Origin of the sequence: Methylobacterium oryzisoli (genome assembly GCF_046557895.1) — a bacterium.
Lineage (GTDB): Bacteria > Pseudomonadota > Alphaproteobacteria > Rhizobiales > Beijerinckiaceae > Methylobacterium > Methylobacterium oryzisoli.
Genome location: NZ_JBKIBX010000034.1, coordinates 1 through 46147 on the forward strand (window position 1 = coordinate 1; position 46147 = coordinate 46147).

Consider the following 46147-nt stretch of genomic DNA (forward strand, 5'->3'; position numbering starts at 1 on the left):
GCGAGGAGTTCGCGCAGGTAGACGGTCTCGCGCTTGGCGTTGGGCAGCTCGATGCCGATGGCGTTGCGGCCCTGGACCACGGCGACGCGGGCGGAGACGGCGGACATGGAGCGGGCGATGTCGTCGGCGAGCGAGATCACGCGCGAGGACTTGGTGCCGGGTGCCGGTTCGAGTTCGTAGAGGGTGACGACGGGGCCGGGGCGCACCGCCAGGATCTCCCCGCGCACCCCGAAATCTTGGATCACCTGCTGCAGCTGCACGGCGTTCGCCTGCAGGAAATCCGCGTCGAGGCTGCTGCCGTCGGAGGCGCGGGCCTCCGCCAGGAGATCGAGGGCCGGCATCTCGTAGGGCGCCGCGACGGCCCGCGGTGCCGGGCGGGGCAGGGGGGTCGGGTAGGCGAGGGGCGCGATGATGTCGTCCTCGTCCTCCGCATCGTCGGCATCGAGACCGAGGTCGAGGTCGAGCCCGGCATTGCCGATCACCACCGGGGACGGCTCCGGCGGGGCCTCGGCGGGCAGCGGCGCGGGCGCGGCCGGCGCCTCGGGCAGCGGCTGGGCGACGGGTACCGGCAGGGCGGCGGGCGCAAAGCGCCGGACCAGCCCGTACGCGACGGGTGGGAACGAAGCGGACGGGCTCATCGCGGCCGGAACGGTCGGCGCGGGCTGCGGCTGCGGCGCAGCCGCCGGGGCCGGCTCAGGGACGGGCAGGGGCTCCGGCCGGGGCACCTCGGCCAGGGCCGGGATCGTCGCCGGAGCCGGCTGCGGCTCCGCGATCGGGGCGGCCTCGTCGGCCGCGGCGGGCCGGTTGTCCTGATCCGCGGCGAGGGGCTGGCGCCAATCGTGCCGCAGCAGGACCTCGACCGGGTAGGACTCGCGAGGAGGCGCCGCCTCCGGCGCGGCGGCCGCGTCCGGGACGACCGCGTCGTCGGCGCGGGGCGCGGCGGGCTCCACGGCCGGGACGGTCCCCTCGGCCGCCGGCGCCAACTCGGCCGGCAAGAACTCCGCCGGAACCGGCGCGGCCTGCACAGCGACGCGCGCCGCCCAGGTGCCGACGAACGGCGCATCCGCCCGGTAGAGCGGGGGCTCCGCGGCCGGCGGCGGAACGGGACCGGCCTCCTCGGCCGGCGGGACCGGCGCGGCGACGGGCTCCACGGCCTGCGGCTCATCCACGGGGCTCGCCTCAGGCGCGAACAGCGCCTCCGGCAGGGACGGCACCACGGGCGGCCACGGGAAGGACAGCAGGGCGCGCGCCGCCCCGAACGACGCCTCGGCCTCCGGCGGCGAGGCGGTCTGGGTCACCGCGGCCGGCTCCGGCGCGGGCTCGGACGGCCCGGCGACGGGCTCCGGCACCGGCGCACATTCCAGGATCGGCTCGACCTCTTGGACCAGCTCTGGCGCTTGGACCTGTTCGACCTCCCGGATCGGCTCGATCTCCTGGACCGGCTCGGGCTCCGGCAGGGGCGTGATCTCGGGGAAGACCGGCGCGGGCGTCCCCTCGTCGGAGGCGTGGCGCAGGAGATGGTCGGGCGTGCGGGTGAAGCGCACACCGGGGGGCAGCACGTAGGGCTGGCGCCAGCGCGGCAGCGGCGGCAGGGTCTGGGCTTCCGCGGCGAGGCGCTCGGCCTCCGCGGCCGCCTCGGCCGCGGCGTGTTCGGCCGCGGCCTGCTCCTCGGCTTCCCGCTGGGCGGCCTCGCGGGCCAGGGCCTCCTCCTCGCGCCGCCGGCGGCGGGCCTGGAGGACGTGGTCGGGCGTGCGGGTGAAGCGCAGGTCGGCTTCGGGCCGGGCGGGCGCGGGGCGCGGCTCGGAACGCGACTCGGGGATTTGGCGCGGCGCGGCCGCCTGCAGCGAGTCGGCGGCCTGCTGCCGCGACTCCGCGGCCTGCCGGCGCACGCGCGTCAGGACCGTACGGGCCGGACCGGCCGGCGGGATCGCCAGCCACGCATCCTCCATGTCGGGACCCGGACCGGCGGGGCGCGGCGGCTCGGGCGGACGGGCGGGCACCGGCATCGGCGGCAGGACAGCAGGCAAGGCGACGGGCAAATCAACGGGCATGACGACGGGCTCGACGGCCGGCACCGCGGCGCGCACCGCAGCGGCCGGCAAGGGCTGCGGCAAGGGCTGCGGGACCGCGGCGGGCGGCATCGCGACGGGCGCCGCGGCCTCGGGCGGCCAGGGCTCCGCCGGGTACGGCCCGGATGGCGGATAGACCCCGGAGGCCGGGTGCGGCCCGGGCGCCGGATGAGCCCCCTGCGCCGGAGAGGCCTCGCGCGGCGGCGCGGGGGCGCGCACGAGGTCCGGCGTCCAGGACGGCGTCGGGTGCGGCGCGTCGGACATCCAGCTCGGGGCCGCGCGCCGGTCGAGACCAGCGGGCGGGGGCAGGGCCGGCAGCGCGGCCGGCCGGTGGCTCGGCGGCGCGAGGCGCCGCGCCAGCAGGGCGCGCAGGCTGGTGAGGGTGTGGGCCAGGGCGCCGAGCGTGAGCCCGCGGCGCGCGGCCGGATGGGTGGCGTCGCGCATCCCGGGCGGATCGCGGCGGGTCGAGTCGGAGAGAGGTGGCCGTCCCGATGATCTCATGATGCTGGCTGGCTTGATGCTGGCGGGCTTGGGCGGTCCGCGCCGCCCGCGGCCGCGGCTTGGCCCCAGTTAGGCGGGGTATCGTTAACACCCGCTTAGGCGGCTTGGCGCGGCGGCGTCCCGCATCGTCCGGCTCGGATCTCTCCTGCGCGGCTCTCTCCCGCGCGGGCCTCGCCCGCGCGCGGCCGGGTGCCGCCGCGGCCCCTCGCGCGTTAAGGTCTCCAAGACGACCGATCTGCACGACCGATCCGCACGACCGATCCGCCCGGAGGCCCCGCCCGCGATGTTCCGATCCCTCTACCGGCACGGTTTCGCCCGGGTCGCGGCCTGCGTCGGCCGCAGCCACATCGCCGCACCCGCGGCGAACGCCGCCGAGGTGCTGGCCCTCGCCCGCCGCTGCCACGACGACGGCGTCGCGGTCGCGGTCTTTCCGGAACTCTGCCTGTCGGCCTACGCGATCGAGGACCTGCTCCTGCAGGAGACGCTGCTCGACGCGGTGGAGGCGGCGCTCGCCACCCTGGCGGAGGCCAGCCGCGACCTGATGCCGGTGCTGATCGTCGGCGCCCCGCTGCGGCACGGCCACCGGATCTACAACACCGCGGTGGCGCTCCACCGCGGGCGGGTGCTCGGCGTCGTGCCGAAGAGCTACCTGCCGACCTACCGGGAGTTCTACGAGAAGCGCCACTTCGCGGCGGGCGCCGGCATCGCGGGCGAGACCATCCGGCTGGCGGGCACGGAGGTTCCGTTCGGCACCGACCTGCTCTTCGCCGCCGAGGACCTGCCCGGCCTCGTCGTCGGGATCGACGTCTGCGAGGACATGTGGATCCCGGTGCCGCCGGGGGCGCTGGCGGCGCTGGCGGGCGCCACCGTGCTGGTGAACCTCTCGGGCAGCCCGATCACCATCGGGCGGGCGGAGAGCCGCAAGCTCCTGTGCCAGTCGGCCTCGGCGCGCTGCCTGTGCGCCTACGTGTACGCGGCGGCGGGGCCGGGCGAATCGACCACCGACCTCGCCTGGGACGGCCAGACCGTCATCTACGAGGATGGGACGCTGCTCGCCGAGAGCGAGCGCTTCCCCGAGGCGCCGCAGGTCACGCGCGCGGATGTCGACCTCGACCGCCTGCGCCAGGAGCGCGCCCAGATGGGCAGCTTCGACGACAACGCCCGTGCGGTGCTGGGGGAGAGGCCCTGGCGGCGCATAGGCTTCACCCTGGCGCCGCCCGAGTCCGATCTCGGGCTCGCCCGCACGGTCGAGCGCTTCCCCTTCGTGCCGGCCGATCCCGCCCGCCTCGCGCAGGATTGCTACGAGGGCTACAACATCCAGGTGGCGGGCCTCGCCCAGCGCCTCTCCGCCATCGGCACCAAGAAGGTGGTGATCGGCATCTCGGGCGGCCTCGATTCGACCCACGCCCTGATCGTCGCCGCCAAGGCCTTCGACCGGCTCGGCCTGCCGCGCACGAATATCCTCACCTACACGATGCCGGGCTTCGCCACCTCGGACGAGACCAAGGCCAACGCCCACCGGCTGATGGCGGCGCTCGGCACGCAGGCGCGCGAACTCGACATCCGCCCCGCCGCCCGCCAGATCCTCGCCGACATGGGCCACCCGTTCGGGCGCGGGGAGCCGGTCTACGACGTCACCTTCGAGAACGTGCAGGCGGGCCTGCGCACCGACTTCCTCTTCCGCCTCGCCAACCAGAACGACGCGATCGTGGTGGGCACCGGCGACCTCTCGGAGCTGGCGCTGGGCTGGTGCACCTACGGGGTCGGGGACCAGATGTCCCACTACACGGTCAACGCGGGCGTGCCCAAGACGCTGATCCAGCACCTGATCCGTTGGGTGATCGCCTCCGGCCAGTTCGCCCCGGAGGTCAACGCCACGCTCGACGCCATCCTGTCGACCGAGATCTCCCCCGAACTGGTGCCGGTGGCCGAGGGCGAGACGATCCAGAGCACCGAATCCAAGGTCGGCCCCTACGCGCTGCAGGACTTCACCCTGTTCTACACCCTGCGCTACGGGTTCCGGCCCTCGAAGATCGCCTTCCTGGCCTGCCACGCCTGGGAGGATGCGGCGCGCGGCCCCTGGCCGCCGGGTTTCCCGGAGGCGCGCCGCGGCGCCTACGCGCTGCCGGAGATCCGCTCCTGGATGAAGGTGTTTCTCGGGCGCTTCTTCGGCTTCTCCCAGTTCAAGCGCTCGGCCCTGCCGAACGGCCCGAAGGTCGCGGCGGGCGGCGCGCTCTCGCCCCGCGGCGACTGGCGCGCGCCCTCCGACGGCAACGCGCGGGCGTGGCTGGAGGAGTTGGAGCGGAACGTGCCGGAGGCGTGAGCCCCCGAACCGGGGTCCCCGAACCGGGGTCCCCGCGCCGGAGGCTCAGAGCACGAGGCTCTCGTCGAAGCGGTCCGGCGACAGCGGCAGGCGGAATTCCACCGCGAGGCCGCCCTTGAACTGGCGCACCACCTTGCAGGGCGTGCGGCCCACCAAGATGGCGGAATCGACCGGCAGGTCCGTCTCGCAGGCGAGGGCCGCGCCCGAGAGGGAGACGTCGACGATGCGGGCCGGGACCTCGCGCCCGCTCTCCAGGCGCAGGGTCACGGCGGTCTGGCGCGGCACCACGCGCTCGTGGCGGCGGTCCTCCGGCAGGCCGAGGCTGGCGCGGTTGGCGAGCCACGTGAGCTGCGAGGCGATCTTTTCGCGCTTGTGCGGCGTGGCGCTGATCGCCACCGCGAACCCGTCCGGCATCAGCCGGGCGATGGTCCCCTCGATGCGGCCGAGATGCTCCAGGTAGATCACCGTGCGCTCGCCGATCTCGCCCGGAACCGCGCAGACGAGCCGCACGCCGCCGGGCGAGATGTCGACGGTCTGGCAGGGATATTCCCGGCGGTCGGAGAGCATGTAGCGTCCCAGCAGCGCGACCGCGACCCGCCGGTGCCGGCGCTGCTCATCCGCCTTGGCCGAGAGGGCCAGGGCCGAGGACAGGCGCAGACGCGACGGCGGCGCGGCGTGGGACATGGGCGCGGGGCCTGAGCGGAAATGCCAACCGGCCCATCCTTGCGCCCGCAATCGTTAACGAATCTCCTCGGCGGCGCCGCCGATTCGGGTCCTCCGCCCTCAGCTGCGCCCGCCGCGATGCAGGACGAGCCGCGGCCGGCCGAGCGCCTCGGGATCGTTGGCGGGCCGGGGCGGCAGGCCGGACGAGGCCTCGCTCCCCGAGAGGATGCGCAGCGAGACCGTGCGCAGGCCCGCGAGCGGGCGCAGGCCGAGCCAGGTCGGCGCCGTGCGGGCCGAGAGGGCGCCGATCACCCGGGCCTGGGTCTTGCCGCGGTGGCGCAGGGGCAGGAGCAGGAGTTCGAGATCGACCTCCTCGCCCTCCTGCGTCACGCCCACGAGCCCCACCACGACGCCGACGGTCTCCTGGACCACCACCTCGATCAGCCGCCAGGGATCGGCGGCGGGGTTCTCGCCCCACAGCGTCCCGAAGCTCCGGCCCCGCAATTCGCCCCCGAACAGGGCGCACAGACGCGTGCCGGCGAGCCGGATCACCGCGCTGCGCTGCATCGGCTCCACTTCCAGGATCAGGCTGTCGGCCAGGATGTGCCGGATCTCGCCCGGCTCGATCTCCCCGCGTTCCGGCGCGGCCCGCGCGCCGCGCAGGCCGTTCCAGTAGGCATGGAGCATGGCGCTGGTGGGGTGCTTCATGGCGTCTCTTCGTGGCACAGGCCCGTGCGGCCCTGGCGGTTTCTTCCGGTACAATCCCGGAGTAGCGAGCCCATGCCCGCCCTTTCCTGATTCGATGGAGCAGACCCTATGCCGAACCGGGTCGCCGGGAACGGGCAACGTTTGCTTAAGGTTAACGAGCGTTTCCGGTGAGGCGCGGTCCGCCGCGCCACACTTTTGACGCGACCGACTGTCCGGGGGCTGGCGCGCAGGCTCCAACCACTCTACAGACTGAGTCCATCAAGGGGCGGGGGCCGAGAGGCCCGCGTCGTCACGGTCCAGACGCCGTCCGCGGCGGGTCATAAGCCCGACGCGGTCGCTCCGATCAAGGGAGAGCGGCAACGCTCTCCCTTCTTTTTTTGCCCGCACGCCCGGCCGCCGCGCCAGCGCGCACCCTTGCGGATCCGGGCGGGCGCCCCTCATGGTGGCCGCATGGATGCCACCCCCGATCTCCCGCGCCCGCCCCGCGTGCCGGTCTTCAACATGCCGGCCGTCGTCACGGTCTCGGTCGGCCTGCTCGTGCTGATCCACCTCGTGCGCACCCTGCTGCCGGACGTGTGGGACATCACGGTGCTGATCGACCTCGCGCTCATACCGGCACGCTGGACCGCCGCCTTCGATCCCGGGCGGGCGGACGACATCCTGCGCGCGGCCGCGGCGTGGCCGGGCAGCGCGCTGGAGGTGGAGGCGCGCACCGCCTTCGCGAACTACCTCCTGGCCGATCCCTCGGCGATGCCCTGGACCTTCGTCACCTACGGGCTCCTGCACGGCTCCTGGGCGCACGTGATCCTCAACGTCCTGTGGCTCGCCGCCTTCGGCACGCCGGTGGCCCGCCGCTGCGGAACGTGGCGCTTCGTTGTCATCGGGCTCGTCTCGACGGTGGCGGGCGGCGCGCTCCACGTCGCCATCGATCCCTTGAGCACCCTGCCGCTGGTGGGGGCCTCCGCGGGGGTCTCGGGCCTGATGGCGGCGGCGACGCGCTTCGTGTTCCACCCCGCGCCGCAGCCGGGGCTGCAGCCCGGCCTGCTGCCCTGGCAGCGCCCGGCCCCGGCCCGGCTGCAGACCATCCCCGAACTGCTGCGCAACCGCGCCGCGGCGATCTTCCTCGCCATCTGGCTCGTCACGAACCTGCTGTTCGGCCTCGCCGCGGTGCCGCTCGGGGTCAGCGACGCGGGCATCGCCTGGGACGCGCATCTCGGCGGCTTCTTCGCCGGGTTCCTGCTCCTGCCGCTCCTCGACCGCCAGCGCGGATCCTGACCGGCGCCCGAATCCTTTTCCCCGGCTCGACGTTAAGTCCGACTTGCAACCGATTCTGAGGAACCACACACTCGGGCGAACGGATGGACGGACACGGCTTTCGGCCGCACACGACGGCGTCCAAGGCCGCGTCCACGAACCGGGAGGAAGACGATGACCGTTGCGCGTATCCTGGCTCAGAAGGGCCGCACCGTCGTGACCGTGCAGCCCCACCGCACCCTGGCCGAGGCGGCGGCCCTGCTCGCCGAGAAGGGCATCGGCGCCCTCGTGGTGAGCGATGCCGGCTCCACCGTGCTCGGCATCCTGTCGGAGCGCGACATCATCCGGGCGGTGGCCCGGGGCGGGGCGGCGGCGCTGGAGGCCCCGGTCTCGCGCCACATGACCGGGCGGGTGGTCAGTTGCACCCGCGGCACCGCCATCGAGGAGATCATGGCGTTGATGACGGACGGGCGCTTCCGCCACGTGCCGGTGGTCGAGGACGGGCTCCTCGTCGGCCTCGTGTCGATCGGCGACGTGGTCAAGCACCGCATCGCCTCGGTGGAGGCCGAGCAGCAGGCCCTGCGCGAGTACATCGCCACGGCCTGACATCGGCCGCCCGCGGGGCGGTCCGCGCGCAGTCGGGCCGCTCGCGCAGCAGCGGCGCGCTCAGGCCGGCAGGGCGGCCGCCGCCACGACCTCGCGGATGTCGGGCAGCATCCGGCGCGCGGCCTGCCGCCCGAGGTCGATGCACTCCTCCGCCCGGTGGAACTCGAACAGCCCCATCTGGGCGAGCTTCGGGTTGATCATCACGTCGGGCGGATCCCCCGCGAGGCGCGAGCGCGAGATGCGGTCCTGCGTGATGTTGAAGGCATCGACCATCACGCTGGCGATGCCGCCCGGCATCCCGGGCTCGGGGCGGGGCTTGGGCGCCCGGGCCGGCCGCAGCCGCCAGCGGCGCGGCGCCTCCGCGGGCAGGGCCTCGGCGGCCTCCACGGCGGCCTCGACCATCGACTCGTCGCCCCCGTGCGCCTGGATGACGGTGCCGCGCACGCGGATGTCGCCGTTGAGGTTGACGCACAGCACCACGTCCGCGCCGAGCGCGCGCGCCACCGTCACCGGCACCGGATTGACCAGGGCGCCGTCCATCAGCCAGCGCCCGCCGATCTTCACCGGGTCGAAGATGCCCGGCAGCGCGTAGGAGGCCCGCACCGCCTCGACCACGCCGCCCTTGGTGAGCCAGATCTCGTGCCCGGTGCCGAGTTCGGTCGCCACGGTCGCGAAGGTGACGGGCAGGGTCTCGATCCGCAGGTCGCCGAGGTCGCGTTCGAGCAGCCGGCGCAGCCGCTCGCCCGCGATCAGCCCCGAGCCGCTGAGGTGGAAGTCGAGCAGCCCCATCACCCGGCGCTTGGTCAGGGACCGGGCGAAGTCTTCCAGTTCGTCGAGCTTGCCCGCCGCGTAGCAGGCGCCCACCGCGGCGCCGATGGAGCAGCCGGCCACCACGTCGATGGTGATCCCGGCCTCGTGCAGGGCCTGGATGGCGCCGATATGGGACCAGCCGCGGGCCGCGCCCCCGCCCAGCGCGAGGCCGAGCTTGGGCCGCCGCAGGCCGCGCTTGGATGCGGAGCGGTGTGGCGTGGCCGACACGCCGATCTCGCCGCCGCCCTCGGCCCCCTCCGAGAGGCGGCGGGTCGGCAGCCCCGAGAACAGACTGATGCCGTCCCACATCATGACGCTCTACTCCCTGAGGCCCGCTTGCCTTGCGGAACCCGCGCCGCCGCTCTGGCCTCCGACGCAGTCTGCGCCGGATAAATCAAGCGATCGTCAACGGTTCAGGTTTCATCACGGATGCGTGGACTTTCGGGGAAGGGGGAGCGCCGGGACGAGGCGGACCGCGCCCGTGCCCGCCTCCGCCTCGACCGTTCGGTAGAAGCAGGAGCGGCGCCCGGTGTGGCAGCAGCCGCCGTCGCCGCCGACCCGCACCCGCAGCAGGAGCGCGTCCTGGTCGCAATCGACCCGCATCTCCACGACGGTCTGGATCTGCCCGCTGGTGGCGCCCTTGTGCCAGAGTTCGCCGCGCGAGCGCGACCAGTACCACGCCTCGCCGGTCTCGATCGTGCGGGCGAGCGAGTCGCGGTTCATGTAGGCGAGCATCAGGATCTCGCCGGTCTCGGCATCGACCGCGAGCGCCGTGACGAGCCCGTCCGCCCCGAAGCGCGGCGTGAAGGCCGCGCCCTCCTCGACCTCAGCGCGGGTCCCGGGCGGGGGAAAGCCGGGCGCCCCCATCAGCGCTGGTCGCGCACCAGGGTCAGGAAGCGCACCTGCTCGTGCGGGTCCTGCTTGAACACCCCGGTGAACTGCGTGGTCAGGGTCGAGACGCCGGCCTTCTGCACGCCCCGCATGGCCATGCAGAGGTGCTCGGCCTCCACCATCACGGCGACGCCGCGGGGGTTGAGCACCGCGTCGATCGTCTCGGCGATCTGGGCCGTCATGGTCTCCTGCGTCTGCAAGCGGCGGGCATAGGCGTCCACCACGCGGGCGAGCTTGGAGAGCCCGACCACGCCCTTGCGGGGATAGTAGGCGATGTGCGCCCGCCCGATGAACGGCACCATGTGGTGCTCGCAATGGGAGTGGAACGGGATGTCGCGCACCAGCACGATGTCGGAATAGCCCTCGACCTCCTCGAACACCCGGTCGAGGATGCCGTTGGGGTCCTGGCGGTAGCCGCCGAAGATCTGCTCGTAGGCGCGCACCACGCGCTGGGGCGTCTCGAGCAGGCCCTCGCGCTCCGGGTCGTCGCCCGCCCAGCGCAGGAGCGTGCGCACGGCGGCCTCGGCCTCCTGGCGGGTCGGACGGTCGGTGACGCGCTCCGGGCGGGCCGCGTCGCTGCGCTTGTCGGCGGCGTCCGGCATCCGGACCGACAAGGACTTCAGCACCGCATCCATGAGGCCTCCCGCCCGACACCCTGCGGGCCCGTCCGTCGCGCCGCCCCGGCCGCGGGGGGAGCATCTCGCGGACCGGCGCAGGCCCGCCTATATCGTGGGTAACGTCCCGGCGCGCAATGCGTCCGGCGTGACCCAGGCCACCATGAGGCGGGACGCGCGCCCAAGTCCACCGTGTCATAAGTCCAGCAGGTCCCAAGTCCAGCAGGTCCCGAACCCGCCGGGTCCTGATCCCATCCAAGTCCCCGCCCCGGGAATCCCCGCCCCGGGCGGGGCGCCGCCGGCCACCCGGCCCAGGATCGAACCGCGATGCTCGACGACATCTACAACCGGCGCATCCTCGAACTCGCCGCCGACATCCCGCGCCTCGGCCGCCTGGCGGCGCCGGAGGCCAGCGCGAGCAAGCACTCGAAGCTGTGCGGGTCGACCGTGACGGTGGACCTCGCGACCGCGGACGGCCGGGTCACGGATTTCGCCCACGACGTGAAGGCCTGCGCGCTCGGCCAAGCCTCCTCCTCCCTGATGGCCCGCCACGTGGTCGGCGCCAGCGCGCAGGAGCTGCGCGACCTGCGCGAGCGGGTGCGGCGCATGCTCAAGGAGGGCGGTCCGGCCCCGGACGGCCGCTTCGCCGATTTCGCGGTGCTGGAGCCGGTGCGGGACTTCAAGGCGCGCCACGCCTCGACGCTGCTCACCTTCGACGCGGTGGTGGACGCCCTCGACCAGATCGCCGCGCGGCCCCCTGCGACGCGCGCGCCCGCCGAGGCCGAGGCGTGAGCCTGCCGCGCCGCGCCGCGCAATGGCCGCGCCGCGCCGCGCATGTGGCGATCCGCGGCTACCAGCTCACCCTGTCGAGCCTCGTCGGGCGCCAGTGCCGCCACTGGCCCTCCTGCTCGGCCTATGCGGACGAGGCGATCCAGCGCCACGGCCTGTGGGCCGGCGGCTGGATGGGGTTTTCCCGGATCTGCCGCTGCGGGCCGTTCGGCACCCACGGCATCGACCTCGTGCCCGAGCGGGCGCCGGCGGGCGCGGCGTGGCACCGCCCCTGGGCCTACGGGCGCTGGCGCGGCGTCAACGCGCCGCCCTCGCCCTTCGCGGCCGAGGAGATGGGCGAAGAGATCGGCGAAGAGATCGGCGAGGCGAGCGGGCCGCGGACCCGCGCCTGACCGCGCGGCCCGCCCCGCGGCGTGGCCGCCGCGCCCCTGTCATTTCCCGCTCCGGCTGCTATGGAGGCGGCCCCCGATCCCATCCGCTTACCTGCACGGTGCGCAGGAGTGAGCCGCAGGAGTCTCCATGCCGATCCTGACCTTCCCCGACGGCGCCACCCGCGCCTACGACGCCGCGGTGACCGGCCGCGCGGTGGTCGAGGGCATCGCCAAGTCGCTGGCCAAGCGCACGGTGGCGATGGCGCTCGACGGCGCCGTGCACGACCTCGACGACACGATCGCGCAGGACGCGCGCATCGAATTCCTCGACCGCACCGACCCGCGGGCGCTCGAGCTCATCCGCCACGACTGCGCGCACGTGCTGGCGGAGGCGGTGCAGTCCCTCTGGCCGGAGACCCAGGTCACGATCGGCCCGGTGATCGAGAACGGCTTCTACTACGACTTCCACCGCGAGACCCCGTTCTCGCCCGAGGATTTTCCGGCGATCGAGGCGCGCATGCGCGAGATCATCGCGCGGGACGCCCCCTTCACCAAGGAGGTCTGGAGCCGCGACGACGTCCGCGCGCTGTTCGCCGACAAGGGCGAGATCTTCAAGGTCGAGCTCGTGGACGCGATTCCGCCGGGCGAGGACCTGAAGCTCTACCGGCAGGGCGCGTGGTTCGACCTCTGCCGCGGGCCGCACATGACCTCGACGGGCAAGGTCGGCACCGCCTTCAAGCTGATGAAGGTGGCGGGCGCCTACTGGCGGGGCGATTCCTCGAAGCCGATGCTGAGCCGCATCTACGGCACGGCCTGGGCGACCCAGGCCGATCTCGACGCCTACCTGCACCGGCTGGAGGAGGCCGAGCGGCGCGACCATCGCCGGCTCGGCCGCGAGATGGACCTCTTCCACTTCCAGGAGGAGGGGCCGGGCGTCGTCTTCTGGCACCCGAAGGGCTGGACCCTGTTCCAGGCCCTCATCGCCTACATGCGCCGGCGCCTGAAGGGCGACTACGCCGAGGTCAACGCGCCCCAGATCCTCGACAAGGCCCTGTGGGAGACCTCGGGCCACTGGGACTGGTACCGGGAAAACATGTTCGTCACGAAGACCGAGGACGAGCGCGTCTTCGCGATCAAGCCGATGAACTGCCCGGGCCACGTGCAGATCTTCAAGCACGGCCTGAAATCCTACCGCGACCTGCCGCTGCGGCTGGCCGAGTTCGGCGCCGTGTCGCGCTACGAGCCGTCCGGCGCGCTGCACGGGCTGATGCGGGTGCGCGCCTTCACGCAGGACGACGCCCACGTCTTCTGCACCGAGGACCAGCTCGCCGCCGAGTGCCTGAAGATCAACGACCTGATCCTCTCCACCTACGCCGATTTCGGCTTCGACGAGATCGTCGTGAAGCTCTCGACGCGGCCCGAGAAGCGGGTCGGCTCGGACGCGCTCTGGGACCACGCCGAAGAGGTGATGACCCGGGTGCTGGCCCAGATCGAGGAGCAGTCCGGCGGCCGGATCAGGACGGCGATCAACCCGGGCGAGGGGGCCTTCTACGGCCCCAAGTTCGAGTACGTGCTGCGCGACGCCATCGGTCGCGACTGGCAATGCGGCACCACGCAGGTGGACTTCAACCTGCCGGAGCGGTTCGGCGCCTTCTACGTCGACGCGGACGGGCAGAAGAAGACGCCCGTGATGGTCCACCGCGCCATCTGCGGCTCGATGGAGCGCTTCACCGGCATCCTGATCGAGCACTTCGCCGGGCACTTCCCGCTCTGGCTCGCGCCCGTGCAGGTGGTGGTGGCGACGATCACCAGCGACGCCGACCCCTACGCCCGCCGCGTGCAGGCGGCGGCCGAGGCGGCGGGCCTGCGCGCCGAGCTCGACCTGCGCAACGAAAAGATCAACTACAAGGTCCGCGAGCACTCGCACGCCAAGGTGCCGGTGATGCTGGTGGTGGGCCGGCGCGAGGGCGAGGAGCAGACGGTCTCGATCCGCCGCCTCGGCAGCCAGCAGACCCGCACGGCGCCGCTGACCCAGGCGCTGGCCGACCTCGTCGCCGAGGCGACCGTCCCGGATCTCCGCCGGGCTGAGGCCGTCGCCGACGGCCTGCCGAGCGAGGGGGTGACCCTGGACGCGCATCACGGGGTGGCGGCGGTGCCCTGAGGCAGCGTCGGCGGCCGGCTCTGCGCCGGCCGCTCGCGCGCTTGTCCCGGCATTCCCGACCTGCCATGACTTGACCTTAGGACAGCCGATGAGGACTGGCGCGCTCGCCGCCGGGACCAGCGTCGCTACAGTAGCCAAGCATGCCGTCGACACGCATCGAGACGCGCGCGGGATGGCTCGGCGAGCGCCGCCGCGATCTGATCGAGGCGGTTCAAGCCGCGCTCATCGACGGCTTCCTGATCCCCGAACGGGACCGCTGCGTCCGCCTCCTTGAGTTCGAGCCCGGCGCCTTCATCGTCCCGCCCGACAGGGGCACCTCGTACATGGTGGTCGAGGTGACGCTCTTTTCCGGACGCTCGCTCGACGCCAAGCGCCGGTTTTACCGCTCCGTCGTCGAGCGGACGGGGCGGCTCGGCGTGCCGGCCTCGGACATCAAGATCATCCTGCTCGAAGTGCCGCCGGAGAACTGGGGCCTGAGCGGCCTGCCGGCCAGCGAGATCGACCTCGGGTTCAAGGTCGACGTGTAGGCGCACCGTCGGCTTCAGGCCGCCCGGCTCACCGCCACCGAGAGGCGATGGTCCGGCGCCGGCTCTTTGTCGGTCGGTAGCCAACCGCACCCATCGACGATACGCTGCGGCATGACCCGCAGCGAGGCCATCGCCCGGCTTCAGGCCGAGGCCGGACCCGTCCGCGCCCTGGGCGCGACGGCCCTCTACCTGTTCGGGTCCACGGCGGCCGATGCGGCGCAGGCCGGCAGCGATCTCGACCTGTTCATCGAGGTCGATCCGAGCCGGGCGTTCTCGCTGCTCGATCTGGTCGACATCAAGCTCTACCTGGAAGAACGCCTCGGGACCGAGGTCGACCTGACCACGCGCGACAGCCTGCATCCCCGCCTGCGCGACCGCATCGAGCGGTCGGCCTTGCGCGTCTTCTGATGGCACCGCGCGACCATCGGCATGTCCTCGAGGACATCGACGCCGTCATCGCCGAGATCCAGCGCGCGACGAACGGGACGAGCTTCGAGGCCTTCCAGGCGGATTGGCTGCTCCGCCACGCGGTGCAGCGCGGGCTTGAGATCATCTCCGACGCGTCGAAGCCGCTGCCCGAGCGCATCAAGGAGAGGCGCCCCGAGATCCGGTGGGCTGCCGTGCGCGGCATCGGCAACGTGCTGCGCCATGAACATCACCGTGTTGCCGATTCCGTGGTCTGGGCGGTGGTGGTGAACGACCTCCCGCCGCTGCGGACGGCGATCGCGGCGTTGCGCGAGATGGAGGATGGCAGGGCGACCGGACCGTGACCCTGTCGGTGTCCGTCGGCGGCCCGCGCGGATGAGCGTTGCGCGTGAGCGGGCGGCGCCTCGCTTCACGGGTCCTTGGCGATCGCCTCGATGTCGCGGTCGAGGCCGCTCTCGACCTTGAAGTCCTGCGTGTAGACCTTGCCGTCGTGACGGGCGATGAGCTGGTACTCGCCCTCGGCGAGCGTCACCTGCGGGAAGGCGCCGATCGCCTCGCGGATCGTGTCGCCGCCGGGGGTCAGCACCGTGAAGGAGGTGCCGGCGAAGGCCTCCGTGCCGGGAGCCGCCACGAGCTTCAGGGTGACGGTGGCGGCGCGGTGGTTGAGGGTCGCGTCGGTGATGCGCCCGTTCTCGACCTTGAGGTCGGCGCGCTGGATGGCGTTCGAATCGCCCCAGGTCGAGACCACGTGATAGGTGCCCTCGGGCAGCCGCACGAGGTCGCCGGCCCGCAGGCCGTCGCGCACGAGGCGCCCCTCCGGGTTGTTGCCGATCGGCACGAAGACCGCGAAGGCGAGCTGGTTGCCCGGGATGCGCGCGTCCCCGACCGCGCCGGCGAGCCGCAGCGCCCCGGCATTCACGGTGATCCGCTCGGAAAGGCCCGCGGGCGCGAGCGCCACGCGCTTCGAGGTGCTGACGAAGCCGTAGGTGACGTTGGCGAGGTAGGTGCCGGGGGGCAGCCGGAAGGTCGGCTGCGCCTCGTCGGAGCGGGCGAGGATCGCCGGGCGGCCCGCCTCGGTGCGGTCCTCGTAGATGCGCCATGTCAGGCCGCCGCGGATCGGCTTCGCCTCGCTGGTGAGCACCGCGCCGAGCGTCAGGGGCACGGTCTCGGGCGTCGCCGGGACGGGCGGCGGCAGGGGGGTGCGGATCCCGGAGGGCGCTCCGCCGCGCGGGCCGAGATCGGGGGCGTCCTGCGCGTGCGCCGGCAGCCCCGCCAGCAGCGCGAGCAGCACCGCCTCACCGCACCGTCGTACCCGCCTCATCGCCGTCCCTCTCCAGGAGTTCGCCCGCCGCCGCCATCAGGTTGTCGACCGAGAGGGGCCGGAAGCGAAACACCACCACGTGGCGGCCCGCCGGCACCTCGACCCCCCGGAAGAGCAGGTTGGTGCGCAGGATGGGGCGCCGGACGCCGTCCACCCGCGCCTCCCAGCCCGGATAGTAGAGGTCGTGCAGCACCAGCACGCCGTCGCGGTCGGTGTCGACCTCCACGGTGACGACATTGCGGCGATAGGCCAGGATGGTCGCGGTGCCGCGGGCCGGCCCTTGCGTCCCCGCGTAGGAACCCTTGATCTTCGGCAGGCTCTCCTGGTCGACGAGGGCGGTGTCGTCGCTCTCGAAGTCCGGGAGTTCGTCCTGCGAGAGCACGCTCTCGGAATCGACCGGCACGAGGCGGGAGGCGAGGTAGGCGCGGGGCTTGGCCGGATCGAGGCGGTAGATCCACATCTGGCCCGAGCCGTAGAGGAGCTGCGCCCCGGTGAGCTGGGGGAAGTGGCGCGGCAGGCGCTCCGCCGGGCGGTCGAGGACGAGGTATTCGAGGCCGAGCAGGCTCGCGAGCCGCGAGCGGTAGCCGCGGAAGAGGCCCGGGAACTGGCGCAGGTTCGGGTCGGCAGCGTTCTCGCCCGGCCCCACCGCGCGCTCGTAATCCGAGAGCCGCAGCGGGTTGTAGCCGATCGTGTCCTCCAGCCCCAGCACCATCGAGGCGTTCTGCCACGCCCCGCCGAGGCCGAGGATCTCCACCCGCGGGTGCTCGCCCCGGGCGTGGCGCGCGTCGAGCTCGCTCTTGAGGAGATTGAGGCCCTGGAGCTGCTCGGGCGGGAGCTGCCGGAAGACCGCGTAGCGCCCGGCGGGCTCGGCGTTGAGCGAGGAGCCGGCGTTGCGCCAGATCAGCTCCGCGCCGGTGCCGGCGACGAGGAGCATCGCGGCGAGCGCCCGGCGGGAGGGCGCGCGCAGCAGCAGCACGGACGCGAGCGCGAGGCCGCATCCTACCGCCACGTCGCGCAGGGCCTCGATCCCGCGGCTGGCGGGCAGCGCGAAGGCGAAGGCGCCGGCCAGCGCCCAGCCGACGAGCCCGAGCGCCAGGAGCGGCAGGGCGAGGCGCCAGCCGCGGGGGAGCGCCGGCGCCCCGTCGCGCACGAAGCGGTGGACGAGGTAGCCGGTCACGAGCGCGAGCCCGATATTGACCAGGAAGGTGGCGTCCGCGGGCCGGCGGTAGAGGTCGATGCCCGGCACGTGGTCGAACAGCAGCGGGAAGAGCGGGGTGTAGCGGCCGAGCGCGTAGAGCAGCGCCCCGGCGAGCAGCAGGGCGGGGTAGCGGATCTCGCGCGCGAAGAGCCGGCCGCCCGCGAGCCCGTGCCAGAGCACCAGCACCGCCGGCAGCGTGCCGGCGAAGAGGTAGTTGATCGCCCGGTCGGTCCAGGTGCCGCCCACCAGCGACTGCCAGTCCGGCCCCCAGTAATCGTAGGTCCAGCGCAGCGAGCCGAACACGTCCGCGAACAGGCCGGTGGCGAGGCTCTCGGGCGGCAGCGAGCCCATGGCGGCGACGCCGTAGCCGAAGGAGGGCCGGGTCGAGGTCATCAGGAACTGCATGGTGAGCAGCGAGGGCACGGCGAGCAGAGCGCCGCCCGCGAGCGCCATCGCGGCGAAGAGCCCGAGCCGCGCGCGCAGATAGGCCAGCGGTTGCGGGCTCGTCGCCGCCGCGTGCAGCGCGCAGGCGATGAGCGCCACCCCGCACAGGAACGCCACTTGGTCGCGCCCGACCGTCATCAGGGCGGCCACGGCCGCGAAGCCGAGCCCGAAGGCGTAGGAGCGGCGCGCCAGCGCCTCCTCCAAGAGCCAGAGGGCGAGGGGGAAGTAGCCGTAGGAGAGGATCATGCCCGTGTGCTGCAGCCGGGCCGAGGCCGAGCCGCCGAGCACGAACACCATCGCGGCCACGACCGCGCCGGCCGGGTGCCAGCCGCGGCGGCGGAAGAGCGGCAGCATCGCCACCGCGCCAGGCAGCAGATGGGCGAAGACCACCGCGTCGAACAGCTCCATCGAGGGCGAGGGGATCGCCCAGGCGAAGAGCAGCATGGTGGGGGTGAACAGGAGCGATTGCGGATCGGCGACCGAGGGGTGGCCGGCGAAGTGGTAGGGGTTCCACAGCGGCAATTCGCCGTTCGCCAGCGCGGCGCCGAGGTAGCGCAGCATCGGGTAGAAGTGGTTCTTGGAATCCCAGGGCACCACCGCCCCGGTGAGCGGCCAGACCGCCGCGGCCGCCGACCAGAACAGCAGCACCGCGCCGAGCGCGAGAAGGGTCGTCCGCCCGGTCCAGTCGCTGGCGGTCGGCGGGTCGGGCAGGCGCATGGTCGGCGTTCGTCCAGAGAGAAGGGTGCGGTTGCAAAGCCGGCGCCGCGGCGCCTATCTGGGCGCGCAAGGCCCCCCGTCGCGCTTAACCTTGAATCGATCGCACTGAAAGTCAGATGAACGACACTCTCGTGCTCCTGCGCACCCGCCGCTCGGTCCCGCCCGCGCAGCTCTCCGGCCCCGGCCCGACGCCGGAGGACGTGGAGACGCTGCTCACGGTCGCCGCCCGGGTGCCCGACCACGGCAAGCTCGCGCCCTGGCGCTTCATCGTGATCGCGGGCGAGGGGGCGGCGCGCATCGGCGCGGTGATCGCCGCCACCTACGCGGCCGACCACCCGGAGGCGGACGAGGCCCGCCTCGCCGTCGAGCGCAACCGCCTCGCCCAGGCACCCCTCGTGGTCGCGGTGGTGTCGCGGGCCGGCCCCCACGTGAAGATCCCCGAATGGGAGCAGGTGCTCTCGGCGGGGGCGGCGGCCATGAACCTGTGCCTCGCCGCCAACGCGATGGGATTCCGCACCGCGTGGCTCACCGAGTGGATCGCCTACGACCGGCGCATCCTCGACGCGCTCGGCCTTTCGCCCGAGGAGCGGCTCGCCGGCTTCGTGCATGTGGGCCGCGCCGAGCAGACGCCCCCCGACCGGCCCCGGCCGGAGCTGGCGGCGGTGGTGACGCGGTTCTGAGCACGCTGTCCGCCCGTCCCGCACGAGGGTAGGGTGGCGCACCCGAGGGACCCCCGCATGCACTACGACCCCGAGACCCGCACGCTGCCGCACAATCCGTTCAAGGCGCTGGTGGCGCCGCGGCCGATCGGCTGGATCAGCGCGCTGGACGGGCAGGGGCGGCTCAACCTCTCGCCCTACTCGTTCTTCAACGGCGTCGCCGACAATCCCGAGATGGTGATGTTCTCCTCGCTGGGCCGCAAGGACGCGCTCGCCTTCGCGGAGGAGGGCGGCGAGTTCGTGTGCAGCTTCGCGACCCTCGACCTCAAGGACGCGATGAACGCCACCTCGGCGCCGCTGCCGCGGGGCGAGAGCGAGTTCGCGGTCGCGGGGCTCACGCCCGCGCCCTCGCGCAAGGTGCGCCCGCCCCGGGTGGCGGAATCGCCCGCCGCCATCGAGTGCCGCTGGCTCCAGACCATCCCGCTCGTGCCGCTCGGCGGGGGCGAGGCGACCTACTTCATGGTGATCGGGCAGGTGGTCTCGATCTACATCGACGACCGCTTCGTGACGCCGGAGGGCCGCGTCGACACCGGCGCCATGCGGCCGCTGATGCGCGGCGGCTACTTCGACTACTTCGCGGTCGACGCGCAGGCGCGCTTCGAGATGCGCCGGCCGGCCGGCGGGGGCGACGCGCCGCGCGGCTGAGCGGCCCAGAGGGCTCGAGGTCCCGAGAAGACGCGGCGCCGCAGGCGCTCGGTTCGCTGCGGAACGTTCTCGTCAGGCGCGGGATCCCTTCTCCCGTGCGGGAGAAGGGTAGGGATGAGGGTCCCGAGAGAGATCAGCAAGAAGGCAGGACGCTGCCGCTACCAGCACGGCAGGCAGCGATTAACCCTGACCCGGCCCGCTCCCCTCACCACGCTCTGCGTTTCACTGCGGCTCCCTCCCGGGACCCTCATCCCTGCCCTTCTCCCGCACGGGAGAAGGATTCCCCGCGCCTGACGAGAACGCGTCGCGGCGAACGCGCCTGCGGCGTTCGGGACGATCGCGCGCCATTCGACTTCAGGCTTCCTTTACCATGATCCCGGCATCGTGACCCCAGGACACCCGGCGCGCCCACCGCGACGCCGGCCCCCGGGTCACCATGTTCCTCTTCACGACCTCCCCCACCCCCCGCGACGCGACGCGCAGCCCGACGGCCGCCGCGAGCCCGGTGGTCGAGGCGATCCGCCAGGGGGCGGAAAAGACCGGGACCGGGTTCGACTACCTGCTCGCCACCGCCCGGCGCGAATCGAGCCTCGATCCGGGCGCCAAGGCGGCGACCTCCTCGGCGACCGGCCTGTTTCAGTTCATCGAGCAGACCTGGCTCGGGATCCTCAAGCAGGACGGGCCGTCGCTGGGCCTCGGCGCCTACGCGGAGGCGATCACCGCCAAGCCCCAGGGCGGCTACGCGGTGAGCGACCCGGCGGCCCGCCAAGCCATCCTCGACCTGCGCCGCGACCCCGAGGCCTCCGCCGCGATGGCGGGCGCGCTCACCCGGCGCAACCGCGACGCGCTCGGCGCCGAACTCGGGCGCGAGCCGACGCGCGGCGACCTCTACGCCGCCCACGTGCTCGGCGCGCGCGGCGCCGCGGCCCTGATCCGCGCGGCGCAGTTCACGCCCGCGCGGCCGGCCGCGACCGACCTGCCGGAGGCGGCGGCGGCGAACCGCAGCCTGTTCTACGACAAGGCCGGCCGGCCCCGCGGCGCGGCCGAGCTCTACGCGCATCTGACGGCGAGCCAGTCCGGCCCGCCGCCCGCGGCCGCGGCCGGATCGTCCGCCGCCGAGGCGCCCACCGCCTTCGCGCCTGAGGCCGGGACGGGCCTGCGCTCCCTCTTCCAGACCGACGCCCGCCGCGGGCCGGTCTCGGAGGGGGTGGCGCGGCTCTGGCAGACCCGGACTCCCGAGGCCGGCGCGGCGAGCGGCGCGGCACCGGGCTACTTCCCGCGCTCGGACGGGTCCGCCGGCCGCGGGGAGACGGCCGCGACCGCTTCTCCCGCGGCCGCATCTCCCGCGACCGCCGCCCCGCTCGCCGTCGCGCCGCTGCCGCCCGCCCGGCCGCCCGAATTCGGCGGCACCCGCCCCTTGCCCGCCCTCGCCCGCGCGGGACGTCCCTGATGCCCTCCGCCCCGGACCCGCGCCGATGACCATCCGCCAGTTCCTGCTCTGGACGCAGCACGACTCCGCCGGCCGGCGGGCGGAGGCCGCCTCGGCGCTGGCCCGGGCCTACCTGTACGGCGGCCTCGACCCGGAGGCGCGCTGGGAGGCCAGGAGTGCCGTGACGGCGCTCCTCGACGATGCCTCGCCGCTGGTGCGCCGCGCCCTGGCGGAGGCCTTCGCCAACGCCGCCGGCGCCCCCCGCCCGGTGGTGGTGGCCCTCGCCCAGGACATGCCCGAGATCGCCGACTTGGTGCTGGCGCGCTCGCCCGTCCTGTCGGATGCCGACCTCGTGGATTGCGCCGCGATCGGCGACGAGTCGGCCCGGCTCGCGGTCGCGGCCCGGCCGAGCCTGTCGCCGATGGTCTGCGGCGCGCTCGCCGAGATAGCCGGCCCGGCGGCCCTGCGGGGGCTCGCCGCCAATCCGGGGGCCGCGATCACCCCCGGGAGCCTCCTGCGCATGGTCGAGCGCCACGGCGGCGACGGCGCCCTGCGCGAGGCGCTGCTGGCCCGGCCGGACCTGCCGATCGACGTGCGCCAAGCCGTGACGGCCGAACTCGCCCGCTCCCTCTCGGCCTTCGTGGTCGGCTGCGGCTGGCTCAGCGCGGAGCGGGGCGAGCGGGTGACCCGCGAGGCGCGCGAGCGCACGACCCTCGGCCTCGCCGAGGGCGCGGCGCAGGAGGAGCGGCGGCGCCTCGTCGCCTATCTGCGCCGCCACGGGCAGCTCACCGCCGGCCTGATCCTGCGGGCGATGCTGTCGCGCCGGATGGCCTTCACGGAGGCGGCCTTCGCGGATCTCAGCGGGCTTCCCGGCGCGCGTGTGGCCGCGCTCCTGCACGATGGGCGCGGGCAGGGCTTCCCGGCCCTCTACCGCCGCGCCGGCCTGCCGGCGGCGCTCGAACCCGCCTTCGCGGCGGCGATGAGCGCGTGGCGCGAGGAGGCGGACGGGTTCTCGGCCGAGGCCGGGCCGGCCCTGTCGCGCCGGATGATCGAGCGGGCCGCCACCGCCTGCGCGGGCCTGCCCTTCGCCGAGAGCCACGCCCTCGTGGCCCTCCTCAACCGCTTCGAGGCCGAGGCCGCCCGCGACGAGGCCCGCCTCGTCGCCCGCACGCTCGCCGACGAGGCCGCGGTGGCCGCCGTGCTCGATTCCATCCCAGGCGCCCTGATCGAGAGCTACCGGCAGGACCGGGTGCGGATCGCGGCGTGAGAACGCCCTCCGGCGGCCCCGACGACGGGGCCTGACATCCGCACGATGATCGAGGCGGGAGGCGGCAAGCCCAGGACAGGGGCTTGCCGTGACTTTGCATATCAGTAAACTTTGCATCACAAAGTTCGCGGGCGAGCCGGGACGTCGGTCCGCCTCCGCGCACCCGTTCCGTCGCACCGGAGCCCGACATGCGCCTCGTCCTCGTCAACGTGCCCCATCCGTCGATCGGCAGCCGGATTCCGGACGATCACCTGCCCCCGCTCGGCCTTCTCGCCATCGGCGGCCCGCTGATCGACGACGGCCACGCCGTGCGCCTCGTCGACGGCGAGTTCGGACCGATGAGCGTCGCCGATCTCGTCGGCGCGATCCTGCGGGACGCGCCAGAGGCCGTGCTGTTCGGGCATTCGGGCTCGACCTCCGGTCACCCGGGCATCGCCGCCGTGGCACGGGCCGTGGCGGCGGCGCGCCCGGGCCTGCCGATCATCTACGGCGGCGTCTATCCGACCTACCATTGGCGCGAGATCCTGGCGGAGGAGCCCCACGTCACGGCGATCGTGCGCGGGGAGGGCGAGGAGACGGCGCGCCGGCTGGTGCGCGCGCTCGCGGCGGGGAGAGACCTCGCGGAGGGGAGGAACTTGGCGGCCATCCCGGGGATCGCCTTCCGGGGGCCCGGCGGGCCGTGCGCGACGCCGCCCGCTCCCGTGATCCGCGACCTCGACGCCTACCGGATCGGCTGGGAGCTGATCGACCACGCCCGCTACAGCTACTGGGGCGGGCTGCGCGCCGTGGTGGTGCAGTTCTCCCGCGGCTGCCCGCACCCCTGCACCTATTGCGGCCAGCGCGGCTTCTGGACCCGCTGGCGCCACCGCGATCCGGTGCGGTTCGCAGCAGAGCTGGCGCGCCTGCACCGCGAGCACGGGGTGCGGGTGATCAACTTCGCGGACGAGAACCCGACCGTCTCGCGCAAGGCCTGGCTCGCCTTCCTGAGGGCGCTCATCGCCGAGAAGGTCGACCTGATCTTGGTCGGCTCGACGCGCGCCGACGACCTCGTGCGCGACGCCGACATCCTGCCCCTCTACAAGCAGGCCGGCTGGGCGCGCTTCCTGCTCGGGCTGGAGAACACCGATGCGCAGACTCTCGCACTGATCCGCAAGGGCGGCACGACGGCGACCGACCGCGAGGCGATCCGGCTCCTGCGCCGGCACGGCATCCTGTCGATGGCGACCTGGGTGGTGGGGTTCGAGGAAGAAACCGACGCCGACCACTGGCGGGGCCTGCGCCGCCTCCTCGCCTACGACCCCGACCAGATCCAGATGCTCTACGTCACCCCCCATCGCTGGACGCCCTACTACCGGCTGGCGGCGGAGCGGCGGGTGATCCGCACCGATCGGCGGCGCTGGGACTACAAGCACCAAGTGCTCGCCACCCGCCACATGCCCCCCTGGCGGGTGCTGCTCTGGTTCAAGCTCACCGAGATGGTGCTGCAGGGCCGCCCGAAGGCGCTGTGGCGGACCTATCTCCACCCCGACCGGGGCCTGCGCCACGCCATGCGCTGGTACGGGCAGATGGGCCGGCGGGTCTGGCCGCACGAGATCCTGGGCTTCCTGCGCGACCCGCCCCGGCGCGAGGGGCCGAGCGTGCGGGAGTTCTGGGGGGCGCCGCAGGATGCCGAGGAGGACGCCCTGGCACCGGGACGCGGCACGCCCGGCCGGCCGCGCGAGGATCGGGTGCCGGCGCAGCCGTGAGATCCGGACGCGCCGCGGTCGCGCGTTCGGCACCCGCCGCAGGTCGTTGTTCTCTCGATGGCCAAATGAAGAGAAATTTCTTTTCTTTATCATCTACGGCATGCGCCATCCGTAGATCAGCCATGCGCCTCAAGTCGATCTTGCGATCTTCAGAGTATAGGTTTGCCGGCTCGACTTGTCGTCTGAGGCGCGATGTGCGCCAGCGCACGCGCCGTCCGGGATAAAACCCCTAGATCGAGGCCATCGGCGGCGCGAAGACGATGCGCCCCGCGGTGCAACAACGTGAGCAACCCCATGTCCAAATCCACCCTGCTCCTGGCCGGCGCGATGGCGCTCGCCGCCACGGCCGCGTCCGCCCAGACCGCCCGGGAGAACTACAGCTACAAGGCGCCCTCCGGCATGTTCAGCGAGGGCACGACGAAGTGGGAGATGTACCGCTTCATGGCCGAGGACGCCGAGCGGCGCGCCGGGCCGGCGAACGGCCCGGCCGCGGCGCCCGCGGTCACCCCCGGCACGGCCACCCGCTACACCGGCACGGCCCGTCCCCGCCGCTGAGCCGCGGCTCACGCGGCGGCCGACCGCCGCGCGTCGCGGATGGCCGGCCCGGTCTCGCCGAGGTCCCAGAACAGGCCGGCCATCATGGCGAGCCCCTCCCGCACCACCGGCGCGAGCAGGTGCTCGTCCGGGGCGTGCTGGGAGCAGGCCGGGTAGGAATGCGGCACCCACAGGGTCGGCATGCCGAGGATGTCCGAGAAGGCGTCGTTCGGCAGCGACCCGCCGATGTTCGGCAGCAGGGCCGGCGCCTTGCCGGTGGTGCGGGCGAGCGAGTCCATGGCGAAGCCGACCCACGGGTCGTCCACGGCGAGCCGGGTCGCCCGAAACGCCTCGCCGCGGGCCGGCCGCACCTCCACCATCGGAAAACCGTGCCGGTCGAGATGCGCGCGCACGATCCCGGGCGTGTTCTCCCAGTCGGTCCCGACCACGAAGCGCAGCTGCAGGGTCGCGGTGGCGCGCGCCGGCACGGCGTTGAGCGGCCCCTCCGGGTTGCCGGTCAGGAAGGCCAGCACCTCCAGGGTGTTCCAGGCGAAGACGCGCTCGGCCGGGCTGAGCCCGGGCTCGCCCCAGTCCGGGTCGATCGCCGGATCGGTCGGGCCGCCCGCGGGCGAGATCCCGCGCAGGGCGGCCCGCACGCCGTCGGGGATCGGCGGCGGGCGCAGGCCCTCGACCAGCAGGCGCCCGTTGCCGTCGACGAGGCACGCGATGGCGTTCGCCAGGATGGTGGCGGGGTTGCGCAGGAGGCCGCCCCAGTTGCCCGAGTGGTGGGCGCCCTCGCGCAGCGCGACCACGAGATCGAGGGTGACGCCCCCGCGCGAGCCGAGGAAGAGCGTCGGGCGCTCCGCGCTGAGGCGCGGCCCGTCCGAGGCGATCAGGAGATCCGCCGCGAGGTCGGCGCGGTGGACCGCGCAGAGCGCCCGCAGGCCCGGCGAGCCCACCTCCTCCCCGGTCTCGATCAGCAGCCGGACGTTGAAGCCGAGGCGCCCGCCGCGGGCCGCCGCCACCGCCTCCAGGGCCGCGAGGTTGACGAGGTGCTGGCCCTTGTTGTCGGCAGTGCCCCGCCCGTACCAGCGCTCGCCCTCGACCACGACCCGCCAGGGATCGAGGCCGGCGCGCCACTGCGCCGGGTAGCCCTGCACGGTGTCGCCGTGGCCGTAGATCAGCACGGTGGGCAGCGCCGCATCCTCGCGCCGCTCGGCGATCAGGAAGGGGCCGTACCGCCCGTCCGGGTTGTCGAGGATGCGGGACGAGAAGCCGAGGCGCGCGAGGTCGGGGCCGAGCCCGTCCGCGAGGTAGGCGCGCAGGGCCGGGCCCGCGTCCGGAACCTGGCTCTCGGTGCGCAGCGCGACCTTCTCGCGCAGGCCGGCCAGGAAGGCGCCGCCGTCGAACAGGGTGGTGGCGCGGGCGATGGCGTCGTCTCGGCTCATGGTCTCTCGGCTCAAGGTCTCTCGGCTCTTCGGGCGGCCACCGTTGGGCAAGCCGTCCGGCGAGGCAAGCGCCGCGCGAGGCAAGGCCGTCCCTAGCCGAACTGCTCGCGCAGGATGCGCTCGTCCATGCTGTGGCCGGGGTCGTGCAGCATCACGAGGTCGGTCGAGCGGTCGAGCTGGGTCTCGACGCGGGCGACGCGGCGGAACTCGGTGTGGTCGGCCACCGCGGCGACGGGGCGGAACTCGGGGTCCTTCACCTCGATGCGGATGCGGGCGTGGTTGGGCAGGAGCACGCTCGCCTGGCGGCGAGGACGGAAGGCCGAGATCGGGGTGAGGGCGATGAGCTGGGCCGAGATCGGCAGGATCGGGCCGCCGACCGAGAAATTGTAGGCGGTCGAGCCGACCGGCGTCGCCGCCAGCACCCCGTCGGCGATGAGTTCGGGCAGGCGCACCTGCCCGTCGATGGAGATCCTGAGCTTCGCGGTCTGGTGGGTCTGGCGCAGCATGTAGACCTCGTTCACCGCCCGCGCCGTGTGGGTGAGGCCGAGCACGTCGGTCGTCACCATCAGGAGCGGGTGGACGACGCTGCGCTGGGCCTGCTCCAGGCGGTCCGGCAGGTCGTCGAGGTGGAACTCGTTCATCAGGAAGCCGACCGTGCCGCGGTTCATGCCGTAGATCGGCTTGGCCGTCCCCATGAAGCGGTGGAGGGCCTGCAGCATCAGGCCGTCGCCGCCCAGGCCCACCACCACGTCCGCCTCCTCGGGCGGCACGTGGTCGTAGCGCTGCATCAGGAGGGCGGCGGCCTCGCGCGCGTCGGTGGTCGGGCTCGCGATGAAGGCGATCCGGTTGAAGCGCCGCGCCATGCCCGTCCTGCCCCGCTTGACGCCGCGGCGCCCCGTCCCCCAGGTCGGGAGATCGGAATCCGCCCTCACCGGAGACGCATAGCATGGAGCGCGGGCTTCTCGTCTACACGACCTTTCCGGACGCCGAGACCGCGCTCGCGGTCGGCGAGGCGCTGGTGCGCGAGGGGCTCGCCGCCTGCGTCAATGTCCTGCCGGGGATGCGCTCGGTCTACGCCTGGAAGGGCGCGGTCGAGCGCGGGGAGGAGGTGGTGGCCCTCCTCAAGAGCCGCGAGGGGCTGGCGGAGCGCCTGGGCGCCGCCCTCAAGGCCCGCCACCCCTACGAGACGCCGATCGTCCTGCACTGGCCCGTCGGCGCCGACGCCGGCACGGCGGCGTGGCTGCTGGCCGAGACGGGCGGGGCGCCGGGGCCGGCCTGAGCGGCCTCACTCGGGCAAGCGGCAGCCCGCGCGGGCCAGCATGTCCGCGACGAGGAGCGGGGTGGCGGGCGTCTCGGCGCGCCGCTCGCGGTCAACCGCCGCGAGGACGCGCCGGGCCGCGCCGTCGTCGATGCCGAGCGCGGTCCGGCACAGGCCGGAGGTCCGCTCGCGCGGGCGGGCCGCCTGCACGAGCGCGCCGGTCGCCTCGCCGAGGCCCGCGAGGTAGGCGGTGAGCACCTGCCGCGCCGTCGGGTTGCGGGGCGCCTCGTCGAGCATGGCGGCGACCTGCGCCACCGAGATGCGGCCCTCCGCCGTCGAGGGCGTCCCGGCCGCAGCGAGGCAGGGTGCGGATGCCAGGGAAGCGACCATCAGAGCGGCGGAAGGGCGGAATGTGCGGCGCATGGGGCAGATCCTCGGCGGACACCCCCATATCGTTCTGCGGCGTAAAATGATTGTCAAACGATAATTTCAGCCGTAGAAAGGAGCCGACAGGAGCCCCGCCATGCCCCCGATGCCCGACCCCGTCTCCACGGCCCGCCGGCAGGCGAGGCTGCGCCGGCTCAGCCGCGCCATGGCCGCGCTCTGTCTCGCCCTGGGGGCAGGCGTGCCGCTCGCGCTCGCGGTCTACTGGCTGGTGGCGCCGACCCCGGCCATCCTGGCCAAGGCCGGCCTTCCGAGCCCGGAGGGCGGGGCGGTGCTGGGCCTCCCGCTCCGGCTCGCCGCCCTCGCGGTGTCGCTGGTCCCGGTCGCGGTCCTGCTGCGCGGCCTGATGCACGCACGCGCCTGCTTCCGCGCCTTCGCGGCCGGGCGGATCTTCGCGGCGGAGGCGGTCGAGAGCCTGCGCGGCTTCGCGGTCGCGGTCTTCGGCGCGACGCTGCTCCAGCCCGTCGCCGGGGCGGCGCTGTCGGTGCTGCTGAGCTGGGGCGGGCCGTCCGGCCGGGGCGCGCTCGTCGTCTCGGTCGGCTCGGACACGCTGCTGTCGCTGCTCTTCGCCGGCACGGTCGCCGTCATGGCGCTGGTGCTGGCGGAGGCGCTCGCCCTCGCCGACGAGAACGCGCAGTTCGTCTGAGCCGATGGCGATCCGCGTCAGACTCGCCGTGCTGCTCGCCGAGCGCGGCGTGAAGTCCAAGGACCTCGCCCGGCAGGTCGGCATCACGGAGGCCAACCTGTCGCTGCTCAAGCAGGGCAAGGTGAAGGGCATCCGCTTCGAGACGCTGGAGCGGATCTGCCGCCACCTGGACTGCCAGCCGGGGGACCTCCTGCGCTACGAGGAGGATCCCCCGTGAGGGCCCCGGGACCCTCACCCCTGCCCCTCTCCCGCACGGGAGAGGGGGTCCCTGCGCTGCCCGCGCCTCGTCGCGAATCGGCCGGCGAATTCGGCGGATCTGCCGCCTTCCTCTACGTTCATCGAGACAATGTGATCGTCGCGCGCAGACGCGAGGCCCCGGTTCCCCCGGGTGACGCGGGCACGAGGGCTGGGCTAGGATCGGCCGGGATCCCGCGCGAGTGCGGGACGGCAACCGACGACTGGAACCCGCGCCCGCGATGACCGTGATGCTGCCCTGATTCGACGTCCGGCCCGCCGGCCGTCGCGCGCGCTTCTCTTCTGTCCGGAGGATCTGCGATGACGGTGTCTTCAGCCTTCTCGTCCGGCTACGCGGCGGCGCGCCCGGCCGTGCACCGGATCGGCACGGCCGACCTGATCACGGCGCTGCGCAAGGGCGCCGAGGATTTCCTCGAGAACCCGACCCACATCCTGTTCATCGTGATGATCTACCCGATCGCGGGCGTGGTCATCGCCGCCGCGACCTTCGAGAACAACCTCGTCCCGCTGCTGTTTCCCCTCGCCTCCGGCTTCGCGCTGATCGGCCCCTTCGCGGCGATCGGCCTCTACGAGATGAGCCGGCGGCGCGAGCAGGGCCTGTCCACCAACCTCATGCAGGCCTACGCGCCGCTCACCACCCGCTCGCCCCGCGCGCTCCTGGCGATCGGCCTCGTGCTGACCGCGATCTTCCTCGCGTGGCTGACCGTGGCGATGGGGCTCTACCGGGCGCTGTTCGGCGGCACGACCTACGAGTCCGTCACGGGCTTCGCGGCCCAGATCCTCACCACGCCCCGCGGCTGGGCGCTCATCGTGCTCGGCAACCTCGCGGGCGCGGCCTTCTCGCTCCTCGCGCTCGCGGTGAGCGCGGTGTCGATCCCCCTCGTGATCGACCGCGACACCGATGCGGGCACGGCGATCGAGACCTCGGTGGACCTGATGCGCGAGAACCCCGTTCCGATGATGCTGTGGGGCGCCATCGTGGCCGGGCTCCTCGTCCTCGGCATGGCGACGCTGTTCGTCGGCCTCGCCCTGGTCCTGCCGATCCTCGGCCACGCCACGTGGCACCTCTACCGGCGGGCGCTCGGCGCCTGATCGACCAGCGCCGCGTAGGTCAGCACCCGCAATTCGCGCCGCAGCGGCAGGGCCGAGGACGGCATCAACTGGGTCAGGAGGATCACGAACAGGTCCTCCGCCGGGTCGATCCAGAAGGCGGTCGAGGCCGCGCCGCCCCAGGCCACCTCGCCCGGCGTGCCGAGGATCTGCGCCTTGGCCGGGTCGAGCATGACCGAGAAGCCGAGGCCGAAGCCGATGCCGCTGTAGCTCGATTCCGAGAAGCGGGGCTGGCCCATGTCGGCGAGGTCGCCGCGCAGGTGGTTGGCGGTCATCAGCGCGACGCTCTTGCGCCCGAGGAGCCGCACGCCGTCGAGGGCGCCGCCGTTGAGGATGAAGCGGCAGAAGCGCGCGTAATCGGCCGCCGTCGAGACGAGCCCGCCGCCGCCGGAGGCGACCGCGCGCGGCCGGGCGTAGCGGCCCTCCCGGGCGTCGTCGATGAGCGCGAGCCGCCCGTCCGGCCCGTAGGCGTAGTTCGAGGCGAAGCGGTCGAGCTTCTCGCGCGGCACGTGGAAGTCGGTGTCGCGCATGCCGAGCGGGCGGATGACGCGCTCGCGCAGGAAGCCGTCGAAGGGCATTCCGGAGACCACCGCCACGAGGTGCCCGAGCACGTCGGTGGCGATCGAGTAGTTCCACTCCGCCCCGGGCTGGGAGAGGAGCGGCAGCGCGGCGGCCTTGGCCACCACCTCGGCGAGCGAGGTCTCGGCGGTCTGGAAGTCCACGCCCTCGTCCCGGTACATCGCGTCGACGAGCGTCGATTCCATGAAGCCGTAGGTCAGGCCCGAGGTGTGGGTGAGGAGGTCCCGGATGGTGATGTCGCGCTCGGCCGGCACGCTCTCCCACTTGCGGCGGCTGCCGCCGGTGAGCACCCGCATGCCGCGGAACTCCGGCAGGAAGCGCGTGACGGGATCGTCGAGCTGGAAGCGGCCCTCCTCGTAGAGCATCATCACGGCGACCGAGGTGAGGGGCTTGGTCATCGAGTAGATGCGCACGATGGTCTCGGGCGCCATCGGCCGGTTGCGGTCGAGGTCGCACAGGCCCCGCGCGCGCGACCATACCACCGCGCCGCCGCGCCCCACCGTCACCGAGAGGCCCGCGAGCCGGCCCGCCTCCACGTAGGCGCGCATCCAGGCGTCGATGCGCTCCAGGCGCTCGGAGCAGAGGCCGACCGCCTCGGGCGTCACGGGGGTGGATTCCTGCACGGCGGCGCTCCTGCTCGCGGGTCCGGTCCGTGCTTCTATCCCGCGCCGACCCGCGGCGTCACCGGCCGATTGACCCCAAGCGGAGCCGGTGCCATGCCGGGCCGCAACGACCCCGGGAGACACGCCGCCGATGCCCCTGCCCGACCGTCTCGCCCGCGCGCTCGCGCTCCCGGTCGTCGCCTCGCCGATGTTCATCGTCTCGGGGCCGGACCTCGTCATCGCGCAGTGCCTCGGGGGCGTCGTCGGCTCCTTCCCGGCCCTCAACGCCCGGCCCAAGGAGGCGCTCGGCGAGTGGCTGACCCGGATCGAGGAGGCGCTCGCCGCCGCCAGGGCCGCGGAGCCGGACCGGATCGTGGCGCCCTTTGCTGTCAACCAGATCGTCCACGCCTCGAACGACCGGCTGGAGCACGACCTCGCGGTCTGCGCCGAGCACCGGGTGCCGATCATCATCACCTCGCTGCGCGCGCCCGACGCCGTGGTGGCGGCGGTGCACGGCTGGGGCGGCCTCGTCTTCCACGACGTGACCACGGTGCGCCACGCCGAAAAGGCCCTGGAGGCCGGGGTCGACGGGCTGATCCTCGTCTGCGCCGGGGCCGGCGGGCATGCCGGCACGCTCAGCCCCTTCGCCCTCGTCGGCGAGGTGCGCCGCTTCTACGACGGGCCGCTCATCCTCTCGGGCGCCATCACCACCGGCTCGGCGATCCTGGCCGCCCAGGCGATGGGGGCCGACCTCGCCTACATGGGCACCCGATTCATCGCCACGCAGGAGGCCAACGCGGCGCCGGCCTACAAGGAGATGATCGTCGGCACGAGCGCGGCGGACGTGGTCTACACGCCCTTCTTCACCGGCGTGCCCGGCAATTACCTGAAGCCCAGCGTCGCGGCGGCGGGCCTCGATCCGAACGCGCTGCCCGACTCCGACAAGACCAAGATGAACTTCGGCTCGGGCACCACCAAGGCGTGGCGCGACATCTGGGGCGCCGGCCAGGGCGTCGGCACCATCGACGACGCGCCCCCCACTGCGGAGGTGATCGCGCGCCTCAAGGCCGAGTACGCAGCGGCGCGCGAGGGGCTGGTCGCGCGGGCGTCCTGACCGCGCAGGCCTGCCCCGCACCCGGCGCTTGCCGGCCGGGCACGGCCCTCGCATGGTCGCGCCCGCAATGGTTGTCACAGGCGTGAGGTTCCGATGCCCACCAATCTCTCCGTGAACGGCTCCCGGCTCTGGGACACCCTGATGGTCTCGGCGAGCATCGGCACCGGGCCGCGGGGCGGCCTGCGGCGGCTCACCCTCACCGAGCCCGACCGGCTGATGCGCGACCAGCTCGGGGCCTGGGCGCGGGAGGGCGGCTACGCGCTCACGGTCGACCGGCTCGGCAGCATGACCCTGCGCCGCCCCGGCACCGCGCCGGACCTGCCCCCGGTGCTCATCGGCAGCCACCTCGACACGCAATGGGCGGGCGGGCGCTTCGACGGCATCCTCGGCGTGCTGGCCGGGCTCGAAGTGCTGCGCACCCTCGACGACCTCGGCATCGCGACCAAGCGCAGCATCGAGGTGGTGAACTGGACCAACGAGGAGGGCGCTCGCTTCTCGCCCCCGATGCTCTGCTCGCTGGCGTGGTCGGGCCAGCAGACCCCCGAATGGGTCGAGGGCCGGGTCGACCGCGACGGCACCCGCTTCTCGGACGCGCTCGCCGCGATCGGCTATCGCGGCCCCGAGCCGGTCGGCGGGCGCACCATCGACGCCTATTTCGAGCTCCACATCGAGCAGGGGCCGGCGCTCGACGCGGCCGGCGTGCCGGTGGGCATCGTCACGGGGGGCTATCCGAGCTGCGGCATGCGCATCGCCGTCGACGGCGAGACCGCCCATACCGGCCCAACCCCGATGGCCGAGCGCCGCAACGCACTGGTGGGCGCCGCCATGGTGGCGGTCGCCGTCAACGAGATCGGCTGGGCGCACGCGGACACCGACGCCAAGGCCACCGCGGCGCGGCTCGACCTCGTGCCGAACCTGCCCGGCACGCTCTCGGAATACGCCGAGCTGTTCATCGACATGCGCGCGCCCGCCCTGGAGACGCTGGAGACCATGAAGGCGTCCCTGCACGCCGCCCTGCCGGACTGCGCCGCGCGCTCGCGCACGGCGATCCGGGTCGCGGAGGAATGGGGCTTCGGGGTCTTTTCCTTCGACGACGGGCTGATCGGCCTCCTGCGCGAGACCGCCGGGCGGCTCAACGTGCCGACCATGGACCTGCGCTCGCAGGCCGGCCACGACGCCTACCACGTCGCCCGCGTCGCGCCCGCCTGCATGATCTTCACGCCCTGCCGGGGTGGCATCACCCACAACGAGGCGGAGGACATCGCCCTCGACGCGACGCTGCCCGGCGTGACCGTGCTGCTGCACGCGGTGCTGGCCCGGGCGAACCGCTGAACGGCCCGCACCGATTGAACAGGCCGGCGCCGCGAACGGTCACGCCGCCGGGGCGCAGGAGAATCCGCCCCTCGGGCGGACCGCCCGGCGGCGAAGAACCAGTGAAACCGTGTAGACGCGGCCGGCGGCGGCTTGACGGCGGGCCGGCCTGATCTAGCTGCGGGGCGGCGCGCGTCTTGCGCGCCCGCCTCGGGGCGCCCTTCTCGGGATTGAGATCATGTCGATGACCCGCCGCACCGTTCTCGCCGCCGGTCCCCTGGCGGCCGGCAGCGCCGCCGGCCTCCCCGGCGGGGCCGCCGCGCAGGCGCCCGCCCCCGCCGCGGCGCTGCCGTCCGTCTACCGCTACGCGGTGGGCGACGCGACCGTGACGGCCCTGCACGAGGGCATGGCCGCCCGCCCCCTCGACGCGAGCTTCGTGCGCAACGCGCCGCTGCCCGACGTGCAGGCGGCGATGGAGCGCGCCTTCCTGCCCAAGGAGCAGCTGCCGATCACCTTCACGACGCTGCTCCTCACGCTCGGCGGGCGCACCATCCTCGTCGACACGGGCTTCGCCGACAACGGCCCGCCCACCACCGGGGGCACGCTGCGGGGCCTCGCGGCGGCCGGGATCGAGCCGGCGCGCGTCGACGTGGTGGTGATCAGCCACTTCCATCCCGACCACATCCAGGGCCTGCGCCGCAAGGACGGCTCCCCCACCTACCCGAACGCGCAGGTGCTGGTGCCCGAGCCCGAGGCGGCGTTCTGGATGGACGAGACCCGGATGGCCAACCCGCCGGAGGCCCTGAAGGGGACGCTCGGGGCGGTCAAGCGCGTGTTCGGCGGCAACGACCTCAAGGTCGAGCGCTACGGCTGGGGCAAGGAGATCGTGCCGGGCCTCACCAGCGTCGAGGCGCCCGGCCACACGCCGGGCCACACCGCCTTCCTGGTCGGCACCGGCGCGCGCAAGCTGGTGGTGATGTCCGACGTCACCAACCACCCGGCCCTGTTCGTGCGCAACCCCGACTGGTCGGCGGTGTTCGACATGGATGCCGACCAGGCGCGGGCGACCCGCCGCCGGATGCTGGAGATGGCGGCGTCCGAGCGCCTGCCGGTCGCCTTCTACCACGCCCCCTTCCCGGCCGCCGGCCACATCGCCAAGGCGGGCAACGGCTACGAGCTGGTGCCGCTGCAATGGGGCGTCGCCCCGGCCTGAGCAGGGAGCCGCAAGAAGGCGGGACGCTGCCGCTACCAGCACTGAGGTGGGCAACTGATCCTGAGCCCTTCCGCTCCCCTCACCACCGCTTCTGCTTCACTGCGGCACCCTCCCGGGACCCTCATCCCTACCCTTCTCCCGCACGGGAGAAGGGATCCCGCGCTCACTGCGGGACCGGTCGGAACCAGGGTGGGCGCGCCCGCTCAGGCCGGATCGGCGGGCGCGAGGTCGGCCGCCGCCACCAGCGCGCGGGTGTATGGGTCCCGCGGGTGCTCCAGCACCGCGGCGGTCTCGCCGCGTTCCACCTCGTGGCCATCGCGCAGCACCAGCACCGTGTCGGCGAGCGCGCGCACCACCGCGAGGTCGTGGCCGATGAACAGGTAGGCGAGGCCGTGGCGGGCCTGGAGGTCGCCCAGGAGCGCGACGATCTCCCGCTGCACCGTGCGGTCGAGGGCCGAGGTCGGCTCGTCGAGCACCACCACCCGCGGGCGCAGGATGATCGCGCGGGCGATGGCGATGCGCTGGCGCTGCCCGCCCGAGAAGGCGTGGGGGTGGCGGTGGCGCGTCCGGGGATCGAGGCGCACCTCGGCGAAGGCCTCGGCCGCGCGGGCGTCGCGCTCGCGGGCGGAGAGGCCGGGCGCGTGGACGCGCAGGCCCTCCGCGACGATCTCGCCCGCGCTGAGCCGCGGCGAGAGCGAGCCGTGCGGATCTTGGAAGACGGGCTGGAAGAAGCGGCGCAGGGGCCGCAGCGCGCCCCGGTCGAGGCGGGTCAGGTCGCGGTCCTCGAAGCGCACGAGCCCGGTGGCGGCCGGTTCGAGCCGCAGGAGCGCCCGCCCGAGGCTCGACTTGCCCGAGCCCGACTCGCCGACGACTCCGAGGGTCTGCCCGGCCCGCAGAGTGAGGTCGATCCCCTGCAGGGCGCGGCGCGGGGCGGGGCGGGAGAAGAGGCCGCCGCGGCCCGGATAGGAGACCGTCAGCCCGCGCGCCTCCATCACCACCGGCGCCCCCGCGGGCACCGGGGCCTTGCGGCCGCGCGGCTCGGCGGCGAGGAGGTCGCGGGCCTCCGGGCTCTCGGGATGCGCGAAGATCCGCTCCGTCGGTCCCGCCTCGACGAGGCGGCCCGCCCGCAGCACCGCGACGCGCTCGGCCATGCGGCGCACGAGGCGCAGGTCGTGGGTGATGAACAGCATCGCGAGCCCGAGCCGGGCCTTGAGGTCGGCCAGCAGCGCGAGGATCTGCGCCTGCACGGTGACGTCGAGGGCGGTGGTCGGCTCGTCGGCGATGAGCAGGTCGGGCTCGCAGGCGAGCGCCATCGCGATCATCACCCGCTGGCGCTCGCCGCCGGAGAGTTCGTGCGGGTAGGCCGACAGGCGCGCGCCCGCATCGCGCAGGCCCACGAGCGACAGGAGGTCGAGGGCGCGGGCGCGGGCCTGCGCGCGGCCGAGGCCGCGATGGGCATGGAGCGGCAGGGCGATCTGGCGGCCGACCGGGAAGAGCGGGTCGAGGGCGCTCATCGGCTCCTGGAAGACCATGCCGATCCGCGCGCCCCGGATCCGGTCGAGGGCGGGACGGGCGAGCCCGATCAGCTCGGTGCCGTCGAACCGCGCCGAGCCCGAGACCCGGGCCGCCTCGGGCAGGAGCCCCATCACGGCGAGCGCCGCCTGGCTCTTGCCCGAGCCGGATTCGCCGACGAGGGCCAGGGTCTCGCCGCGGGCGATGGCCAGGTCGAGGCCGGCCAGCGCCGGCACGCCGCCATAGGCCACCGAGAGGTCGCGGATCGCCAGGAGCGCCACGTCAGGCCGCGCCCGGATCGAGGGCGGCGCGCAGGCGGTCGCCGACGAGGTTCAGCGCCGCGAGCGTCGCGACCAGGAAGGCGGCGGGCGCGACGAGCATCCAGGGCGAGGTCTCGATGCTGCGCGCGCCCTCGGCGATCAGCACGCCCCAGCTCGTCATCGGCTCCTGCACGCCGAGGCCGAGGAAGGACAGGAAGCTTTCCAGCAGAATGACCTTCGGCACGAGCAGCGCCGCGTAGGCCACCACAGGGCCCAGCGCATTGGGCACCACGTGGCGGCGCAGGATGGCGCCCGTGGAGACGCCCAGCGCCTCGGCGGCCCGCACGTAGTCGCGGCGGCGGATCGACAGGGCCTCGCCGCGCACGATCCGGGCCATGTCGAGCCACTCCACCGCGCCCACCGCCACGAACACCAGCACGACCGAGCGGCCGAAGACCACCACCAGCAGGATGACGAAGACGATGAAGGGCAGGGCGTACAGGATGTCGACGAGCCGCATCATCGCGGCATCCGCCGCCCCGCCGAGATAGCCCGCGAGCGCCCCGTAGGCGACGCCGATGAGCAGCGCCACCGCGGTGGCGAGGAGCCCCAGCGCCAGCGACACCCGGCCCCCCACGAGGATGCGGGTGAGGAGGTCGCGCCCGAGCGCGTCGGTGCCGAGGAGGAAGCGGGTCTCGCGCACGGGCGCCGTCACGGTGAGGCGCCGCCCGTCCGCGTCCCGCGCCGCGACAGTGGCCGGGCCGAACAGGTCGGAGCGGGCGAAGAAGGTGAGCACCCGCTCGTCGATGGGGCGGTCCGACGCGAGGGTGAGCCGGACCGTGCCGTCCGCGACCGCCACGTCCTCCGCCCGCACCCGCATGCGCAGCGCCAGCCGCTCCAGGGCCGGGACGATCGTCTCGGGGCGCGGATAGACCGCGAGCGAGGGCGGCGTGCGGGGATAGTCGTAGGCAATGCGCGCGAAGGCGTGGCCGGTGAGCGCCGGGCCGGCGAGGCAGGCGAGCGCGATCAGGCCCAGCACCGCGAGGCCGGCGAGCGCCCACGGATCGGCGAGCAGCCGGCGCCGGGTGCGCCCCGCGAGCGAGAGGTCGGCGGCGCTCATGCGTGGCGCACGCGCGGGTCGACGAGCGCGTAGGCGAGGTCGACGAGGAGGTTGAACATCACCACGAACACCGCGACCAGCACCACGGTGCCCATCACCAGCGTGTAGTCCCGGTTGAGCGCGCCGTCGACGAAGGCGCGGCCGATTCCGGGCAGGCCGAAGATCGTCTCGACCACCACCGAGCCGGTGAGGAGCCCCGCCGCGGTCGGGCCGAGATAGGAGATCACCGGCAGCGCCGCCCCGCGCAGCGCGTGGAGCGCGATCACCCGCCGGGGCAGGCCGAGCGCGCGCAGCGTGCGCATCGGCGGCGTCGCCAGGACGTCGAGGAGGGCGCCGCGGGTGAGCCGGGCGATCGCCGCCACCTGCGGCAGCGCCAGCGTGACGACCGGCAGCACGAGATGGGACGGCGCGCCGCCCTCCCAGCCGCCCACCGGCAGCCAGCGCAGCGAGAGGCCGAAGGCGATCTGCAGGAGCGGCGCCACCACGAAGCCCGGGACCGTGAGCGCGACCGTGCCGAAGGCCAGCACGGCGTGATCGAGGGCGCCGCCCCGGCGGGCCGCCGCGAGGCCCCCGAGCCCGACCCCGAAAACAAGCGCCGCGAGGAGGGCGAGCGCCCCGAGCGTCATCGAGACCGGCAGGCCGCGCCCCAGCAGTTCCGCCACGCTCATGTCGCGGACCGAGAAGGAGGGGCCGAGATCGCCCGTGAGGAGCGCGCCGAGGTAGCGCGCGTACTGCACGGGGAGCGGCTGGTCGAGGCCGTAGACCCGGCGCAGGTTCTCCATCGCGGAGGGCGCGAGCGGGCGCTCCAGGTCGAACGGCCCGCCGGGCGCGAGGCGCACGAGGAAGAACGACAGGGTGACGACGAGGAAGAGGGTCGGCACCGCCTGGACGAGGCGGCGCAGCACGAACGGGATCACGGCCGGCGCATGGTCTCCGCCGGGATCAGCCGCCCGGCGCGGGGCGCAGGGTAGGCCATGCGGCGGCGCGGCGCCATTGGGGCCGCGCGTCCCGTGCGGCCCCGATGGCGCCGGTCAGGATGCCAGCGAGAGCCAGCGCGTCGGCGCGACGCCGCGGATGTTGGGGCGCATGCCCTTCAGCCGCGGCGCGATCAGGTGCTTGTGGCGGTAGTGGAGCAGGGGGATCCAGGGCAGGTCGGCGAGGAAGAGCGCCTCGGCGCGGTGGAGCAGGCCCGCCCGCTGCTCCAAGTCGACGGTGCCGGCCGCCTCGCGCATCAGCGCGTCGTAGGCCGGGTTGGCGTAGCGCCCGGAATTGAACCCGTCGTTGCCGCTCTCGACCAAGAACAGGAAATTCTGCGGATCGGAATAATCGGCGATCCAGCTCATCCGGGCGAGATCGAAGGGGCCGCCGTCGCGCAGATAGGCGAAATGCGTCTTGGCGTCGGTGTTGACGAAGGCGGTCGCCACGTTGAGCACCCGCCACATCTCGGCGATGGCCACCATCGTGTTGCGGTTGTTGTCGGTGGTGTTGTAGCGGATCTCGACCGTGAGCGCCCGCCCGCCGGGGCCGAAGCCGGCCTCGCGCAGGAGCGCGACCGCCCGGTCCTCGCGCTCCAGGGGCGAGAGATCCCGGCCGGGCATCAGCGGCGGGGGCAGGGCGTTGTCGAGCCCGTCCGGCGTGAAGGAATAGGCCGGCAGCATGGTCTCGCCCCAGACGGCCTCGGCCAGGAACTCGCGGTCGATGGCGAGCGAGAGGGCGTGGCGCACCCGCGGATCGCCCAGCGGGGCCTTGCGCAGGTTGACCATGAGGGCCAGCACCCCCAGCGCCGGGGTGAGCACCACCTGATCGCCGAAGCGCGCGCGCAGCGACCGGATCTGGTCGGCCGGCAGGTCGTCGAGGGAATCGATCTCGCCCGCCGCGAAGCGCCGCACCGCGGCGGCGACGTCGGGGGTCGGGATGTAGGCGACCCGGGGGATGCGCACGCTGGCGGCCTCGCGGAAATGCGGGTTGCGCACGGCCGTGATGCGGTCGTTCGGCGAAAAATCCTCCAGGCGGTAGGCCCCGTTCGAGACGAGCCGGCCCGGCCGGCTGAAGGTGTCGCCGAAGGCCGCGAGCGAGGGCCGGTGCACCGGCGTCGAGGCCTGGTGCGTCATCAGTTCGAGGAGGTAGGGGGTCGGGCGCTCGAGCTCGACCACCAGGGTGAGCGGGTCGGGCGCCGCGACGCCGAGGTCGGCCGGCGGCACCGCGCCCCGGTTCACCGCCTCCGCGCGGCGCAGGGGGAAGAGCACGTTCGCGTATTTCGCCCCCGTCGCCGGGTCGAGCATGCGGCGCAGCCCGAAGGCGAAATCCTCGGCGACGACGGGATCGCCGTTCGACCAGCGCCCGTCGGGGCGCAGGGCGAAGGTCCAAGTCAGGCCGTCCGGGGACGACGACCAGCGCGCGGCCGCCCCCGCCACCAGCGTGCCGCCCGCGTCGTAGGCGGTGAGGCCCTCGAACAGGTCGAGCAGGATGGTGGCCTCGGCGAGCGTCGAGGTCTTGTGGGGATCGAGCGTCTCGGGATCGGCCCCGTTGCCGCGCCGGTAGAGGGCGGAATCCGCGCCGCGCGCCGGCCCCGCGGCGGCCGCGAGGCACAGGCCCGCCAGAAGGTCGCGGCGACGGAGATGGCGGCGCAGGGGGGTGCTCATGGGGCGCTCAGGCGCCGGTATCGGCCTGCAGGCCCGCCGCCTCGATGCCGGAGACCGCCGCGGTCTCGTCGTTGTCCGAGGTGTCGCCCGAGATGCCGACCGCGCCCAGGATGCGGCCCTGGTGCCGGATCAGCACCCCGCCCGGCACCGGCACCAGCCCGAAGGGGCCGGCGACGTGGTTCACCGCGGCGACGAAGTAGGCCTGCGCCTCGGCCCGCGTCGCGATGGCGCGCGAGCCGATGCCGAGCGCCAGCGCGCCGTTGGCCTTGGCGGCGGCGATCTCGGCCCGCTTCAGGCTCGTCCCGTCCTCGACCGAGGCCGCCTTCAGCGCCCCGCGCGCGTCCAGCACCACCACGGCGAGCGGCTTGAGGGCGAGGCTGCGGGCGGTGGCGAGCGCGGTCGCCACGATGGTCTGGGCGGCATCGAGCGTCAGGTCGGACATCGGGGGCTCCGGACGGCAAGGGGATGGGCTGAGGGGATGCGGGCTCCATAGCACGGTCCGGCGGCCGGGTGGATGCGCCGGCCCGCGCCTTCCTTGTCAGTCCGCCCGAATGCACCTACTAGGGCAGCGCCCGATCGAAGCGCGATCGGGCGCTGCCCTCAGTTTTTGATGTGCTGCATTGTCTGCGACGAACCAGTATCCGCTTCGTCGAACAATGCTCCAGAAGCCTCGGCCTGTCTCTCCGCAAACAACGTCCTCCATCCGGTCGCACGAGAGTCGATCACCACATGCACGCTGACGATTCTCTTGTGCATCGTGCCCAGAGCTTGCGCAGCAAACCGGATGAACTGAGAGAGCTTGCCCGCGGCGCATTGCATGCGGAGCTGACGCCGGTCGAACTGGTGCATCTCGGCATCCTCGCCCGGGACAGCGGATTGCGCGACGAAAGCTTGGCGCTCTTCGACCGGGCGACGGCGATCGCGCCGACCGACATCGCGGCCCGCTACGAGAAGGCGACCGTGTTCCTGCACGAGGGCGACCACGGGGGATGCCTGGAGCTCCTGCGCGGGCTCCTGCGGGACTGGCCCGGCGAGGAGCGGGCCCACCTCATGGCGGCCCGGGTGCTGCACATCGCGGGACGGCACCCGGAGGCCGATGCGCATCTCGACCGGATCGGGGACGAGGGGGCGTTCGGGCGGGAGGCTCGGATCCTGCGCGAGTTCGGCCTCTACCAGGAAGAATTTCCGCGCGAGCGGGCGCTCGGCCTCGCCCGCTCGGTGGAGGGGTCGGCCGCGCATCTCCCGGTCGACCGGGTGGCCGAGCGGATCGCCGGCGCGCTGCGGGAGCGCAGGGGCTTCAGCCTGGTCCGCGCCGGGGACGGGGAAGGGGCCTTCGTCACGCTCGGGGCCGAGGACGAGGCGCGGTTTCCCGCCCTGTACGCCCAGAACCGCCGCGACCGCGCCCGGGTGTGGTTCGCCGATGCGGTCGATCCGAACGCGGATCCCTGGCTGTCGGAGGCCACGCGCGTCACCCAGGTCCTGGCCGAGGCCGACATCGTCGGGCTGCCCTATCCGGGCTGGCTGGAGCACGAGTACCGCATCGCCAGCATCACCGGCATCACCGCCCTCACCAACGCCCTGCGGGCGCCGCGGGAATTCGGGGCGGCCACCTGCAGCCAGCTGGTCCACATCGACCTGCACACCAGCGGCCTGCTCTACGACTTGATGCGGGGCGAGCGGCGGATCGGGCTGATCTCCTGCCAGCGCGCCCTGCCGAGCCTGCTGCGGGAGGCGTTCGGCTTCGAGGAGGTGGAGTACCATCACGTCCCCGGCGAGAAGGGCCACGGGCACCTGCTGTCCCGGGCGGCCGTGGAGGGGACGCACTGGCCCGACCGCTACCGGGAGATCATGGCGGCGCTCGCGTCGCGCCGTCTCGACGGGATGCTCTTCCTCGTCGCCGCCGGCATCCTCGGCAAGCTCTACTGCTCCCAGATCCGGCGCTCCGGCGGCGTCGCCATCGACATCGGGTCGATCGCGGACGGCTGGGCCGGCGCCAGCACCAGGCCCGGCCTGTCGCGGCTGGCGATCCCGGGCGCGGGCCGCACCCGGCCGGACACGGACGGACGGGGAGACGATCCCCCGATCGACACGCGCCTCGTGCGGTTGGTGCGGGACATCCTGGAGAACGGCCGGCACCTGATCCTCGACGGGTCGTTCGACCGGGAGATCGGGGCCTATGTCGACCAGGAGACGACCAGGATCCGCGCCCCGGAAGCCATCCTGGCCGACCTCCATCACCCGGACCGCCGCGCCCTCCTCGATTTCGGGTGCGGAACGGCCGACCTGCGCGGCATGATCGAGGGTTTCGGCTACGACTGGCGCGGCGTGAACCATGTCGACGGGATGGCCGCCGAGGTGCGGGACCGCGCGCGCGCCGACCCGAGGATCGACTTCTACGACGGCCGCCGCCTGCCGTACCGGGACCGGTCCTTCGATGTCGTCTACTCGTTCCAGGTCTTCGAGCACGTCAGCGACCCGCACGCCTCTTTCGCGGAGATCGCCCGCGTGCTGAAGCCGGGCGGGTCGCTCGTCGGCGCGGTGAGCTACCTGGAGCAGATCCACGACTACTCGATCTTCAATTTCACGCCCTACGGCCTGAAGCACGCCGCGCAGCGGGCCGGCCTCGATCTGATCCGCCTCTATCCCAGCTACGATGTCTACACCTGGATGGCGCGCCGGCTCCTCGTCGTCACGACGGGGTCGGACGACACCCCCCTCTCGCCGATGCTGACGCGCGAGAACGCCATCCACGAGGAATTCCTGAACTACGGGGCCCGCCTGGGCCTGTCGCCGCGGCAGATCAACCTGATCCGGCTGATGTTCTCGGCCCACATGTCGTTCCACATCGTCAAGCCCCAGCCGGCCGCGGGAGCGAAGCGCCGCGGCGGCCTGGGGCGGCTGGGGCGCCGGCTCGGCCGGTGGGCACGGCGCCGGCTCGGGGGGGGGGGGGGGGGGGGGGNCGCGCGCGGACGGCAGGCGCTCCTCGCCGATCCGATCACGGGCACCGAGATGCAGGCGGTCGGACGGCTGCCCTGACGCGGCCGGTAGCGGCGGCCGATATCGGCCGCCGCTACCGGCCGCGTCAGGGCAGCCGTCCGACCGCCTGCATCTCGGTGCCCGTGATCGGATCGGCGAGGAGCGCCTGCCGTCCGCGCGCGTCGCGCCCCGTGCCGGCGGGCGTGACGGCGATCAGCACCGCGCACATCAGCCCGACCGCCACGAGGCCGAGCACGCCGCCCACGAGATCGGCCCATCGTTCGAGACGGGTGATCACGAACAGGCCGGCCGCGAAGACCGCGGTGACGAGGAGCGGGACGAGGGGAGTAGCGGACACGTGATCGGGTCTCCTGGAACGGCATGAGGCGAAGGAACGCCTTCGCCGCCCTTCGGCTCCACGAGGGCCGGGCCGGAACCCGCCGCCGCCGGCCGCCAGCGTGTGGCGGCGCTACCATTCGGTTCTCCCGCGGCCCCATCCGTGACAGGATGGCGGCCTCCCGCAGAGGAGGCCGATCATGATCCGTCTGCTCGCCTATTCGAGCTTCTTCGTGATCCTGCTTACCGGCATCGCCATCGCGGCCGGCGCCTGACGGCACGGGGCCGCCCGCCGTCCGGGCTCGGCGCGCGGGCAGCCTTAAGGCCGGCGCCCCGTCAATGCCCCTGGGCGTGTCCCGCGCCGTCCTGCAGGGCACCCACCGCCCGCACGTCCGTCGCGCGGGCGCAGTCGGTCTCGCTGCCCCAGGTGCGGCACACGCGCAGCCACGCCCGGGCATCGTCCGCGCATTGCCCGAGAAGCTGTCCGGCCGCCTGCCTGAGATCGCCCTTGGGCGAGGCGGCGGTCTGCTGCTTGTGGGCCTCCTCGCGCAGGCAGTCGCGCAGCCGCTTGTCCAGTTCGAAGCTCTGAGCGCCGGCCGAGACGCTCCAGCCGGTGAGGGCGGCGACGAAGAGGGATCGGACGAGGACGGCACGCATGCCGGACCTCTACCGCACGAGGATTACCGCATCCTCACCGTCCGTCGCCCGGCGATCCCGCCGCGGGGGCGTGGTCACGATGCGCAGCCATCGGGCGCGGCCGCCGGCCCGGACCCGCCCGGTCCGGCCCGCGATGAGCGAACCGGGCCACTCATACCAACGGCCCAGGATGCTGACGCATCGATCTCGATCCCGGGCAGGCCCGGGATCGACGGGGCCGTTGAGTTATCTCGAATTTTCGACATCAAGCCCAGAAATCCGGGATCCTGGGCTTGACGAAAATTCGAGAGCGGAACCAACGGTCATTGGAAATGACCGTTGGTATCAGATCTGCCTCGGCCCGCGTTGCACACGGTCCACGACAGGCGAACACGGCCGTGCCGTGGGAAGGAGNAAAGGCTTGGCGAAAATTCGAGAGCGGAACCAACGGTCATTGGAAATGACCGTTGGTATCAGCACTCGAATCAAATGCAATCCATGTTAATTACAGTGGGGCAGGGGGGCCAACACCGCATGTGATTCGCATTGCCGAGCTATGTCTAAGTAGAAGAAGGAGGGTATTCGAAAAATTTACGATCGCTCCTGCGGAACAGCAGGAACAAGGGTCACCCCGTGCTGTTGGTGGTCGTTCTCAAGGGAGACCACCATGGCTCAGATCGACGGCACCCCCGGTCCTGACCGCCTCACCGGTACGCTCGCAGCCGACGTCATCAATGGCTTGGCCGGCGATGATGTTCTTCTGGGTCTCCTCGGAGACGACCAGATCAACGGCGGCCCAGGCTTCGACCGCATCGACGGCCAGGACGGCAACGACACCATCGACACCGGCGGCGATACGGACTACGCGGCCGGCGGGCCGGGCAACGACGTCATCTACGGCCGGGGCGGCAACGACCAGCTGATCGGCGAGGCCGGCGACGACCTGATCTACGGCAACGAGGGGGACGACTACGCCGCGGGCAATCCCGGCAACGACAGCCTCTTCGGCGGCGACGGCAACGATTTCTTCGTCGGCGAAGCCGGCAACGACCTCGTGGTCGGCGATGACGGGAACGACTTCGTGGCGGGCGGCGACGACAACGACGACGTGTCCGGCGGAGCCGGGGACGACCTCGTCGACGGCGACCTCGGCAACGACACGCTGAACGGCGGCGGCGGCCGGGACGTCCTGTACGGCGATGCCGGGGATGACCGCCTGCTCGCCGGCAACGGCGACGACATCGCGCTCGGCGGGCTCGGCAACGACATCATCTTCGGCGAGTTCGGCGACGATCAGCTGCTCGGCGAGGATGGCGGCGACTTCATCGGCGCCGGGGCCGGCAACGACTACGTGTCGGGCGGGGCGGGCGACGACAACCTGTTCGGCGAGGACGGGACCGATCTCCTGTTCGGCAATGCTGGGAACGACCGCCTGACCGGCGGCGCGGGCAGCGACACCTTCGCGTTCGGCGCGGGCGACGGGACGGATCTCGTGACCGACTTCGTGATCGGCGGCGCGGAGCGGGACGTCGTCGCGTTCAACAACGGCGCCTTCTCGTCCTTCGCCCAGGTCCAGGCCGCGTCGCGGCAGGTCGGCGCCGACACGGTCATCTCCTACGGCAACGGCGACAGCCTGACGCTGGCGAACACGCAGGCCACGACCCTGACGGCCGACAACTTCACGTTCAGCTGAGCGCGAAGCGACCCGTCGCGCGGCCGGTCCCGAGCCGGCCGCGCGCCCCTGCGCACCGCACCCGTCGGTCCCGGTCGCAGGCGGGCAGGCTCGCCCGCGGCCGAATGATCCCAGATCCGCCTGATCCCTTCGGGATGGCGGATCTGGGCTTCGCTCAGTCGTGCGGAGCTTCCGGCGCCGCCGCGCGGGCTCGGGGGGGGGGGGGGGGGGGGGGGGGGGGGGGGGGGGGGGGGGGGGGGGGGGGGGGGGGGGGGGGGGGG

At 73.4% G+C, this 46147-nt stretch carries 44 protein-coding genes; 24 read left to right on the forward strand and 20 right to left on the reverse strand.

Annotated elements, in window-relative coordinates:
• Positions 1-2513, reverse strand: a 2513-nt coding sequence (locus ACKUB9_RS25010) for a DNA translocase FtsK (RefSeq protein WP_407528237.1), incomplete at its 3' end; no start/stop codon positions are given.
• A gap of 340 nt (positions 2514-2853) precedes the next feature.
• Here ACKUB9_RS25010 and ACKUB9_RS25015 point away from each other — a divergent pair.
• Positions 2854-4893 (forward strand): NAD(+) synthase, encoded by a 2040-nt coding sequence (locus ACKUB9_RS25015; RefSeq protein WP_407528239.1) that lies wholly within the window; start codon positions 2854-2856, stop codon positions 4891-4893.
• Between the two features lie 45 nt (positions 4894-4938).
• Here the strand turns inward: ACKUB9_RS25015 and ACKUB9_RS25020 are convergent, their stop codons facing one another.
• Positions 4939-5577, reverse strand: coding sequence for a PilZ domain-containing protein (locus ACKUB9_RS25020; protein WP_407528242.1), 639 nt, complete (start codon positions 5575-5577; stop codon positions 4939-4941).
• Positions 5578-5676: 99 nt separating this feature from the next.
• The gene (locus ACKUB9_RS25025; RefSeq protein ID WP_407528245.1) at positions 5677-6264 is read right to left on the reverse strand and encodes a PAS domain-containing protein; all 588 of its coding nucleotides are present in this window, start codon (positions 6262-6264) and stop codon (positions 5677-5679) included.
• 450 nt (positions 6265-6714) lie between these two features.
• Between ACKUB9_RS25025 and ACKUB9_RS25030 the strand changes: the two genes are divergently transcribed.
• Together ACKUB9_RS25030 and ACKUB9_RS25035 are read left to right on the forward strand one after the other, a co-directional pair.
• Positions 6715-7539, forward strand: a complete 825-nt coding sequence (locus ACKUB9_RS25030; RefSeq protein ID WP_407528248.1) for a rhomboid family intramembrane serine protease — start codon at positions 6715-6717, stop codon at positions 7537-7539.
• A 153-nt stretch (positions 7540-7692) separates the two neighbouring features.
• Positions 7693-8124 (forward strand): CBS domain-containing protein, encoded by a 432-nt coding sequence (locus ACKUB9_RS25035; protein WP_407528251.1) that lies wholly within the window; start codon positions 7693-7695, stop codon positions 8122-8124.
• Between the two features lie 60 nt (positions 8125-8184).
• Here the strand turns inward: ACKUB9_RS25035 and ACKUB9_RS25040 are convergent, their stop codons facing one another.
• The 3 genes from ACKUB9_RS25040 to folE form a co-directional block, all read right to left on the reverse strand.
• Positions 8185-9246: a patatin-like phospholipase family protein gene (locus ACKUB9_RS25040; RefSeq protein WP_407528253.1), complete on the reverse strand. Its 1062-nt coding sequence runs from the start codon at positions 9244-9246 to the stop codon at positions 8185-8187.
• A 111-nt stretch (positions 9247-9357) separates the two neighbouring features.
• Positions 9358-9801 carry a phosphoribosyl-AMP cyclohydrolase gene (gene hisI / locus ACKUB9_RS25045; RefSeq protein ID WP_407528255.1) on the reverse strand — a complete coding sequence of 148 codons (444 nt, stop codon included), beginning with the start codon at positions 9799-9801 and terminating at the stop codon, positions 9358-9360.
• Positions 9801-10460 carry a GTP cyclohydrolase I FolE gene (gene folE / locus ACKUB9_RS25050; RefSeq protein ID WP_407528257.1) on the reverse strand — a complete coding sequence of 220 codons (660 nt, stop codon included), beginning with the start codon at positions 10458-10460 and terminating at the stop codon, positions 9801-9803. The genes hisI and folE overlap by 1 nt, the downstream gene beginning before the upstream one ends.
• 306 nt (positions 10461-10766) lie before the next feature.
• On the opposite strand from folE, the gene ACKUB9_RS25055 reads away from it, so the two are divergent.
• The 6 genes from ACKUB9_RS25055 (at position 10767) to ACKUB9_RS25080 (ending at position 15057) form a co-directional block, all read left to right on the forward strand.
• Positions 10767-11231, forward strand: a complete 465-nt coding sequence (locus ACKUB9_RS25055) for an iron-sulfur cluster assembly scaffold protein (RefSeq protein ID WP_407528260.1) — start codon at positions 10767-10769, stop codon at positions 11229-11231.
• A gap of 2 nt (positions 11232-11233) precedes the next feature.
• A complete protein-coding gene (gene yidD, locus ACKUB9_RS25060; protein WP_407528443.1) occupies positions 11234-11620 on the forward strand; it encodes a membrane protein insertion efficiency factor YidD in 387 nt (128 codons plus the stop codon).
• 127 nt (positions 11621-11747) lie between these two features.
• A complete protein-coding gene (gene thrS / locus ACKUB9_RS25065; protein WP_407528263.1) occupies positions 11748-13760 on the forward strand; it encodes a threonine--tRNA ligase in 2013 nt (670 codons plus the stop codon).
• 140 nt (positions 13761-13900) lie between these two features.
• On the forward strand, positions 13901-14287 hold the full coding sequence (locus ACKUB9_RS25070) for a tautomerase family protein (RefSeq protein WP_407528265.1): 387 nt from the start codon (positions 13901-13903) through the stop codon (positions 14285-14287).
• Positions 14288-14398: 111 nt separating this feature from the next.
• The gene (locus tag ACKUB9_RS25075) at positions 14399-14695 is read left to right on the forward strand and encodes a nucleotidyltransferase family protein (protein ID WP_407528268.1); all 297 of its coding nucleotides are present in this window, start codon (positions 14399-14401) and stop codon (positions 14693-14695) included.
• Complete coding sequence (locus ACKUB9_RS25080) at positions 14695-15057, forward strand: HepT-like ribonuclease domain-containing protein (RefSeq protein ID WP_407528271.1); 363 nt, start codon at positions 14695-14697, stop codon at positions 15055-15057. The genes ACKUB9_RS25075 and ACKUB9_RS25080 overlap by 1 nt, the downstream gene beginning before the upstream one ends.
• Positions 15058-15122: 65 nt before the next feature.
• Here the strand turns inward: ACKUB9_RS25080 and ACKUB9_RS25085 are convergent, their stop codons facing one another.
• Complete coding sequence (locus ACKUB9_RS25085) at positions 15123-16034, reverse strand: RgsD C-terminal domain-containing protein (RefSeq protein WP_407528274.1); 912 nt, start codon at positions 16032-16034, stop codon at positions 15123-15125.
• Complete coding sequence (locus ACKUB9_RS25090) at positions 16009-18393, reverse strand: hypothetical protein (protein ID WP_407528277.1); 2385 nt, start codon at positions 18391-18393, stop codon at positions 16009-16011. Before ACKUB9_RS25090 ends, ACKUB9_RS25085 begins: the two co-directional genes overlap by 26 nt.
• 116 nt (positions 18394-18509) lie before the next feature.
• On the opposite strand from ACKUB9_RS25090, the gene ACKUB9_RS25095 reads away from it, so the two are divergent.
• From ACKUB9_RS25095 to ACKUB9_RS25120, 6 genes are all read left to right on the forward strand, one after another.
• Positions 18510-19073: a nitroreductase family protein gene (locus ACKUB9_RS25095; RefSeq protein WP_407528279.1), complete on the forward strand. Its 564-nt coding sequence runs from the start codon at positions 18510-18512 to the stop codon at positions 19071-19073.
• A 57-nt stretch (positions 19074-19130) separates the two neighbouring features.
• Positions 19131-19757 (forward strand): flavin reductase family protein, encoded by a 627-nt coding sequence (locus ACKUB9_RS25100; RefSeq protein WP_407528281.1) that lies wholly within the window; start codon positions 19131-19133, stop codon positions 19755-19757.
• 436 nt (positions 19758-20193) lie between these two features.
• On the forward strand, positions 20194-21207 hold the full coding sequence (locus ACKUB9_RS25105; protein WP_407528284.1) for a lytic transglycosylase domain-containing protein: 1014 nt from the start codon (positions 20194-20196) through the stop codon (positions 21205-21207).
• A 25-nt stretch (positions 21208-21232) separates the two neighbouring features.
• Positions 21233-22453 (forward strand): DUF2336 domain-containing protein, encoded by a 1221-nt coding sequence (locus ACKUB9_RS25110; protein ID WP_407528288.1) that lies wholly within the window; start codon positions 21233-21235, stop codon positions 22451-22453.
• Positions 22454-22641: 188 nt separating this feature from the next.
• Positions 22642-24198, forward strand: a complete 1557-nt coding sequence (gene bchE, locus ACKUB9_RS25115; protein WP_407528291.1) for a magnesium-protoporphyrin IX monomethyl ester anaerobic oxidative cyclase — start codon at positions 22642-22644, stop codon at positions 24196-24198.
• Positions 24199-24492: 294 nt separating this feature from the next.
• Complete coding sequence (locus tag ACKUB9_RS25120; protein ID WP_407528294.1) at positions 24493-24753, forward strand: hypothetical protein; 261 nt, start codon at positions 24493-24495, stop codon at positions 24751-24753.
• 8 nt (positions 24754-24761) lie between these two features.
• Here ACKUB9_RS25120 and ACKUB9_RS25125 read toward each other — a convergent pair whose 3' ends face one another.
• Together ACKUB9_RS25125 and ACKUB9_RS25130 are read right to left on the reverse strand one after the other, a co-directional pair.
• Positions 24762-26180 carry a M20 family metallopeptidase gene (locus ACKUB9_RS25125; RefSeq protein WP_407528296.1) on the reverse strand — a complete coding sequence of 473 codons (1419 nt, stop codon included), beginning with the start codon at positions 26178-26180 and terminating at the stop codon, positions 24762-24764.
• A 92-nt stretch (positions 26181-26272) separates the two neighbouring features.
• Positions 26273-27043 carry an NAD kinase gene (locus ACKUB9_RS25130; RefSeq protein ID WP_407528299.1) on the reverse strand — a complete coding sequence of 257 codons (771 nt, stop codon included), beginning with the start codon at positions 27041-27043 and terminating at the stop codon, positions 26273-26275.
• An 83-nt stretch (positions 27044-27126) separates the two neighbouring features.
• Here ACKUB9_RS25130 and cutA point away from each other — a divergent pair, with 83 nt between their 5' ends.
• Positions 27127-27459: a divalent-cation tolerance protein CutA gene (gene cutA, locus ACKUB9_RS25135; RefSeq protein WP_407528302.1), complete on the forward strand. Its 333-nt coding sequence runs from the start codon at positions 27127-27129 to the stop codon at positions 27457-27459.
• A gap of 6 nt (positions 27460-27465) precedes the next feature.
• Here cutA and ACKUB9_RS25140 read toward each other — a convergent pair whose 3' ends face one another.
• Positions 27466-27861: a chlorophyllide reductase gene (locus ACKUB9_RS25140; RefSeq protein ID WP_407528305.1), complete on the reverse strand. Its 396-nt coding sequence runs from the start codon at positions 27859-27861 to the stop codon at positions 27466-27468.
• A gap of 100 nt (positions 27862-27961) precedes the next feature.
• On the opposite strand from ACKUB9_RS25140, the gene ACKUB9_RS25145 reads away from it, so the two are divergent.
• From ACKUB9_RS25145 to ACKUB9_RS25155, 3 genes are all read left to right on the forward strand, one after another.
• The gene (locus ACKUB9_RS25145; protein ID WP_407528307.1) at positions 27962-28528 is read left to right on the forward strand and encodes a DUF2975 domain-containing protein; all 567 of its coding nucleotides are present in this window, start codon (positions 27962-27964) and stop codon (positions 28526-28528) included.
• A 4-nt stretch (positions 28529-28532) separates the two neighbouring features.
• A complete protein-coding gene (locus ACKUB9_RS25150; protein WP_407528310.1) occupies positions 28533-28745 on the forward strand; it encodes a helix-turn-helix domain-containing protein in 213 nt (70 codons plus the stop codon).
• 338 nt (positions 28746-29083) lie between these two features.
• On the forward strand, positions 29084-29875 hold the full coding sequence (locus ACKUB9_RS25155; protein WP_407528313.1) for a DUF2189 domain-containing protein: 792 nt from the start codon (positions 29084-29086) through the stop codon (positions 29873-29875).
• On the opposite strand, the gene ACKUB9_RS25160 is transcribed toward ACKUB9_RS25155, so the two are convergent.
• Entirely contained in the window at positions 29851-31095 is a 1245-nt protein-coding gene (locus tag ACKUB9_RS25160) for a serine hydrolase domain-containing protein (protein WP_407528316.1), read from the reverse strand. The genes ACKUB9_RS25155 and ACKUB9_RS25160 overlap by 25 nt on opposite strands.
• 130 nt (positions 31096-31225) lie before the next feature.
• Here ACKUB9_RS25160 and ACKUB9_RS25165 point away from each other — a divergent pair, with 130 nt between their 5' ends.
• The 3 genes from ACKUB9_RS25165 (at position 31226) to ACKUB9_RS25175 (ending at position 34712) form a co-directional block, all read left to right on the forward strand.
• Positions 31226-32188: an NAD(P)H-dependent flavin oxidoreductase gene (locus ACKUB9_RS25165; protein ID WP_407528318.1), complete on the forward strand. Its 963-nt coding sequence runs from the start codon at positions 31226-31228 to the stop codon at positions 32186-32188.
• Positions 32189-32281: 93 nt separating this feature from the next.
• Positions 32282-33520, forward strand: a complete 1239-nt coding sequence (locus ACKUB9_RS25170; RefSeq protein WP_407528321.1) for a Zn-dependent hydrolase — start codon at positions 32282-32284, stop codon at positions 33518-33520.
• A gap of 217 nt (positions 33521-33737) precedes the next feature.
• Entirely contained in the window at positions 33738-34712 is a 975-nt protein-coding gene (locus ACKUB9_RS25175; protein WP_407528324.1) for an MBL fold metallo-hydrolase, read from the forward strand.
• 203 nt (positions 34713-34915) lie between these two features.
• Here the strand turns inward: ACKUB9_RS25175 and ACKUB9_RS25180 are convergent, their stop codons facing one another.
• The 6 genes from ACKUB9_RS25180 to ACKUB9_RS25205 form a co-directional block, all read right to left on the reverse strand.
• On the reverse strand, positions 34916-36505 hold the full coding sequence (locus ACKUB9_RS25180) for an ABC transporter ATP-binding protein (protein WP_410823860.1): 1590 nt from the start codon (positions 36503-36505) through the stop codon (positions 34916-34918).
• 1 nt (position 36506) lies between these two features.
• Positions 36507-37604 carry an ABC transporter permease gene (locus ACKUB9_RS25185; protein ID WP_407528327.1) on the reverse strand — a complete coding sequence of 366 codons (1098 nt, stop codon included), beginning with the start codon at positions 37602-37604 and terminating at the stop codon, positions 36507-36509.
• Positions 37601-38521: an ABC transporter permease subunit gene (locus ACKUB9_RS25190; RefSeq protein WP_407528329.1), complete on the reverse strand. Its 921-nt coding sequence runs from the start codon at positions 38519-38521 to the stop codon at positions 37601-37603. The genes ACKUB9_RS25185 and ACKUB9_RS25190 overlap by 4 nt, the downstream gene beginning before the upstream one ends.
• 114 nt (positions 38522-38635) lie before the next feature.
• On the reverse strand, positions 38636-40246 hold the full coding sequence (locus tag ACKUB9_RS25195) for a peptide ABC transporter substrate-binding protein (protein WP_407528332.1): 1611 nt from the start codon (positions 40244-40246) through the stop codon (positions 38636-38638).
• A 7-nt stretch (positions 40247-40253) separates the two neighbouring features.
• The gene (locus ACKUB9_RS25200) at positions 40254-40688 is read right to left on the reverse strand and encodes a GlcG/HbpS family heme-binding protein (protein ID WP_407528335.1); all 435 of its coding nucleotides are present in this window, start codon (positions 40686-40688) and stop codon (positions 40254-40256) included.
• A 158-nt stretch (positions 40689-40846) separates the two neighbouring features.
• On the reverse strand, positions 40847-41095 hold the full coding sequence (locus ACKUB9_RS25205) for a hypothetical protein (RefSeq protein WP_407528338.1): 249 nt from the start codon (positions 41093-41095) through the stop codon (positions 40847-40849).
• A 201-nt stretch (positions 41096-41296) separates the two neighbouring features.
• Here ACKUB9_RS25205 and ACKUB9_RS25210 point away from each other — a divergent pair, with 201 nt between their 5' ends.
• Complete coding sequence (locus ACKUB9_RS25210; RefSeq protein WP_432760191.1) at positions 41297-43282, forward strand: methyltransferase domain-containing protein; 1986 nt, start codon at positions 41297-41299, stop codon at positions 43280-43282.
• Positions 43283-43328: 46 nt separating this feature from the next.
• On the opposite strand, the gene ACKUB9_RS25215 is transcribed toward ACKUB9_RS25210, so the two are convergent.
• A complete protein-coding gene (locus tag ACKUB9_RS25215; protein ID WP_407528343.1) occupies positions 43329-43580 on the reverse strand; it encodes a hypothetical protein in 252 nt (83 codons plus the stop codon).
• Positions 43581-43894: 314 nt separating this feature from the next.
• The gene (locus tag ACKUB9_RS25220) at positions 43895-44215 is read right to left on the reverse strand and encodes a hypothetical protein (protein ID WP_407528346.1); all 321 of its coding nucleotides are present in this window, start codon (positions 44213-44215) and stop codon (positions 43895-43897) included.
• A gap of 646 nt (positions 44216-44861) precedes the next feature.
• On the opposite strand from ACKUB9_RS25220, the gene ACKUB9_RS25225 reads away from it, so the two are divergent.
• Positions 44862-45887, forward strand: a complete 1026-nt coding sequence (locus ACKUB9_RS25225; RefSeq protein WP_407528349.1) for a calcium-binding protein — start codon at positions 44862-44864, stop codon at positions 45885-45887.
• Positions 45888-46147: the final 260 nt, after the last annotated feature.

Coding starts and splice junctions, on each gene's coding strand:
- ACKUB9_RS25015 (WP_407528239.1), top strand. CDS start 2,854: ATGTTCCGATCCCTCTACCGGCACGGTTTCGCCCGGGTCGCGGCCTGC.
- ACKUB9_RS25020 (WP_407528242.1), bottom strand. CDS start 5,577: ATGTCCCACGCCGCGCCGCCGTCGCGTCTGCGCCTGTCCTCGGCCCTG.
- ACKUB9_RS25025 (WP_407528245.1), bottom strand. CDS start 6,264: ATGAAGCACCCCACCAGCGCCATGCTCCATGCCTACTGGAACGGCCTG.
- ACKUB9_RS25030 (WP_407528248.1), top strand. CDS start 6,715: ATGGATGCCACCCCCGATCTCCCGCGCCCGCCCCGCGTGCCGGTCTTC.
- ACKUB9_RS25035 (WP_407528251.1), top strand. CDS start 7,693: ATGACCGTTGCGCGTATCCTGGCTCAGAAGGGCCGCACCGTCGTGACC.
- ACKUB9_RS25040 (WP_407528253.1), bottom strand. CDS start 9,246: ATGATGTGGGACGGCATCAGTCTGTTCTCGGGGCTGCCGACCCGCCGC.
- hisI (WP_407528255.1), bottom strand. CDS start 9,801: ATGGGGGCGCCCGGCTTTCCCCCGCCCGGGACCCGCGCTGAGGTCGAG.
- folE (WP_407528257.1), bottom strand. CDS start 10,460: ATGGATGCGGTGCTGAAGTCCTTGTCGGTCCGGATGCCGGACGCCGCC.
- ACKUB9_RS25055 (WP_407528260.1), top strand. CDS start 10,767: ATGCTCGACGACATCTACAACCGGCGCATCCTCGAACTCGCCGCCGAC.
- thrS (WP_407528263.1), top strand. CDS start 11,748: ATGCCGATCCTGACCTTCCCCGACGGCGCCACCCGCGCCTACGACGCC.
- ACKUB9_RS25070 (WP_407528265.1), top strand. CDS start 13,901: ATGCCGTCGACACGCATCGAGACGCGCGCGGGATGGCTCGGCGAGCGC.
- ACKUB9_RS25075 (WP_407528268.1), top strand. CDS start 14,399: ATGACCCGCAGCGAGGCCATCGCCCGGCTTCAGGCCGAGGCCGGACCC.
- ACKUB9_RS25080 (WP_407528271.1), top strand. CDS start 14,695: ATGGCACCGCGCGACCATCGGCATGTCCTCGAGGACATCGACGCCGTC.
- ACKUB9_RS25085 (WP_407528274.1), bottom strand. CDS start 16,034: ATGAGGCGGGTACGACGGTGCGGTGAGGCGGTGCTGCTCGCGCTGCTG.
- ACKUB9_RS25090 (WP_407528277.1), bottom strand. CDS start 18,393: ATGCGCCTGCCCGACCCGCCGACCGCCAGCGACTGGACCGGGCGGACG.
- ACKUB9_RS25095 (WP_407528279.1), top strand. CDS start 18,510: ATGAACGACACTCTCGTGCTCCTGCGCACCCGCCGCTCGGTCCCGCCC.
- ACKUB9_RS25100 (WP_407528281.1), top strand. CDS start 19,131: ATGCACTACGACCCCGAGACCCGCACGCTGCCGCACAATCCGTTCAAG.
- ACKUB9_RS25105 (WP_407528284.1), top strand. CDS start 20,194: ATGTTCCTCTTCACGACCTCCCCCACCCCCCGCGACGCGACGCGCAGC.
- ACKUB9_RS25110 (WP_407528288.1), top strand. CDS start 21,233: ATGACCATCCGCCAGTTCCTGCTCTGGACGCAGCACGACTCCGCCGGC.
- bchE (WP_407528291.1), top strand. CDS start 22,642: ATGCGCCTCGTCCTCGTCAACGTGCCCCATCCGTCGATCGGCAGCCGG.
- ACKUB9_RS25120 (WP_407528294.1), top strand. CDS start 24,493: ATGTCCAAATCCACCCTGCTCCTGGCCGGCGCGATGGCGCTCGCCGCC.
- ACKUB9_RS25125 (WP_407528296.1), bottom strand. CDS start 26,180: ATGAGCCGAGACGACGCCATCGCCCGCGCCACCACCCTGTTCGACGGC.
- ACKUB9_RS25130 (WP_407528299.1), bottom strand. CDS start 27,043: ATGGCGCGGCGCTTCAACCGGATCGCCTTCATCGCGAGCCCGACCACC.
- cutA (WP_407528302.1), top strand. CDS start 27,127: ATGGAGCGCGGGCTTCTCGTCTACACGACCTTTCCGGACGCCGAGACC.
- ACKUB9_RS25140 (WP_407528305.1), bottom strand. CDS start 27,861: ATGCGCCGCACATTCCGCCCTTCCGCCGCTCTGATGGTCGCTTCCCTG.
- ACKUB9_RS25145 (WP_407528307.1), top strand. CDS start 27,962: ATGCCCCCGATGCCCGACCCCGTCTCCACGGCCCGCCGGCAGGCGAGG.
- ACKUB9_RS25150 (WP_407528310.1), top strand. CDS start 28,533: ATGGCGATCCGCGTCAGACTCGCCGTGCTGCTCGCCGAGCGCGGCGTG.
- ACKUB9_RS25155 (WP_407528313.1), top strand. CDS start 29,084: ATGACGGTGTCTTCAGCCTTCTCGTCCGGCTACGCGGCGGCGCGCCCG.
- ACKUB9_RS25165 (WP_407528318.1), top strand. CDS start 31,226: ATGCCCCTGCCCGACCGTCTCGCCCGCGCGCTCGCGCTCCCGGTCGTC.
- ACKUB9_RS25170 (WP_407528321.1), top strand. CDS start 32,282: ATGCCCACCAATCTCTCCGTGAACGGCTCCCGGCTCTGGGACACCCTG.
- ACKUB9_RS25175 (WP_407528324.1), top strand. CDS start 33,738: ATGTCGATGACCCGCCGCACCGTTCTCGCCGCCGGTCCCCTGGCGGCC.
- ACKUB9_RS25185 (WP_407528327.1), bottom strand. CDS start 37,604: ATGAGCGCCGCCGACCTCTCGCTCGCGGGGCGCACCCGGCGCCGGCTG.
- ACKUB9_RS25195 (WP_407528332.1), bottom strand. CDS start 40,246: ATGAGCACCCCCCTGCGCCGCCATCTCCGTCGCCGCGACCTTCTGGCG.
- ACKUB9_RS25200 (WP_407528335.1), bottom strand. CDS start 40,688: ATGTCCGACCTGACGCTCGATGCCGCCCAGACCATCGTGGCGACCGCG.
- ACKUB9_RS25205 (WP_407528338.1), bottom strand. CDS start 41,095: ATGCACCAGTTCGACCGGCGTCAGCTCCGCATGCAATGCGCCGCGGGC.
- ACKUB9_RS25220 (WP_407528346.1), bottom strand. CDS start 44,215: ATGCGTGCCGTCCTCGTCCGATCCCTCTTCGTCGCCGCCCTCACCGGC.
- ACKUB9_RS25225 (WP_407528349.1), top strand. CDS start 44,862: ATGGCTCAGATCGACGGCACCCCCGGTCCTGACCGCCTCACCGGTACG.